At 44.3% G+C, this 55738-nt stretch carries 65 protein-coding genes (2 of these 65 only partly in view); 53 read left to right on the forward strand and 12 right to left on the reverse strand.

Annotation, left to right across the window (positions count from 1 at the left end; translation table 11 throughout):
- From KTG12_RS03355 to rplQ, 38 genes are all read left to right on the forward strand, one after another.
- Positions 1–363: the end of a hypothetical protein gene (locus KTG12_RS03355; RefSeq protein ID WP_005645741.1), read on the forward strand. Its footprint begins 495 nt before the window's first position; only the last 363 of its 858 coding nucleotides appear in the window; its start codon lies off the left edge, out of view; the stop codon is at positions 361–363.
- Between the two features lie 22 nt (positions 364–385).
- A complete protein-coding gene (locus KTG12_RS03360; protein WP_005634711.1) occupies positions 386–1750 on the forward strand; it encodes a peptidylprolyl isomerase in 1365 nt (454 codons plus the stop codon).
- Positions 1747–3426 carry an OstA-like protein gene (locus KTG12_RS03365; protein WP_005651348.1) on the forward strand — a complete coding sequence of 560 codons (1680 nt, stop codon included), beginning with the start codon at positions 1747–1749 and terminating at the stop codon, positions 3424–3426. The genes KTG12_RS03360 and KTG12_RS03365 overlap by 4 nt, the downstream gene beginning before the upstream one ends.
- A gap of 28 nt (positions 3427–3454) precedes the next feature.
- The gene (locus KTG12_RS03370; RefSeq protein WP_005634715.1) at positions 3455–3763 is read left to right on the forward strand and encodes a hypothetical protein; all 309 of its coding nucleotides are present in this window, start codon (positions 3455–3457) and stop codon (positions 3761–3763) included.
- Complete coding sequence (mutL, locus tag KTG12_RS03375; protein WP_005651346.1) at positions 3763–5628, forward strand: DNA mismatch repair endonuclease MutL; 1866 nt, start codon at positions 3763–3765, stop codon at positions 5626–5628. The genes KTG12_RS03370 and mutL overlap by 1 nt, the downstream gene beginning before the upstream one ends.
- A gap of 366 nt (positions 5629–5994) precedes the next feature.
- Positions 5995–6405: a 30S ribosomal protein S12 gene (gene rpsL, locus KTG12_RS03380; protein WP_005634721.1), complete on the forward strand. Its 411-nt coding sequence runs from the start codon at positions 5995–5997 to the stop codon at positions 6403–6405.
- 155 nt (positions 6406–6560) lie between these two features.
- Positions 6561–7037, forward strand: a complete 477-nt coding sequence (gene rpsG / locus KTG12_RS03385) for a 30S ribosomal protein S7 (RefSeq protein ID WP_005645752.1) — start codon at positions 6561–6563, stop codon at positions 7035–7037.
- Positions 7038–7058: 21 nt separating this feature from the next.
- Positions 7059–9182, forward strand: coding sequence for an elongation factor G (gene fusA, locus KTG12_RS03390; RefSeq protein ID WP_005634724.1), 2124 nt, complete (start codon positions 7059–7061; stop codon positions 9180–9182).
- A 21-nt stretch (positions 9183–9203) separates the two neighbouring features.
- Complete coding sequence (gene rpsJ, locus KTG12_RS03395) at positions 9204–9509, forward strand: 30S ribosomal protein S10 (protein WP_005634728.1); 306 nt, start codon at positions 9204–9206, stop codon at positions 9507–9509.
- 21 nt (positions 9510–9530) lie between these two features.
- A complete protein-coding gene (gene rplC, locus KTG12_RS03400; RefSeq protein WP_005634730.1) occupies positions 9531–10148 on the forward strand; it encodes a 50S ribosomal protein L3 in 618 nt (205 codons plus the stop codon).
- Entirely contained in the window at positions 10148–10777 is a 630-nt protein-coding gene (gene rplD, locus KTG12_RS03405; RefSeq protein WP_005634732.1) for a 50S ribosomal protein L4, read from the forward strand. The genes rplC and rplD overlap by 1 nt, the downstream gene beginning before the upstream one ends.
- Before the next feature lie 11 nt (positions 10778–10788).
- On the forward strand, positions 10789–11082 hold the full coding sequence (rplW, locus tag KTG12_RS03410) for a 50S ribosomal protein L23 (protein WP_005634733.1): 294 nt from the start codon (positions 10789–10791) through the stop codon (positions 11080–11082).
- Positions 11083–11090: 8 nt separating this feature from the next.
- The gene (rplB, locus tag KTG12_RS03415) at positions 11091–11915 is read left to right on the forward strand and encodes a 50S ribosomal protein L2 (protein WP_005634735.1); all 825 of its coding nucleotides are present in this window, start codon (positions 11091–11093) and stop codon (positions 11913–11915) included.
- A gap of 20 nt (positions 11916–11935) precedes the next feature.
- Positions 11936–12205 carry a 30S ribosomal protein S19 gene (gene rpsS, locus KTG12_RS03420; RefSeq protein WP_005634738.1) on the forward strand — a complete coding sequence of 90 codons (270 nt, stop codon included), beginning with the start codon at positions 11936–11938 and terminating at the stop codon, positions 12203–12205.
- A gap of 49 nt (positions 12206–12254) precedes the next feature.
- Complete coding sequence (rplV, locus tag KTG12_RS03425) at positions 12255–12665, forward strand: 50S ribosomal protein L22 (RefSeq protein ID WP_005634739.1); 411 nt, start codon at positions 12255–12257, stop codon at positions 12663–12665.
- Positions 12666–12672: 7 nt separating this feature from the next.
- Positions 12673–13407 (forward strand): 30S ribosomal protein S3, encoded by a 735-nt coding sequence (gene rpsC, locus KTG12_RS03430; RefSeq protein WP_005634741.1) that lies wholly within the window; start codon positions 12673–12675, stop codon positions 13405–13407.
- 20 nt (positions 13408–13427) lie between these two features.
- Positions 13428–13862 (forward strand): 50S ribosomal protein L16, encoded by a 435-nt coding sequence (gene rplP / locus KTG12_RS03435; protein ID WP_005634742.1) that lies wholly within the window; start codon positions 13428–13430, stop codon positions 13860–13862.
- Between the two features lie 6 nt (positions 13863–13868).
- Positions 13869–14069, forward strand: coding sequence for a 50S ribosomal protein L29 (rpmC, locus tag KTG12_RS03440; protein ID WP_005634744.1), 201 nt, complete (start codon positions 13869–13871; stop codon positions 14067–14069).
- 5 nt (positions 14070–14074) lie between these two features.
- Positions 14075–14332: a 30S ribosomal protein S17 gene (gene rpsQ, locus KTG12_RS03445; protein WP_005634746.1), complete on the forward strand. Its 258-nt coding sequence runs from the start codon at positions 14075–14077 to the stop codon at positions 14330–14332.
- A gap of 1 nt (position 14333) precedes the next feature.
- On the forward strand, positions 14334–14699 hold the full coding sequence (rplN, locus tag KTG12_RS03450) for a 50S ribosomal protein L14 (protein ID WP_005634749.1): 366 nt from the start codon (positions 14334–14336) through the stop codon (positions 14697–14699).
- A gap of 19 nt (positions 14700–14718) precedes the next feature.
- Positions 14719–15039 carry a 50S ribosomal protein L24 gene (gene rplX / locus KTG12_RS03455; protein WP_005634752.1) on the forward strand — a complete coding sequence of 107 codons (321 nt, stop codon included), beginning with the start codon at positions 14719–14721 and terminating at the stop codon, positions 15037–15039.
- Positions 15039–15596: a 50S ribosomal protein L5 gene (gene rplE, locus KTG12_RS03460; RefSeq protein ID WP_005634754.1), complete on the forward strand. Its 558-nt coding sequence runs from the start codon at positions 15039–15041 to the stop codon at positions 15594–15596. Before rplX ends, rplE begins: the two co-directional genes overlap by 1 nt.
- 6 nt (positions 15597–15602) lie before the next feature.
- Positions 15603–15872: a 30S ribosomal protein S14 gene (gene rpsN, locus KTG12_RS03465; protein ID WP_005634756.1), complete on the forward strand. Its 270-nt coding sequence runs from the start codon at positions 15603–15605 to the stop codon at positions 15870–15872.
- 57 nt (positions 15873–15929) lie between these two features.
- Positions 15930–16325: a 30S ribosomal protein S8 gene (rpsH, locus tag KTG12_RS03470; protein ID WP_005634758.1), complete on the forward strand. Its 396-nt coding sequence runs from the start codon at positions 15930–15932 to the stop codon at positions 16323–16325.
- Positions 16326–16341: 16 nt separating this feature from the next.
- On the forward strand, positions 16342–16893 hold the full coding sequence (gene rplF, locus KTG12_RS03475) for a 50S ribosomal protein L6 (RefSeq protein WP_005634760.1): 552 nt from the start codon (positions 16342–16344) through the stop codon (positions 16891–16893).
- 21 nt (positions 16894–16914) lie between these two features.
- Positions 16915–17259, forward strand: a complete 345-nt coding sequence (gene rplR, locus KTG12_RS03480) for a 50S ribosomal protein L18 (protein ID WP_005634763.1) — start codon at positions 16915–16917, stop codon at positions 17257–17259.
- A 5-nt stretch (positions 17260–17264) separates the two neighbouring features.
- Positions 17265–17783, forward strand: a complete 519-nt coding sequence (rpsE, locus tag KTG12_RS03485) for a 30S ribosomal protein S5 (protein ID WP_005651343.1) — start codon at positions 17265–17267, stop codon at positions 17781–17783.
- A 19-nt stretch (positions 17784–17802) separates the two neighbouring features.
- The gene (gene rpmD / locus KTG12_RS03490; RefSeq protein ID WP_005651341.1) at positions 17803–17979 is read left to right on the forward strand and encodes a 50S ribosomal protein L30; all 177 of its coding nucleotides are present in this window, start codon (positions 17803–17805) and stop codon (positions 17977–17979) included.
- 27 nt (positions 17980–18006) lie between these two features.
- Complete coding sequence (rplO, locus tag KTG12_RS03495; protein WP_005634769.1) at positions 18007–18453, forward strand: 50S ribosomal protein L15; 447 nt, start codon at positions 18007–18009, stop codon at positions 18451–18453.
- Positions 18454–18456: 3 nt separating this feature from the next.
- Positions 18457–19797 carry a preprotein translocase subunit SecY gene (secY, locus tag KTG12_RS03500; RefSeq protein WP_005634771.1) on the forward strand — a complete coding sequence of 447 codons (1341 nt, stop codon included), beginning with the start codon at positions 18457–18459 and terminating at the stop codon, positions 19795–19797.
- A gap of 5 nt (positions 19798–19802) precedes the next feature.
- The gene (gene map, locus KTG12_RS03505; RefSeq protein ID WP_005651337.1) at positions 19803–20588 is read left to right on the forward strand and encodes a type I methionyl aminopeptidase; all 786 of its coding nucleotides are present in this window, start codon (positions 19803–19805) and stop codon (positions 20586–20588) included.
- 16 nt (positions 20589–20604) lie between these two features.
- Complete coding sequence (infA, locus tag KTG12_RS03510; RefSeq protein ID WP_005634776.1) at positions 20605–20823, forward strand: translation initiation factor IF-1; 219 nt, start codon at positions 20605–20607, stop codon at positions 20821–20823.
- A 15-nt stretch (positions 20824–20838) separates the two neighbouring features.
- On the forward strand, positions 20839–20955 hold the full coding sequence (gene ykgO / locus KTG12_RS03515) for a type B 50S ribosomal protein L36 (RefSeq protein WP_005645768.1): 117 nt from the start codon (positions 20839–20841) through the stop codon (positions 20953–20955).
- Positions 20956–20990: 35 nt separating this feature from the next.
- The gene (gene rpsM / locus KTG12_RS03520) at positions 20991–21371 is read left to right on the forward strand and encodes a 30S ribosomal protein S13 (protein ID WP_005634778.1); all 381 of its coding nucleotides are present in this window, start codon (positions 20991–20993) and stop codon (positions 21369–21371) included.
- 11 nt (positions 21372–21382) lie between these two features.
- Positions 21383–21772, forward strand: coding sequence for a 30S ribosomal protein S11 (rpsK, locus tag KTG12_RS03525; protein ID WP_005634781.1), 390 nt, complete (start codon positions 21383–21385; stop codon positions 21770–21772).
- Positions 21773–21895: 123 nt separating this feature from the next.
- A complete protein-coding gene (gene rpsD, locus KTG12_RS03530; RefSeq protein WP_005634783.1) occupies positions 21896–22501 on the forward strand; it encodes a 30S ribosomal protein S4 in 606 nt (201 codons plus the stop codon).
- A gap of 12 nt (positions 22502–22513) precedes the next feature.
- Entirely contained in the window at positions 22514–23506 is a 993-nt protein-coding gene (locus KTG12_RS03535) for a DNA-directed RNA polymerase subunit alpha (protein ID WP_005634785.1), read from the forward strand.
- An 8-nt stretch (positions 23507–23514) separates the two neighbouring features.
- Positions 23515–24006: a 50S ribosomal protein L17 gene (gene rplQ, locus KTG12_RS03540; protein ID WP_005634787.1), complete on the forward strand. Its 492-nt coding sequence runs from the start codon at positions 23515–23517 to the stop codon at positions 24004–24006.
- Positions 24007–24442: 436 nt separating this feature from the next.
- On the opposite strand, the gene KTG12_RS03545 is transcribed toward rplQ, so the two are convergent.
- Together KTG12_RS03545 and KTG12_RS03550 are read right to left on the reverse strand one after the other, a co-directional pair.
- Positions 24443–24913: a glucosaminidase domain-containing protein gene (locus KTG12_RS03545; protein WP_005651335.1), complete on the reverse strand. Its 471-nt coding sequence runs from the start codon at positions 24911–24913 to the stop codon at positions 24443–24445.
- Positions 24910–25353 carry an HU family DNA-binding protein gene (locus KTG12_RS03550; RefSeq protein ID WP_005651334.1) on the reverse strand — a complete coding sequence of 148 codons (444 nt, stop codon included), beginning with the start codon at positions 25351–25353 and terminating at the stop codon, positions 24910–24912. The genes KTG12_RS03545 and KTG12_RS03550 overlap by 4 nt, the downstream gene beginning before the upstream one ends.
- Before the next feature lie 202 nt (positions 25354–25555).
- Between KTG12_RS03550 and KTG12_RS03555 the strand changes: the two genes are divergently transcribed.
- From KTG12_RS03555 to KTG12_RS22160, 4 genes are all read left to right on the forward strand, one after another.
- Positions 25556–25792 carry a DUF4248 domain-containing protein gene (locus KTG12_RS03555; protein WP_005634795.1) on the forward strand — a complete coding sequence of 79 codons (237 nt, stop codon included), beginning with the start codon at positions 25556–25558 and terminating at the stop codon, positions 25790–25792.
- A gap of 75 nt (positions 25793–25867) precedes the next feature.
- A complete protein-coding gene (locus tag KTG12_RS21645; RefSeq protein ID WP_227225816.1) occupies positions 25868–26569 on the forward strand; it encodes a BT4734/BF3469 family protein in 702 nt (233 codons plus the stop codon).
- A 14-nt stretch (positions 26570–26583) separates the two neighbouring features.
- Positions 26584–28227, forward strand: coding sequence for a DUF3987 domain-containing protein (locus tag KTG12_RS03560; protein ID WP_227225817.1), 1644 nt, complete (start codon positions 26584–26586; stop codon positions 28225–28227).
- Between the two features lie 551 nt (positions 28228–28778).
- Entirely contained in the window at positions 28779–31775 is a 2997-nt protein-coding gene (locus KTG12_RS22160; protein WP_138272725.1) for a DUF6383 domain-containing protein, read from the forward strand.
- 344 nt (positions 31776–32119) lie between these two features.
- On the opposite strand, the gene KTG12_RS03570 is transcribed toward KTG12_RS22160, so the two are convergent.
- Positions 32120–33019, reverse strand: a complete 900-nt coding sequence (locus KTG12_RS03570) for an Rpn family recombination-promoting nuclease/putative transposase (RefSeq protein WP_005634804.1) — start codon at positions 33017–33019, stop codon at positions 32120–32122.
- Between the two features lie 288 nt (positions 33020–33307).
- On the opposite strand from KTG12_RS03570, the gene eno reads away from it, so the two are divergent.
- Positions 33308–34591 (forward strand): phosphopyruvate hydratase, encoded by a 1284-nt coding sequence (gene eno, locus KTG12_RS03575; protein ID WP_005634808.1) that lies wholly within the window; start codon positions 33308–33310, stop codon positions 34589–34591.
- A gap of 72 nt (positions 34592–34663) precedes the next feature.
- Here the strand turns inward: eno and KTG12_RS03580 are convergent, their stop codons facing one another.
- A complete protein-coding gene (locus KTG12_RS03580) occupies positions 34664–37345 on the reverse strand; it encodes a calcium-translocating P-type ATPase, PMCA-type (protein WP_138272724.1) in 2682 nt (893 codons plus the stop codon).
- 210 nt (positions 37346–37555) lie between these two features.
- On the opposite strand from KTG12_RS03580, the gene KTG12_RS03585 reads away from it, so the two are divergent.
- The gene (locus KTG12_RS03585) at positions 37556–38053 is read left to right on the forward strand and encodes a DUF4251 domain-containing protein (RefSeq protein ID WP_138272723.1); all 498 of its coding nucleotides are present in this window, start codon (positions 37556–37558) and stop codon (positions 38051–38053) included.
- On the opposite strand, the gene KTG12_RS03590 is transcribed toward KTG12_RS03585, so the two are convergent.
- The gene (locus KTG12_RS03590; RefSeq protein ID WP_122116044.1) at positions 38013–38969 is read right to left on the reverse strand and encodes a TIGR01212 family radical SAM protein; all 957 of its coding nucleotides are present in this window, start codon (positions 38967–38969) and stop codon (positions 38013–38015) included. The two genes, KTG12_RS03585 and KTG12_RS03590, sit on opposite strands and share 41 nt — an antisense overlap.
- Positions 38970–39054: 85 nt before the next feature.
- On the opposite strand from KTG12_RS03590, the gene KTG12_RS03595 reads away from it, so the two are divergent.
- The 3 genes from KTG12_RS03595 (at position 39055) to KTG12_RS03605 (ending at position 43264) form a co-directional block, all read left to right on the forward strand.
- The gene (locus KTG12_RS03595; protein WP_046451671.1) at positions 39055–41229 is read left to right on the forward strand and encodes a S9 family peptidase; all 2175 of its coding nucleotides are present in this window, start codon (positions 39055–39057) and stop codon (positions 41227–41229) included.
- A gap of 6 nt (positions 41230–41235) precedes the next feature.
- Positions 41236–42081, forward strand: coding sequence for a lipoyl synthase (gene lipA / locus KTG12_RS03600; RefSeq protein ID WP_138272722.1), 846 nt, complete (start codon positions 41236–41238; stop codon positions 42079–42081).
- 61 nt (positions 42082–42142) lie between these two features.
- Positions 42143–43264: a hypothetical protein gene (locus KTG12_RS03605; RefSeq protein ID WP_138272721.1), complete on the forward strand. Its 1122-nt coding sequence runs from the start codon at positions 42143–42145 to the stop codon at positions 43262–43264.
- 73 nt (positions 43265–43337) lie between these two features.
- On the opposite strand, the gene KTG12_RS03610 is transcribed toward KTG12_RS03605, so the two are convergent.
- Positions 43338–43832, reverse strand: a complete 495-nt coding sequence (locus KTG12_RS03610; protein ID WP_138272720.1) for a metallophosphoesterase — start codon at positions 43830–43832, stop codon at positions 43338–43340.
- Between the two features lie 58 nt (positions 43833–43890).
- On the opposite strand from KTG12_RS03610, the gene KTG12_RS03615 reads away from it, so the two are divergent.
- The 3 genes from KTG12_RS03615 to KTG12_RS03625 all read left to right on the forward strand — a co-directional run bounded on the left by KTG12_RS03615 (position 43891) and on the right by KTG12_RS03625 (position 47826).
- Positions 43891–45960: an RNA degradosome polyphosphate kinase gene (locus KTG12_RS03615; RefSeq protein ID WP_138272719.1), complete on the forward strand. Its 2070-nt coding sequence runs from the start codon at positions 43891–43893 to the stop codon at positions 45958–45960.
- A 5-nt stretch (positions 45961–45965) separates the two neighbouring features.
- On the forward strand, positions 45966–46631 hold the full coding sequence (locus tag KTG12_RS03620; RefSeq protein WP_122116033.1) for a hypothetical protein: 666 nt from the start codon (positions 45966–45968) through the stop codon (positions 46629–46631).
- 190 nt (positions 46632–46821) lie between these two features.
- Positions 46822–47826, forward strand: a complete 1005-nt coding sequence (locus KTG12_RS03625; protein WP_122116034.1) for a DUF4837 family protein — start codon at positions 46822–46824, stop codon at positions 47824–47826.
- A gap of 61 nt (positions 47827–47887) precedes the next feature.
- Here the strand turns inward: KTG12_RS03625 and KTG12_RS03630 are convergent, their stop codons facing one another.
- The 3 genes from KTG12_RS03630 to KTG12_RS03645 all read right to left on the reverse strand — a co-directional run bounded on the left by KTG12_RS03630 (position 47888) and on the right by KTG12_RS03645 (position 51990).
- Positions 47888–49906, reverse strand: coding sequence for a T9SS type A sorting domain-containing protein (locus KTG12_RS03630; protein ID WP_227225822.1), 2019 nt, complete (start codon positions 49904–49906; stop codon positions 47888–47890).
- Positions 49903–50367 (reverse strand): META domain-containing protein, encoded by a 465-nt coding sequence (locus KTG12_RS03640; RefSeq protein ID WP_005645803.1) that lies wholly within the window; start codon positions 50365–50367, stop codon positions 49903–49905. Before KTG12_RS03640 ends, KTG12_RS03630 begins: the two co-directional genes overlap by 4 nt.
- A 225-nt stretch (positions 50368–50592) precedes the next feature.
- On the reverse strand, positions 50593–51990 hold the full coding sequence (locus KTG12_RS03645; RefSeq protein WP_122116035.1) for an rRNA cytosine-C5-methyltransferase: 1398 nt from the start codon (positions 51988–51990) through the stop codon (positions 50593–50595).
- Positions 51991–52060: 70 nt separating this feature from the next.
- On the opposite strand from KTG12_RS03645, the gene KTG12_RS03650 reads away from it, so the two are divergent.
- Complete coding sequence (locus KTG12_RS03650) at positions 52061–52762, forward strand: SAM-dependent methyltransferase (protein ID WP_005645807.1); 702 nt, start codon at positions 52061–52063, stop codon at positions 52760–52762.
- Positions 52763–53338 (forward strand): acyltransferase, encoded by a 576-nt coding sequence (locus KTG12_RS03655; RefSeq protein WP_138272718.1) that lies wholly within the window; start codon positions 52763–52765, stop codon positions 53336–53338. It begins immediately after the preceding gene.
- A gap of 27 nt (positions 53339–53365) precedes the next feature.
- Here KTG12_RS03655 and nadC read toward each other — a convergent pair whose 3' ends face one another.
- Positions 53366–54223: a carboxylating nicotinate-nucleotide diphosphorylase gene (gene nadC, locus KTG12_RS03660; RefSeq protein ID WP_022321472.1), complete on the reverse strand. Its 858-nt coding sequence runs from the start codon at positions 54221–54223 to the stop codon at positions 53366–53368.
- Between the two features lie 67 nt (positions 54224–54290).
- Positions 54291–54662: a DUF4783 domain-containing protein gene (locus KTG12_RS03665; protein WP_005651328.1), complete on the reverse strand. Its 372-nt coding sequence runs from the start codon at positions 54660–54662 to the stop codon at positions 54291–54293.
- Positions 54663–54752: 90 nt separating this feature from the next.
- Here KTG12_RS03665 and rlmH point away from each other — a divergent pair, with 90 nt between their 5' ends.
- Positions 54753–55226 (forward strand): 23S rRNA (pseudouridine(1915)-N(3))-methyltransferase RlmH, encoded by a 474-nt coding sequence (gene rlmH, locus KTG12_RS03670; protein WP_022321473.1) that lies wholly within the window; start codon positions 54753–54755, stop codon positions 55224–55226.
- 68 nt (positions 55227–55294) lie between these two features.
- Here rlmH and aroC read toward each other — a convergent pair whose 3' ends face one another.
- On the reverse strand, positions 55295–55738 hold the 3' end of the coding sequence (aroC, locus tag KTG12_RS03675) for a chorismate synthase (protein WP_046451674.1). Its footprint extends 627 nt past the window's final position; the window shows 444 of its 1071 coding nt (coding positions 628–1071); the start codon falls outside the window, past its right edge; the stop codon is at positions 55295–55297.

Below are 55738 nucleotides of genomic sequence, written 5' to 3' on the forward strand. Positions count from 1 at the left end.
GAGGCTTCTTTAGAAAAAATTGAGAAGTATAGTGTACAGAATGCCAGTATTTATGACTACTTTTACGACAAATGGGTGGATTTTGACCAGGTGATGGACAATATTCCGGTGCATGTGTCGAATGCGAACGACTTCTTGAGGGCAAACAAGTTTGTCGAAGTTTCGGATAGTACATATTGCTATCTGTTGAATATTAAGGAATATCTGCCTGCGGGAAGTGTGGCGCCATACGACTATGCCAGTGCGCAGATCGTGGAGATGCTGACAAATCGGCGTAAGGTGGAATTTTTGAAGAAATTTGAAGAAGAATTATATAATGATGCAGTCAGGAGCGGTGACGTCAAGTTTTATACGGAACCGTGATTGGTAGCTTATAGAGAAGTACATGATGAAAAAGATTTTGACAGTATTCATTCTTGCCTGTTTATCTTGTGTGGTGTATGCCCAGGATAATGTGATCGATGAAATCGTGTGGGTGGTGGGAGATGATGCAATTTTGCGTTCGGACATCGAAAGCCAGCGTTTATATCTGCAAAACGAGGGACAGCGTTTTGACGGTGACCCTTATTGCGTGCTCCCCGAACAGATGGCAATACAGAAGCTGTTTCTGAACCAAGCGAAGATCGATAGTGTGGAAGTGAGTGAAAACCAGGTGATCCAGGAGACGGATCGTTGGATCAATTTCGCAATCAACCAGATGGGATCTAAGGAAAAGCTGGAGGAATATTTCGGTAAAAAGATTTCCCAACTGAAGGACGAACGTAAGGAAATGATCATGGAGCAACAGACTGTGGAACAGATGAAGCGCCAGCTGATCGGTGAAATCAAGTTGACACCCTCCGAAGTCCGTAAGTATTACAGCCAGTTGTCCAAAGACAGTCTGCCTAATATCCCGACAACTGTCGAGGTGCAGATTATCACGATGGAACCGAAGATCCCGTTTGAGGAGACGGATGCTATCAAGGCGCGTCTTCGCCAGTTTACCGATGATATCAACAGCGGGAAATATGAATTTTCGACATTGGCCCGTCTGTATTCGGAAGATCCGGAATCAGCCAAAAGGGGCGGTGAACTGGGTTTTTTGGGTAAGACAAGTTTGTTGCCCGAATTCGCTAACGTCGCTTTTAACTTGAAGGATCCGAAGAAGATTTCCCAGATCGTGCAGACTGAATATGGCTATCATATTATCCAATTGATCGAAAAGCGTGGCGACCGTATCAACTGCCGCCATATCTTGTTGAAGCCGAAAGTTTCGGACAAGGAGTTGAACGAGTGTATGACACGTATGGATTCGTTGTATAACGACTTAACAGCAAAGAAATTTACATTTGAAGAAGCGGCAACTTTTATCTCTGCTGACAAGGATACAAGAAATAACAAAGGTTTGATGGTGAACCAGAACTTTGAAAGTGACAACCACAGCACTCCGAAATTCGAGATGGCCGAACTGCCACAGGAAATCGGTAAGATGGTTTATACGATGCAGGTGGGAGATATCTCCAAACCTTTCACTATGATCAACGATAAGCAGAAAGAAGTTGTTGCTATTGTAAAACTGAAAGCCAGAGTGGACCAGCATAAGGCAAATATATCGGATGACTATCAGGCTTTGAAGTCGATTGTCGAATCTCGGAAACGCGAAGAGCTGCTGCATGACTGGATCATTAAGAAGCAGAAAAGCACATATGTGCGTATCAGCGACGGCTGGCGTAATTGTGATTTCCAGTATCCCGGCTGGATTAAAGAATGAGGACTGTAAATAAATTTATTTTCACAGGTCTGTTTTTTGTGTTGGCGGTCTGTGCCTTTGCACAGGCCCAAGATAGTATTGTGCATGCAGATACTACTGTTATTACCGCACAAGATGTGACAGTCGTCCCGCCGGACAGCTTGAAGGCAGCCGATAGTTTGCAGGTTATGACGGATACTGTCCCGCCCAAAAAGACGAAGGTATACCTGATCCATTCCAATACGCTATCTTTCGATAAGGCTGTAAAGCCGGATGCGCAGATATTGAACGGCGATGTATGTTTCCGGCATGACAGTTCATATATGTATTGCGACAGCGCTTACTTTTTCGAGCAGACCAATTCGCTCGAAGCTTTCAGTAATGTCCGGATGGAGCAGGGAGACACCTTGTTCGTCTACGGAGATTATCTTTTTTATGACGGAAACACGCAGGTGGCTTATCTGCGCGAGAATGTCCGGATGGAGAACGGGCAGGTGACGCTCTTTACGGATAGCCTCAATTATGAACGTATTCCGAATATCGGATACTATTTTGAAGGTGGGCTAATTGTAGATTCTCTGAATCAACTATCTTCTTTTTACGGACAATATTCTCCGGAGACGAAGTTGGCGGTGTTCAATGACAGCGTGCAGGTTGAGAACCCTGACTTTACATTGTATTCCGATACTTTGCATTATGACACAGAATCCAAGGTGGCTACCATCCTGGGGCCGTCTGTCATTGTTTCGGACAGTGGCACGATTCATACTTCAAGAGGATGGTATGATACGGTGAACAACACATCCCTTTTGCTTGATCAGTCCCAGGTTGAATCGGGTGAGAAGATCTTGATCGGTGACTCTATCTTCTATAATCGGGATACGGGTATGGGAGAGGTCTATGGGAATATGAGCCTGATTGATACGGCCCAGCATGTGACGCTGCAAGGCGAATATGGTTATTATAATGAACAGACCGGATATGCTTTTGCAACCGACAGTGCCCGTTTCCTTGAGTATTCACAAGGCGATACGTTGTTCTTGCATGCCGATACGTTGCAGATGGTGACGGTCGACTCCGTCTACCGGGAGATCAAGGCCTATTACGGCGTACGTTTCTATCGGATCGATATGCAAGGCGTATGTGACTCCATGCAGTTCAATACGCGCGATTCTGTATTATATATGTATACGGAACCGGTTCTCTGGAATGAACAATATCAACTGTATGGCGATACGATCGCGATTTATATGAATGATAGTACGATCGAATATGCCCATGTGATCCAGTTTGCTTTTGCGGCACAGCATGTCGACTCGAGCTACTATAACCAGTTGAAGGGGAACGACCTGAAAGCCTATTTTGAGGGACAAGCCGTTCATCAGATCGATGTGGCGGGAAATGCCGAGTCTATTTTTTATCCATTGGAAAAGGATGGGGCGAAGGTCGGGATGAATGAGACCAAGAGTGGGTTCTTGACGATCTGGGTGAAAGACAATAAACTGGATAAATTGAAAATCTGGCCGAGTCCGGTCGGCAGCATGACTCCTATTCCGGATCTGAAACCCGATCAAAAGATGTTGAAAGATTTTTATTGGTTCGACTATCTGCGTCCGAAGAATAGGGATGACATTTACGAGGTGGTGAAAAGAAAAGCGACGGAATCACCCAAGAGAAGCAATAAATTTGTACATTAGCAAAGAATTTTTCAAATAATAAAAGACTATGGCATTATTCTCATTTTATAATGTGCGGAAGCCTCGGCAGTTCGATCATAAGCCAATCTATTGGGATCCTCATAAGGAGGCGATGGAAGATCGCATCCGCAAAGTGAAGCGTGAGATTGGCATGGAAGAAGAATTGTCGATTGATGATTATAAAGCCGAAATCAAAGGTAGCTTTGTCGAAGGCACTTCTCATCTGAAAAAGAGCCGTGATAACGGGCATGATTCCCGGAGTCGGACATATAAGAACATGAAGTTGTTATTGGCCGCTGCTATTTTGGGTGGTATATTTTGGTACTTGTTTATGTAATGAGTGATATAATTCATTTACTTCCTGACAGTATTGCCAATCAGATAGCGGCGGGCGAGGTTATCCAGCGTCCTGCCTCTGTCGTAAAGGAGTTGGTAGAAAATGCGGTGGATGCCGGCGCCGGACACATTCAGGTGAATATAAAGGACGCCGGTCGTACATTGGTCCAAGTGATCGATGATGGAAAAGGTATGTCTGAGACTGACGCCCGCATGGCTTTTGAACGGCATGCAACTTCGAAAATTTCTACTGCGGACGATCTTTTTTCTCTTCATACGATGGGGTTTCGTGGCGAGGCGCTTGCTTCGATAGTGGCGGTTTCACAAGTAGAGCTTCGTACTCGCCTGAAAGGAGCCGAACTGGGGACGCATCTTGTATTTTCGGGTTCAGAATTAGAGAGTGTCGAACCGGATGCCTGTACCGAGGGGAGTATTTTTTCAGTGAAGAACCTCTTCTTTAATGTTCCGGCACGTCGAAAGTTTCTGAAATCGAATGAGACGGAGTTCCGGAATATCATCAATGAGTTCGAACGGATTGCCTTGGTCAATTCGCAGGTCGCTTTGTCTCTTTACCATAACGATACGGAGATATTCAACCTGCCTGAGTCCGGTTTGAGGCAACGTATTGTTAATGTATATGGAAAAACGCTGAACCAGAAGCTCCTTTCTGTGGATGCGCAAAGTTCGTTAGTGACGATCTCCGGCTTTGTGGGACGGCCTGATTCGGCAAAGAAGAGGGGGGCTTTGCAGTATTTCTTTGTAAACGGACGTTTTATGAAGCATCCGTATTTTCACAAAGCGGTCATGCAGGCTTACGAACAACTGATCCCGGCAGGTGAGCAGCCGAACTACTTTATCTACTTTACGCTTGATCCGGCAACGATAGATGTCAATATCCATCCGACCAAGACGGAGATCAAGTTTGAAAACGAACAGCCGATCTGGCAAATCCTGATGGCCGCGACTCGTGAAGCGCTGGCCAAGTCCAGTGCGATCCCGACTATTGATTTCGATGTGGAAGACGCCATCGATATTCCTGTGTATAATCCCGTGAAGGAAGCGGCACCTTATAAGGCTCCCTGTGTGCAGGTGAATTCCGGGTATAATCCTTTTGAAACCTCTTCCTATAAGAAACCGGAATTCGACTGGTCCAAGCTTTATAATGATTTCGAGGGTGACCGGAACGCTATACGACAGGGGGCGGAATTAACCGGATCTTTCTTGGCTCCGGATCTTTCCGAGCCAGCTATTGAGGCTGACGAAGTGGTTGTTCAGGACACTTCGGGCAGTTTGTTCAACGATGTGTCCAACCCTTGTTATCAGTATAAAGGAAAATATATCATAACTTCTTTGAAGTCAGGTTTGGCTTTGATCGATCAACACCGTGCCCATGTCCGTATCCTGTTCGACCAGTACATTACAAACATCAGGCAGCAGCGAGGTGCTTCCCAGCAAGTCCTTTTCCCTGAGATTGTTGAGTTTACCGCTGGCGAGGCTACGGTCTTGCCGACCTTGCTCGAAGATATGCGTTTTATCGGTTTTGATCTGACGAACCTGGGAAATAACAGCTACGCTATCAATGGACTTCCTGCCGGTGTGGAGAATCTTGATCCGGTATCTTTGATTCGGAATATGGTGGATCGTGTGATCGATACCGGTTGCGAAGTACATGAGGAGATCTGTGACTCGTTGGCACTTTCTCTGGCAAAAGCGGCTGCTATCCGTCCGGGAAAGATCCTGTCTGGTGAAGAGATGGACAACTTGCTCGCTTCTCTTTTCTCCTGCCAGGAGTCGAATCTTACTCCTGATGGAAAAACCATTATTTCGAAATTGACGGACGAGGAATTGGAGAAACGTTTCAAATAATCGACTGAAGGGGGATTGATATTCTTCTAACAGTCGTTCGTTTTTGATCCGATAAGCATCAAATGTGAATCCAGTGGGCATCGATTCTTTATCCGATACCTACTGGATTTCGTGTAAAAGAGGTCGGTTGTTCTGGGTTAACGGAGTTTGTAAGAGAAATAATAGTTAATTATTTATAAATGAATAAAAGCGGCCTCTTGTGAAACGGGAACAAATGCGTACCTTTGCAGCGTTTTAGCGCGAAGTGTGCGAAAAAGAAGGCGCAACTTATTGATAGTCCGAAAAGAATGTGTACCTTTGCAGCTCAAAATTGAAGAAATAGATAATTATAATAATAACACATTCAAAGTTTAAAAAAGAAAAGAAATGCCTACAATTCAGCAATTAGTTAGAAAAGGAAGGGAAACTTTGGTGGAAAAGGGTAAATCACCCGCATTGGATTCATGTCCGCAGAGACGTGGCGTTTGCGTTCGTGTTTATACTACAACTCCGAAGAAGCCTAACTCTGCAATGCGTAAAGTAGCGAGAGTTCGTTTGACAAATGGAAAAGAAGTAAACTCTTACATCCCGGGAGAAGGACACAATCTGCAGGAACACTCAATCGTGTTGGTTCGTGGTGGTCGTGTTAAGGACCTTCCTGGTGTACGTTATCACATTGTACGTGGAACCTTGGATACTGCAGGCGTAAACGGACGTACTCAGAGACGTTCCAAATACGGCGCTAAACGTCCGAAACCGGGGCAGGCAGCAGCTGCAGCTAAAGGAAAGAAGAAGTAATTAGTTACATCCCTTCAAACTGAGAATTTAAATTTAAGTATTAAAGCTGGTTTGAGTTATTTGGATAGGCTATAGGTTGAGTAAATGGTTCAGCGGAACCGTTGAAGACGTATTAAAGGCAACCAAGAAACAAGAACGAAATTTTTGAAAACAAAATGAGAAAAGCAAAACCAAAGAAAAGACAGATCCTCCCGGATCCTGTTTTCGGTGATGTTAAGGTTACGAGATTCGTTAACCATTTGATGTATGATGGCAAGAAGAATACTGCCTTCGAAATTTTCTATTCCGCTTTGGAAACAGTTAAGGCCAAAATGCCTAACGAAGAAAAGTCCGCTCTCGAAATTTGGAAAGCTGCGCTCGACAACATTACTCCTCAAGTCGAAGTGAAATCTCGCCGTGTTGGTGGTGCTACTTTCCAAGTACCTACTGAAATTCGCCCCGATCGTAAAGAATCGATTTCAATGAAGAACCTCATCATCTTCGCACGTAAACGTGGTGGTAAGACTATGGCTGATAAGCTGTCTGCAGAGATTGTAGATGCTTTCAATAACCAGGGCGGAGCATTCAAGAGAAAAGAAGATATGCACCGTATGGCCGAAGCTAACCGTGCATTCGCTCACTTCAGATTTTAATTATAAAGGCTAAGAAAGAATATGGCAAACGATAAACAATTAATGTTTACAAGAAACATCGGTATCATGGCTCACATCGATGCTGGTAAAACAACTACTTCTGAACGTATCTTGTTTTACACCGGTCTGACCCATAAGATCGGTGAAACGCATGATGGTACTGCTACGATGGACTGGATGGCCCAGGAGCAGGAACGCGGTATTACAATCACATCTGCTGCAACGACTACTTTCTGGAACTATTTGGGTAACAAATATAAGATCAACTTGATTGATACTCCGGGACACGTGGACTTTACAGTAGAAGTTGAGCGTTCTCTTCGTGTACTGGATGGTGCTGTTGCTACTTTCTGTGCTGTAGGTGGTGTGGAGCCGCAGTCTGAAACTGTATGGCGTCAGGCTGATAAATATAATGTACCTCGTATCGGTTATGTAAACAAGATGGACCGTTCAGGTGCAAACTACTATGAAGTAGTTCGCCAGGTTAAGGAAGTATTGGGCGCTCATCCGTGTCCTATCCAGATTCCTATCGGTGCTGAAGAAACATTCAAAGGTATCGTCGACCTGATCAAGATGAAGGCCATCTATTGGCATGACGAATCGATGGGAGCCGACTATAGCATAGAAGAAATCCCGGCAGATCTTCAGGCTGAAGCTGAAGAATGGCGTGACAAGATGCTTGAAGCTTTGGCAGAATGTGACGACGCGATCATGGAAAAATACTTCGATGATCCTTCGACTATCACAGAAGAAGAGATTCACACGGCTATCCGTAAGGGAACATTGGCTATGCAGATCAACCCGATGACTTGCGGATCTTCATTCAAGAACAAAGGTGTTCAGACGTTATTGGATGCAGTTTGTGCTTATTTGCCGTCTCCTGAAGATACGGAAGCTATTGAAGGTACGGATCCGAGTGATCCTGAAAAAGTCGTTGTCCGCAAGCCGTTGTTTGAGGAACCGATGGCTGCTTTGGCATTCAAGATCGCTACCGACCCATACGTAGGCCGCCTTTGTTTCTTCCGTGTTTATTCAGGTTCGATCAACGCCGGTTCTTATGTCTTGAATACGCGTTCTGGCAAAAAAGAACGTATCTCTCGTTTGTTCCAGATGCACTCTAACAAGCAAAATCCGATGGAAACGATCGGTTGCGGTGATATTGGTGCAGGTGTAGGTTTCAAGGATATCCGTACTGGGGATACGCTGTGTGACGAAAACGCTCCGATCACATTGGAATCTATGGACTTCCCTGATCCGGTTATCGGTATCGCTGTGGAACCGAAGACACAGAAGGATTTGGATAAACTGGGCATGGGCTTGGCTAAGTTGGCCGAAGAAGACCCGACGTTTACGGTTCAGACTAACGAAGAAACAGGACAGACTGTCATCAGCGGTATGGGTGAGCTTCACTTGGATATTATTATTGACCGTCTGAGACGCGAATTCAAAGTCGAATGTAATCAGGGTAAGCCTCAGGTAACTTACAAAGAAGCTATCACCAAATCTGTCGAACTTCGTGAAGTTTACAAGAAGCAGTCTGGTGGTCGTGGTAAGTTTGCCGATATCATTGTCCGTATCGAACCGGCAGATGAAGGCTTTGAAGGAAGTTTGCAGTTCATCGATGAAGTGAAGGGTGGTAACGTTCCCAAGGAATTTATCCCGTCAGTTCAGAAAGGTTTCGAGAAGGCTATGAAGAACGGTGTATTGGCAGGTTATCCGTTGGATCAACTGAAAGTTACTTTGATCGATGGTTCTTTCCACCCGGTTGACTCTGACCAGTTGTCTTTCGAAATCGCAGCTATCCAGGCATTCAAGAACGCTTCTGAAAAGGCAGGTCCTGCTTTGATGGAACCGATCATGCAGATGGAAGTGGTTACTCCGGAAGAAAGTATGGGTGATGTAATCGGCGACTTGAACAAACGTCGTGGACAAGTTGAAGGTATGGAAACAAGTCGTACAGGTGCTCGTATTGTAAAAGCAAAAGTTCCTTTGGCTGAAACATTCGGCTATGTAACAGCTTTGCGTACTATCACTTCAGGTCGTGCAACTTCTTCAATGCAGTTCTCGCACTATGCTCAAGTATCTTCTTCTATCGCTAAGCAGGTATTGACAGAAGTACAGGGTCGTGCTGATTTGATCAAATAATTTAGAAACATATATATAGATATGAGCCAAAAGATCAGAATTAAATTAAAGTCTTACGATTATTCTCTGGTAGACAAGTCTGCCGAGAAGATCGTGAAGACGGTTAAGGCTACCGGTGCAGTTGTTAGCGGCCCGATACCTCTGCCTACGCACAAGCGTATCTTTACTGTGAACCGCTCGACTTTCGTTAACAAAAAGTCTCGTGAGCAGTTCGAACTCTCTTCTTACAAGAGACTAATCGACATCTACAGCTCAACTGCAAAAACGGTTGATGCATTGATGAAACTGGAATTGCCCAGTGGTGTTGAAGTAGAAATTAAAGTGTAAGTTTATTAACAAATTAGTGAAATGCCAGGATTATTAGGAAAAAAAATCGGAATGACATCCGTTTTCAGTGCCGAGGGAAAAAATCTTCCATGCACTGTTATCGAAGTGGGTCCTTGTGTAGTTACACAGATTAAGACTTTGGAAAAAGATGGCTATGAAGCTGTACAGTTAGGTTTCGAAGAGAAAAAAGAGAAACACACAACACAGCCAGAAATGGGCCACTTCAAAAAGGCAGGTGTAACTCCCAAGAGATACTTGGCCGAGTTCAAAAATTTTGAAACCGAATATAAGCTCGGTGATGTAATCACCGTAGATTATTTGGAAGATGCAGGTTTCGTTGATGTAGTAGGTACATCAAAAGGTAAAGGTTTCCAGGGTGTAGTAAAACGTCATGGTTTCGGTGGTGTAGGTCAGACTACTCACGGTCAGCATAACCGTTTGCGCGCTCCCGGTGGTATCGGTGCCTGTTCTTATCCTGCAAAGGTATTCAAAGGTATGCGTATGGCCGGCCAAATGGGTAATGAACGTGTAACTGTTCAGAACCTGCAAGTGATCAAGGTGATGCCGGAACACAATCTTTTATTAGTAAAAGGATCTGTTCCAGGAGCAAAAGGTTCAATCTTATTAATTGAAAAGTAATGGAACTGAGCGTATTAAATATTAAAGGTGAAGATACCGGAAGAAAGGTAACATTGAACGATGCTATCTTTGGCATTGAACCCAATGATCATGCTATTTACTTGGATGTAAAACAGTATTTGGCTAATCAGCGTCAGGGAACTCATAAATCAAAGGAAAGAAGTGAAGTTTCTGGTAGTACTCGTAAATTGATCCGCCAGAAAGGTGGTGGTGGTGCTCGTCGTGGCGACATCAACTCTCCGGTATTGGTAGGTGGTGGCCGTGTATTCGGTCCGAAACCGAGAGATTATGAGTTTAAATTGAACAAGAAAGTTAAAGGTTTGGCCCGTAAGTCTGCCTTGACTTATAAGGCAAAGAATAACGCAATTGTAGTAGTAGAAGATTTCACTTTGGAAGCTCCTAAGACTAAAGAATTCGTAACAATTGCTAAGAATCTGAAAGTGGCTGATGGAAAGTTACTTTTGGTTTTATCTGAGAAAAATAATTTCGTATATTTGTCGGCCAGAAATTTAGAGAAGGCAAATGTTATAACGGCTTCAGAGTTAAATACATATAGTGTGTTAAATGCTGTTAATTTGGTGTTGACAGAAAGTTCTGTAGCTGTTATTGAAAAACTGTTTAACGCATAAGGAGTAGAAAAATGGGAATTATTATTAAACCTATAGTAACTGAGAAGCAAACAGCGATTACAGAAAAAATGGATAATCGCTATGGTTTTCGTGTTTCTCCTGATGCCAACAAGTTAGAGATTAAAAAAGCCATTGAAGACATGTATAATGTTACAGTAGTTGATGTTAACACCATCAACTACTCAGGCAAGAAGAAAAGCCGCTATACCAAATCAGGTATTATCAATGGCAAACAATCAGCTTTTAAGAAGGCTATCGTAACGTTGAAAGAAGGAGAAACAATTGATTTCTTTAGTAATATCTAAAAAAAGAAATGGGAATACGTAAATTAAAGCCCACAACACCGGGGCAGAGACACAAAGTTATTGGTGCATTTGATAAAATCACTGCAAGTACACCAGAAAAGTCTCTTGTAGTAGGTAAGAAGAGTACAGGTGGTCGTAATAACACTGGTAAGATGACAATGCGTTATCTTGGTGGCGGTCACAAACAGAAGTACAGATTTATCGATTTCAAGAGAAACAAAGATGGCATTCCTGCAACAGTCAAGTCTATCGAGTATGATCCTAACCGTACATCTCGTATCGCACTGTTGTATTACGCAGACGGGGCAAAGAGCTATATCATCGCTCCGAACGGATTGGAAGTTGGCCAAACAGTGGTTTCAGGTAGCGAAGCCGCTCCTGAGGTTGGTAATACTTTGCCGATGGCAAATATTCCCGTTGGTACTATTATTCATAACATTGAGCTTCGTCCGGGACAGGGTGCTAAGTTAGTACGTTCTGCCGGTGCTTTTGCTCAGTTGACTTCGAAAGAAGGCGATTATGCAATTATTAAGATGCCTTCTGGCGAAACCAGAAAGATTCTTGCTGCTTGTAAGGCTACAGTTGGTAGTGTAGGTAATTCAGACCATGGTCTTGAAAAATCAGGTAAAGCCGGTCGTTCTAGATGGTTAGGTCGTCGTCCTCACAACCGTGGTGTTGTAATGAACCCGGTTGATCACCCGATGGGTGGTGGTGAAGGTCGTGCTTCCGGAGGTCATCCTAGATCTCGTAATGGCTTATATGCTAAGGGCTTGAAGACAAGAGCTCCGAAGAAGCATTCTTCAAAATATATTATTGAAAGAAGAAAGAAATAATCTGATTAATTAAGTAAACTATGAGTCGTTCGCTAAAAAAAGGCCCGTATATTAATGTAAAGCTTGAAAAGAAAGTCTTGGCAATGAATGAGTCAGGAAAGAAGGCGGTCGTTAAGACATGGGCAAGAGCTTCAATGATTTCGCCTGACTTTGTAGGTCATACTATTGCAGTTCACAATGGAAATAAATTTATTCCTGTTTTTGTAACCGAGAACATGGTAGGTCATAAACTGGGAGAGTTTTCTCCTACTCGTACGTTCCGTGGTCACGCCGGTAACAAGAAAAAATAATCGGTAGTAACAGGGATTCAGGAATCTGAAAATAAAAAGAATCAATAAAATGGGTGCTAGAAAAAGAATATCAGCTGAAGCAAGAAAAGAAGCTCAGAAGACCATGTACTTCGCAAAGTTGCGGAATGTGCCGACTTCTCCCCGCAAGATGCGTCTCGTTGTAGACATGATCCGTGGAATGGAAGTATTTCGTGCACTTGGTGTTTTGAAGTTTTCTAACAAGGAAGCTGCAGCAAGAGTAGAAAAATTGCTTCGTTCAGCTATTGCCAATTGGGAACAGAAAAATGAACGTAAAGCAGAAGCTGGAGAGTTGTGCGTATCTTCAATCAGCGTAGATTGCGCTACTACATTGAAGAGAATGCGTCCGGCTCCTCAGGGAAGAGGATACAGAATTCGTAAACGTTCGAACCATGTAACTCTGTTTGTTGATACACTTAGTAAAAACGATAGTCAAAATTAATTTGTAGATGGGACAAAAAGTTAATCCGGTTAGTAATCGTTTGGGAATCATCCGCGGTTGGGATTCCAATTGGTATGGCGGCAAAAAATACGGAGACACTTTGCTGGAAGATAGCAAAATCCGTAAATATCTGAATGCTCGTCTTGCTAAGGCTAGTGTATCTCGCGTCGTTATTGAACGTACGCTGAAGTTGATTACAATCACAGTTTGCACATCACGTCCGGGTATCATCATCGGTAAAGGTGGTCAGGAAGTTGATAAGTTGAAAGAAGAGTTGAAGAAAATTACCGACAAAGAAGTTCAGATCAACATCTTTGAGGTAAAAAGACCCGAATTGGACGCTGTTATCGTTGCAAACAATATTGCTCGTCAGCTTGAAGGAAAAATTGCTTACCGTCGTGCTATCAAGATGGCTATCGCTTCTACCATGAGAATGGGGGCCGAAGGTATTAAAGTGCAAGTCTCTGGTCGTTTGAACGGTGCTGAAATGGCTCGTTCAGAAATGTATAAAGAAGGAAGAACTCCGTTACACACATTCAGAGCAGATATTGATTATGCTTTGGCTGAAGCGTTGACGAAGGTTGGTTTGATCGGTGTTAAGGTTTGGATCTGCCGTGGTGAAGTTTATGGTAAGAGAGATCTTGCTCCTTCATTCGCTGCATCAAAAGATTCAGGTCGCAGAAATGAAAATGCCGGCGGCAGCAGAGATAAGAACTTCAAGAGAAAGAAAGCTAATCGTTAAACGTTAGAATTTAAGAAGAGATGTTACAACCAAAGAAAACCAAGTTCAGAAGACAGCAGAAAGGTCGCATGAAGGGCGAAGCTCAGCGTGGCAACCAGCTGGCATTCGGTTCGTTTGGTATAAAAGCGTTAGAAAATAAATGGATTACCGGTCGTCAGATCGAAGCTGCTCGTATCGCGGTAACTCGTTATATGCAACGTCAAGGTCAGGTGTGGGTTCGTATTTTCCCGGACAAACCAATCACAAAGAAGCCTGCTGAAGTACGTATGGGTAAAGGTAAAGGTAATCCTGAAGGATTTGTTGCGCCTGTTACTCCAGGTCGTTTGATTTTCGAAATCGAAGGGGTTCCTTTTGATATTGCTAAGGAAGCTTTGCGCTTGGCTGCACAAAAGCTTCCGGTAACAACAAAGTTTGTTGTGAGACGTGATTATGATATGGCTAATCAAAATGCGTAATTTGTTATGAAGATTGCAGAAATTAGAGAATTGAGCACGAAGGAGTTAGTAGAAAGAATTGATGCTGAAGTGGCTGCTTACGATCAGAAAGTGATCAACCACAGCATTTCTCCGAGTGAAAACCCTGCTCAGATTAAACAACAACGCAGGATGATTGCGCGCATGAAAACAGAATTGCGCCAGAGAGAACTTAACAACAAAAATTGAGCCTGATGGAAACTAGAAATTTAAGAAAAGAAAGAACGGGCGTGGTTACCAGCAACAAGATGGATAAGAGCATCACGGTTGCTATTAAATGGAAGGAAAAGCACCCCATTTATGGAAAGTTCGTTAATAAGACGAAGAAATATCATGCTCATGACGAAAAGAATGAATGCGGTATCGGCGATACTGTAAAAATTATGGAAACTCGTCCTTTGAGCAAAACAAAAAGATGGAGATTAGTTCAAATAATCGAAAGGGCTAAGTAACATGATACAACAAGAATCAAGACTAGTAGTAGCAGATAACAGTGGTGCAAAAGAAGCGTTGTGTATTCGTGTTTTGGGCGGTACAAGAAAACGTTACGCCACTGTCGGGGATGTAATTGTAGTAGCAATCAAGAGTGTAATCCCGTCGAGTGATGTGAAGAAGGGTGCTGTTTCTAAGGCTATCATTGTTCGCACTAAAAAAGAGATTCGCCGCCCGGATGGTTCATACATCCGTTTTGATGATAACGCTTGCGTATTGTTGAATGCCGGTGGTGATATTCGTGGAAGCCGTATCTTTGGTCCGGTTGCCAGAGAACTTCGTGCAACAAACATGAAAATTGTTTCACTTGCACCAGAAGTGCTTTAATTTTGTAAAACTTAAAGTAATGAGCAAATTACATATCAAAAAAGGCGATATAGTTTTTGTTAATGCCGGCGAAGACAAAGGTAAGACAGGTCGTGTTTTAGAAGTTCTTGTAAAAGACAACCGTGCCATTGTAGAAGGTATTAATATGGTATCAAAGCATACCAAGCCTAATGCAAAGAATCCTCAAGGAGGTATTGAAAAGAAGGAAGCTCCTATTCATATTTCTAACCTGAACGTTGTTGATCCGAAATCCGGTAAGCCGACACGTATCGGTCGTAAATTAGACGAAAAAGGTGCTTTAGTGCGTTATTCTAAAAAATCAGGGGAGGAAATTAAGTAATGAGCAATACTGCCAGTCTTAAGAAAGAATATCAGGACAGAATTGTTCCTGCTTTGACGAAAGAGTTCGGTTATAAAACCGTAATGCAGGTTCCCGTACTGAAGAAGATTGTTATCAATCAAGGTTTGGGTATGGCTGCTGCAGATAAGAAGATTATCGATATTGCCATCAGCGAATTGTCTGCAATTACAGGTCAGAAGGCTGTTGCGACGGTTTCAAAGAAGGATATCTCTAACTTCAAGTTGCGTAAGAAAATGCCAATTGGTGTAATGGTAACATTACGCCGTGAACAGATGTATGAATTTCTGGAAAGACTTGTTCGCGTAGCTCTTCCTCGTATTCGTGACTTTAAGGGGATCGAAAGTAAGTTGGACGGAAGAGGTAATTATACCCTCGGAATTCAGGAACAAATCATTTTCCCTGAAATAAATATCGATAATATTACCAAAATATTGGGAATGAATATTACCTTTGTGACCTCTGCGAAAACAGACGAAGAAGGGTATGCTCTCTTGAGAGAATTTGGATTGCCTTTTAAAAATGCAAAAAAAGACTAAGTAGTTATGGCAAAGGAATCAATGAAAGCCCGTGAGGTGAAAAGAGCAAAGCTCGTAGCAAAATATGCTGCTAAAAGAGCAGAATTAAAAGCAGCAGGTGACTACGAAGCTTTACAGGCTTTACCTAAAAATGCTTCTCCTGTACGTTTGCACAATCGTTGTAAAATTACAGGTCGTCCGAAAGGCTATGTACGCCAGTTCGGTATTTCTCGTATTCAACTGCGTGAAATGGCATCTCATGGTTTAATCCCGGGTGTAAAGAAAGCAAGTTGGTAAGAGTTTTTTTAATTTAAATATTGTCCGGGTGGCCGGATCAATTTAATTCATTTATATATGACAGATCCTATTGCAGATTATTTGACAAGATTGCGTAATGCGATCAAAGCGAAGCACAGAGTTGTTGAAGTGCCGGCGTCAAATTTAAAGAAAGAGATCACTAAGATCCTTTTCGACAAGGGCTACATTCTTAATTTTAAGTTTGTAGAAGATGGTCCTCAGGGTACAATTAAGATTGCCTTGAAGTATGACCTGGTAAACAAAGTAAATGCGATCAAGAAACTTGAGAGAGTTTCTACCCCTGGTTTGCGTAAGTACACTGGTTACAAGGAAATGCCAAGAGTATTGAATGGTTTAGGTATTGCCGTTCTTTCTACTTCTAAAGGTGTGATGACAGACAAAGAAGCCCGTGATCTGAAGATCGGTGGTGAAGTATTATGTTATGTTTATTAATTAGGAGGAAAGAAGAATGTCAAGAATAGGAAAATTACCAATTCATGTACCGGCCGGTGTTACGGTTACCATTAAGGATAATGTAGTGACTGTAAAAGGTCCCAAAGGTGAGATGACTCAGGCTGTGAATCCTGATATTAATGTGACTTTGGAAGATGGAATCATTCATCTGACACGTCCGACAGACGAAAAGAACCATCGTGCGCTGCACGGTTTGTATCGTTCGCTGATTAACAATATGGTGGTTGGTTGTTCAGAAGGATACAAAAAGGAACTGGAACTTGTCGGTGTCGGTTACCGTGTGACAAATACAGGTCAGCTGTTAGATCTTTCTTTAGGTTATACTCACAACATCTACATGCAGTTGCCTAAGGAAGTGAAAGTTGAAACAAAGGCAGAGAGAAATAAAAATCCTCTTATTATCCTTGAATCGGCTGATAAACAATTACTGGGACAGATTTGTGCTAAGATTCGTTCATTCAGAATGCCGGAGCCGTATAAAGGTAAAGGTATTAAGTTCGTGGGTGAAGAAATTCGCAGAAAGTCTGGTAAATCAGCAGGTAAGTAATCTACGTAAACTGAAATTATCATGACAACGAAGGAAGAAAGAAGATTAAAGATAAAAGCAGGTGTACGCGGTAAAATTTCAGGGACTCCTGAACGTCCGCGCCTGACTGTGTTTAGAAGCAATAAGCAGATCTATGCACAGGTTATAGATGATACTACAGGTAAGACTTTGGCTGCGGCATCTTCTTTGAAGATGGATGTTAAAGCTCCGAAAAAAGAGATTGCTGCCAAGGTTGGAGAACAGATTGCCAAAGTTGCCCAGGAAGCTGGTGTACAGGCTGTTGTTTTCGACCGTAACGGTTACTTGTATCACGGGAGAATTAAAGAATTAGCAGATGCTGCACGTAACGGCGGCCTTAAATTTTAATGAAGATGGCAGGAGTTAATAATAGAGTTAAGTCGACCAACGACATAGAGTTGAAGGACCGTTTGGTTGCAATCAACCGCGTAACTAAAGTAACCAAGGGTGGACGCACATTCAGTTTTGCTGCTATTGTCGTAGTAGGAAACGAAGACGGTATCGTTGGTTGGGGCTTAGGTAAAGCCGGTGAAGTAACGACAGCGATCGCAAAAGGTGTTGAAGCTGCAAAGAAAAATCTGATTAAAGTTCCTGTTCACAAAGGTACTATTCCTCATGAACAGTTGGCTAAGTTCGGTGGCGCTCAGGTACTGATCAAACCGGCTTCTCATGGTACTGGTGTTAAAGCAGGTGGTGCTATGCGTGCTGTATTGGAAAGTGTGGGTATCACAGACGTTTTGGCTAAGTCAAAGGGTTCTTCTAATCCTCACAACTTGGTGAAGGCAACTATCGCTGCACTGAGTGAGTTAAGAAGCCCGTTGATGGTTGCCCAGAACAGAAATGTTGCAGTTGAAAAAGTATTCAAAGGTTAATTAGGGAGGATAATAAGTTATGGCAACTATTAAAGTTAAGCAGACAAAAAGTAGAATTAAATGCCCGAAAGACCAAAAGAGAACTCTTGACGCGCTGGGTCTGAAGAAAATGAACCAGGTAGTAGAACATGAAGCTACTCCGGCTATTCTGGGTATGGTTGAGAAAGTGAAACATTTGGTTTCAGTAGTAAAGTAATAACGGTTGAAAAATAAATTATACGATATGAATTTATCAAATTTAAAACCTGCTGAAGGATCTACCAAGACCAGAAAAAGAATCGGCCGTGGTCCGGGTTCAGGATTAGGAGGAACTTCAACAAGAGGTCATAAAGGTGCGAAATCAAGATCCGGTTACAAGCAGAAAATTGGTTTCGAAGGTGGTCAGATGCCTATACAGAGACGTTTACCTAAATTTGGTTTCAAGAATATTAACCGCGTTGAATACAAAGCTATCAATCTTTCTACATTACAGGGCATGGCTGAAGCTCAGCAGCTCTCTAAGATTGGCATCAACGAACTGATTGAAGCAGGTTTCATTTCCTCTTCCCAGTTGGTTAAGATTCTTGCTAAAGGCAACTTGACAGCTAAACTTGAAGTGGAAGCTCACGCTTTCTCCAAGAGTGCTGAAGCTGCTATCCAGGCAGTAGGTGGAACTGTTGTTAAACTCTAAGTTATGAGAGCAGTTGAAACAATAAAAAATATCTGGAAGATTGAGGATCTGAGAAATCGGATCCTCACCACTCTTTTATTGGTGGCTATATACCGTTTTGGTACATACGTCGTTCTTCCGGGTATTGATCCTAAAGCGTTGACCGCTTTGCAGGAACAGACAAGAGGCGGATTGCTGGCGTTGTTGGACATGTTCTCTGGTGGTGCTTTCTCTAATGCTTCTATTTTTGCATTAGGGATTATGCCGTATATCTCCGCTTCCATTGTAATGCAGTTGATGGCAATTGCAGTTCCTTCTTTCCAGAAATTGCAGAGAGAGGGAGAGAGTGGTCGTCGTAAGATCAACCAGTGGACTCGTTATCTGACAGTGGCTATCCTTCTGTTCCAGGGTCCTACTTATCTTGTTAACTTAAGTGTACAACTGAAAGCCGCCGGAGCAGCTCTGCCTGCAGGTATATGGTTTACAATTTCTTCTACAGTTATTTTAGCTGCTGGAAGTATGTTTATCTTATGGCTTGGTGAAAGAATTACAGATAAAGGTGTTGGAAATGGTATTTCATTTATCATTTTAGTTGGTATTATAGCCCGTCTGCCGCATTCGTTGTTTCAGGAATTTGTTTCCCGGACGAGTGAGAAAACCGGTGGTCTGGTTATGTTCTTGTTTGAAATGTTGTTCCTTTTGCTGGTTATCGCAGGTGCGATCCTGTTAGTACAAGGTACTCGTAAAGTGCCCGTACAGTATGCAAAACGGATCATCGGAAATAAACAATATGGTGGTGCGCGCCAGTACATTCCTCTTAAGGTGAATGCTGCAAACGTGATGCCTATCATCTTTGCTCAGGCAATCATGTTTATTCCTATTTCAATCGTCGGTTTCTCAAGCACAGGCGAACAGTCTGGTTTCGTAGCTGCATTTATGGACAATACCGGATTTTGGTACAACTTCGTATTTGCTGTACTGATTATCTTGTTTACATATTTCTATACAGCTATCACGATCAATCCGACTCAGATGTCGGATGATTTGAAGAGAAACAACGGGTTCATTCCGGGTGTTAAGCCTGGAAAGAGTACCAAAGATTATTTGGATACCATCATGGACCGTATTACTTTGCCGGGAGCATTTTTCCTTGCAGTAGTGGCTATCATGCCTGCTTTTGCCCGGATTGCCGGTGTAAGTATGGAGTTCTCGCAGTTCTTTGGCGGAACATCTTTGTTGATCCTGGTTGGTGTGGTGTTGGACACACTGCAGCAAGTAGAAAGTCATTTGCTGATGCGTCATTATGACGGTTTGTTGAAGTCAGGAAGAATTAAAGGTCGCTCAGGCGCAGTTGGTGCTTATTAATTAGAATGATCTATTTAAAAACAGATGAAGAAATTGAGTTGATGCGTGCGGCGAATCAACTGGTGGGTAAGACGCTTGGCGAATTGGCCAAACATATCGCTCCCGGTGTCAATACGCTTCAGCTTGATAAGATTGCCGAGGAATTCATTAGAGATAATGGTGCGGTTCCGGCATTTTTAGGATACGGAGGTTTCCCAAATTCCATATGTGCTTCCGTGAATGAACAGGTTGTACACGGTATTCCTTCTTCGAAGACAATACTGAAAGAAGGGGATGTTATATCTGTCGACTGCGGTACGGTTTTGAATGGTTTTGTCGGTGACTCAGCCTATACGTTTTGTGTGGGCGAAGTCGATCCCAAAGTGAAAGCCTTGTTGAAGACAACAAAGGAATCGCTTTACTTGGGAATTCAGCATGCCATTGAAGGCAAACGCCTCGGAGATATCAGCCATGCCGTACAGTTTTATTGTGAATCGAAAGGTTACTCTGTTGTCAGGGAACTAGTCGGTCACGGTATCGGACGGAAGATGCACGAAGAACCTGAAGTCCCCAATTATGGGCGTCCTGGTTGCGGTCCCCTATTGCGCAGCGGTATGTGCATCTGCATTGAGCCGATGATTAATATGGGAAGTAAGAATGTCGTTTTTGAGAAAGATGGTTGGACGGTCCGTACGAAAGATAGAAAGTGTTCGGCTCATTTCGAGCATTGTATCGCAATCCGTCCCGAAGGTCCCCAGATCTTGTCTTCATTCGAGTTTTTAGAAGAAGTTTTAGGTAATAATGCAATTTAATTTGATTTAATTTTATATGGCTAAACAGTCAGCAATTGAACAAGATGGAGTTATAGTAGAAGCATTGTCGAACGCAATGTTTCGTGTAGAATTAGAGAACGGACATGAAATCACTGCTCATATCTCAGGGAAGATGCGCATGCACTACATAAAGATCCTTCCCGGTGATAAAGTAAGAGTTGAGATGTCTCCGTATGATCTATCGAAAGGTAGAATTGCTTTTAGATATAAATAAAAAAAACAACAAGATATGAAAGTAAGAGCATCTTTAAAGAAGCGTACTCCCGAATGCAAAATCGTTAGAAGAAAGGGACGCTTATACGTAATTAACAAGAAAAATCCTAAGTATAAACAACGTCAAGGATAATTTATTATTTTTGCAAAATAATTTAAGTAAGTAATATGGCTATAAGAATAGTTGGTGTAGACTTGCCACAAAATAAAAGAGGAGAAATTGCCTTGACCTATATTTATGGTATTGGTCGTAGCGCTTCAAAATCCATTTTAGACAAAGCAGGGATCGATCGTGATATCAAAGTAAAAGACTGGACAGACGATCAAGCTGCAAAAGTACGTGAAGTCATTGGCGCTGAATATAAGGTGGAAGGTGACCTTCGTTCAGAAGTTCAGCTGAACATCAAGCGTCTGATGGATATCGGATGTTACAGGGGTGTTCGTCACCGTATTGGTTTACCTTTGAGAGGCCAGAGCACAAAGAACAATGCTCGTACTCGTAAGGGTAAGAAGAAAACTGTTGCAAATAAGAAAAAAGCTACTAAATAATAAGAATTGATATGGCAAAGAAAACAGTCGCAGCAAAGAAGAGAAACGTAAAAGTTGACGCTTACGGTCAAGCTCATATTCATTCTTCTTTTAACAACATTATTGTATCTCTTGCTAATAGCGAAGGTCAGGTAATCAGTTGGTCTTCTGCTGGTAAGATGGGATTCAGAAGTTCTAAAAAGAACACTCCGTATGCAGCCCAGATGGCAGCTCAGGATTGTGCAAAAGTAGCTTACGATCTTGGTTTGAGAAAAGTAAAAGTATTCGTAAAGGGACCGGGTAACGGACGTGAGTCTGCTATCAGAACTATCCACGGTGCAGGTATTGAAGTAACGGAAATCGTAGACGTTACTCCGCTTCCTCACAATGGTTGTCGTCCTCCGAAAAAGAGAAGAGTATAATTAACTATAGTTTCTTGAACATTGAATCCGGAATTGTGAATAGATTACACAAAGACCTTATCCTCTCTGTAGTCGCGGCTGCACGGTTCCAGATTCAGAACAGAACATTAAAACAATAAAAAAATGGCAAGATATACTGGACCTAAAACAAGAATTGCCCGTAAGTTTGGTGAGGCAATATTCGGACCGGATAAAGTTCTTTCAAAAAAGAACTATCCTCCCGGACAGCACGGAAATGCCCGCAAGAGAAAAACTTCCGAGTACGGAATCCAGCTTCGTGAGAAGCAAAAAGCTAAATACACTTACGGTGTATTGGAAAAACAGTTTAGAAACCTGTTTGAAAAGGCATCACGTTCAAAAGGTATTACCGGTGAAGTGCTGTTGCAGTTACTGGAAAGCCGTTTGGATAACGTAGTATTCCGTTTGGGTATTGCCCCGACGCGTGCTGCTGCCCGTCAGTTGGTTTCTCATCGTCACATTACAGTAGACGGTAAGGTTGTAAACATTCCTTCTTACTCTGTAAAAGCCGGTCAGGTTATTGGTGTTAGAGAAAAATCCAAATCTCTTGAAGTGATTGCCGACGCACTGTCAGGATTCAACCACAGCAAGTATCCTTGGATCGAATGGGATCAGTCTTCTTTAAGCGGAAAATTACTGCATCTGCCGGAAAGAGCTGACATTCCTGAAAACATTAAAGAGCAGTTGATCGTAGAATTGTATTCTAAATAATAATTGATTTCCATGGCGATATTAGCATTTCAAAAACCCGATAAAGTATTAATGTTGGAAGCGGACAATTTCTTCGGAAAGTTTGAATTTCGTCCGTTGGAACCCGGCTATGGTATTACTATAGGTAATGCTCTGCGCCGTATTCTCCTGTCGTCACTTGAAGGTTTTGCTATTACATCCATTAAAATCGAAGGGGTTGACCATGAATTTGGTACAATCCCCGGTGTTATCGAGGATGTGACAAACATTATCTTGAATCTGAAACAAGTACGGTTCAAGCATATTGTAGACGACATAGAGAATGAAAAAGTAAGTATTACTGTTTCGGGTTCGGAAGTGTTCAAAGCCGGTGATATTGGTAAACAGCTGACCGGATTCGAGGTATTGAATCCTGAGTTGGTTATTTGTCGTTTGGATCCGAACGCAGGTTTCCAGATCGAGCTGACGATTAACAAAGGTCGCGGATATGTTCCCGCTGATGAAAACAGAGATCCGAATGCAGACATGCACGTGATTGCAATCGACTCTATTTACACACCTATTCGCAACGTTAAGTATTCGATCGAGAACTTCCGTGTTGAGCAAAAGACGGACTACGAAAAGTTGGTTCTTGAAATAGCCACTGATGGTTCTATTCATCCGAAGGAAGCGTTAAAAGAAGCAGCTAAGATTCTGATTCACCATTTCATGTTGTTCTCAGATGAAAAGATTGCTATCGAGACAGTTGACACTGACGGTAATGAGGAATTCGATGAAGAAGTGCTTCACATGCGTCAGTTGCTGAAGAGCAAGCTCTCGGATATGGATCTTTCCGTTCGCGCATTGAATTGCTTGAAGGCCGCAGATGTTGAAACATTAGGTGAACTGGTTAAATTCAACAAGAATGACCTGTTGAAATTCCGTAACTTCGGTAAGAAGTCACTTACAGAACTTGATGAACTGCTTGAGAGTCTGAACCTTTCATTCGGTATGGATATCACTAAATATAAATTAGATAAAGAGTAAGTATAGCGATGAGACACAATAAGAAAATAAATCATTTAGGTCGTACGAACACTCACCGTAACGCAATGCTTTCAAACATGGCATGTTCTCTTATCAAGCATAAGAGAATCTTTACGACTGTTGCTAAAGCTAAAGCGCTCCGTAAGTTCGTAGAACCGCTTATCACTAAGTCTAAAGAGGATACAACTCACTCAAGACGTGTGGTATTCAGCAATTTGCAAGACAAATATGCTGTAACAGAATTGTTCAAGGAAGTATCTCAGAAGATCGGTGACCGTCCGGGTGGTTACACTCGTATCCTGAAGACTGGTAACCGTCTGGGTGATAACGCAGCCATGTGCTTCATTGAACTGGTTGATTACAACGAAAACATGTTGAAGACAGCTACAGCTAAGAAAGCGACTAAGACAAGACGTTCTCGTAAAAAGTCTACAGCTGCTGCTGAAACAGAAGCTCCTGTTGCAGAAGCACCGGTTGCAGAAGAAAAAGCTGCTGAATAAATTCCGGCTTATTCAACAAACAAATAAAAAAAGCCTGTCTGCCTTTCGCAGACGGGCTTTTTGCGTTTTACCAGAGCCTGACCCTAACAGATAGTCTCAAATAGAGGTTCATTCCTCTTCTCAAGATCTTGATAATCAGGGAGAGGAAAACTTTCAGGGCTGATGGGAGGTGTCTCATCCGGTACAGGTTTAAAGTGGAACAAAAAATTCAACAAAGCCAAGATAAATTCAAGAACCTTTCTGATCTTTTTCATGATGGATAGTCGTTTAGAGTTAATAATACATTGCACTTGATGCGGGGTCGCAAAAAGACGGACCTTATCAATCAGATTTTTGTAGCGTCGGTTTTAATGCGATCCCGTGTCAAGCGCGGGAACAGGATAGTTTTGACCCCTCCCTATGGGGTGGTTGTTTGGTATGGCATACGGTTGAACCGTTATTCTCCGATTAACGCCATCACCGCCTGTATCGTTTGTGTGATCTGGATGATACTGTGCCGGTACGTTTCCCGATTATCGCCGTTCAGTTCGCTGATGTAAGGACTGTAGGCGATCTCCTTTGCATAGGCCTGCGGGTCGTTGCTTACCTGCCAAGCGGAGCGATAATTGTTCCGTATCAAGCGGGCGAAATCGAGGAAGGAATTCTCTCGTGTGTCGTAGCGTCGGAAATTCAATGGATAGGAGGATGCCTTTACGGTAGTTTTCCCACCATGCCAATAAGCGTTGCTGCATCCATAGGCGGTCAGTCCGAAATAGTTTCGGCACTCCTTTGCCAGATTGCTCGTTCCCCAGCCGCTTTCAAACGCCGCCTGTGCCAGAATGACCAGCGGATTCAGGTTGAAGGCGGCTCCTGCCGACACAGCTGCCGGTAGGCATTCTTTTACGAAGTTGATTTGCGCTGGTTTCATAATTCTCCTGGTCTGTCATCTTCACCACCTGCATTGGACTTATCTGTCTCTTGTCCAATACGTTCAATACTCACTTTGGCGATCATTTCGCGCAGCTTAACTCCCGGAGAATAGATTATTCGCGGCTTCCTGATCAATGATGCGTGAAAATCATCCGCATTTACCACTCCGGAGCTTCCGAGTGAGAGCCGGAAGTTGCCCAATGCACCCAATTGGACCACTTCTCCACGCAACAACGCTTCTTGCATGCAACGGATCAGTCCCAACAAGACGAGAGCCACGTCACCGTCGCTGGCTGTTGAACGGTCTGCCACCACATCGCAGATCGTGTCGAAATCCATCATACCAGTGACATTGGCCGAGGCATAATACCGCTTGGCATCGATTGCCGCACCTTTGGTCAAGTCTTTTTTTAAAACAAGTTTGTACTTTACTGACATACGATTAATAGATTAAGGGTTAGTGATTTACTACATTACAAAGATACGGTGTCCTGAGGTCTGGCGGGAAAGGTATATACGGTTAGCTGAGGTTTTGGCGGTATTTCTTGTTTTTTTTGTAAAATAATTGTCGGATTCCTTGCATGGTACCAAAAAATGTCGTACATTTATAATGTATTAGAATGTTTAAATCAAAATTATTATGAATGATAAAAAAATAGAGCTTATATCGGCAAAAGGAGCCATGGGTGTTACCGAATTCGCGCTCCTTTATTTCCCGGAATCTCCCCCTGAGACTGCCTATAAAAGGATGTGGGTATGGATACGGACTTCGCGTGGTCTGAAAGAAAAACTTTTGGCTGCGGGATGGGTGAAATTCCAGAAACTTTATACGCCGAAGCAGGTCGCCTGCCTGGTTGAGCACTTGGGGGAACCTTAGAAAGAATAAACAACCGAAAGAGCCGCACGAAGCGTTCCTGCGGGAACTGTAGCCTTTCATTTAATACACAATAGTATGGTAATACAAAAAGAAGTCGAAGGTACTTACTTCGACTCTGCGTTCCAGACAGGGAGCGCCAGTTTGATGACCTTGAATCAGTACATCGGTAAGGTGAAGAGTGGTGAGTATGCGAGACCGATCGCCTATCTGCGTGGGCTTATCAAAGCCGGCAAGAAGGATGAAGCTGATGCTTACAAGAAAAAACTGCCCCTCTATGTCGCCGGCGGCGTGATGGAAGGAGGTCGTAAGTTGGAACACATGGCGCGCTATAGTGCTTGCATAGTGATCGATATAGACGATTCGCCTATACCCGTCCTTGAATTGCTCCGCCGGGCGGCTGAGTTCCCGTATGTGAAAGCCGGTCATGTCAGCCCTTCCGGGACCGGCGTCAAGCTCTTCATAATGGTCGACAGTGATTTGAAAAATCATAACTTGGCCTTTGAAATCGTCAAACACCGTGTCGAAGTGGATCTTCCGGGCGTGAAGGTGGACGTCAGTGGAAAAGATCCGAACCGTGGCTGTTTCGCCGGCCATGATCCGAACGCTTTTTATAAGGAAGAATCTGAAGCGATCGAAATCCCCGTTGCTGACCCGGAGCACACGCTTCCGGACATTCCTCCGGAAGCGTGTGCTCCGGCACGCGGCTTTCGAACTACATTGACAAGTATGAACAAAACAATACTTTTGTTGCCGGTAACCGTCATTCCTATCTTGTAAAGCTGTCCTCTGTCTTGAACAATGCCGGCTTTTCTCTCTACGACGCTGTCAGTGAGTGTGTCCGCCGCTACGGTTCGGCCGACTTTCCGGCTGCCGAGGTCGAGACAACAGTAAACGACATCTACCGACGCTACAGTGCCTCGCATGGGAGCTGTGCGTTCCGTCCGGACGGGACCAGTTCCGTCCCGAAGTCTGCCAAATCTGCCAAGTCTGCCACCCCCTTTCCCAAAATGGCACAAAAGGATGCAGAATACGGCGAATGTGATGATATAGAGCTGGATAACACCCTTCTTCCTTGCTTTGACGAGAATATCTACGATCACTTACCACCTCTTCTCACGGACATATTGAAATGTGCGTACAGTCGTACGGATCGCGACATTTTGCTGATTTCTTCGCTGACGCTTCTGAGCAGCGTGTCTCCTGGTGTCAAAGGTTCGTTGGGCGAACACGATTACACACCTGCCTTTTATTCGATCATAACCGGCGGTTCTGGAAGTGGGAAAGGGCGTATCGCTGCCCTGCAACGGATGCTCGAACCCTGGCAACAGTATATTTATGACAATTCTCGTCACCAGGTTGAAGAATATGAAGAGTTGCAGGAAGCATACGATAACTACAAGATGCATAAACGTCAGAAACAGACCTCCAAACAGCCGCTCGGTCCGGCTCCGTCAAAGCCGAAGGTGGTGAAACAGAGAAACCTTGCGCTGACGGGTAACGTCACGCAGGCCCGGCTCGTGGAACTGCTCGAAGCCAACTATCCTTACACATCCTGCATGGTCGATACAGAGATGGAGACGGTCTTGAGCATGTTCTCGCAGGATTTTGGCAAATATAACGATGTGCTGAACAAGTCGTATCATCATGAACCTGTAGGCAGCTCGACGAAAAGCAGCGGATCGTTCATGGTCAAACGGCCCAACTTGGCACTACTGCTGAGCGGTACTCCTGCCATGCTTCCCCGCCTGATCCCTTCGACCGAAAACGGTCTCTTCAGCCGTATTCTGATGTACCGCATACCGGGAAGCGGGACCTATCGTCCGTTGACTTCGGCCGACGATAGCCCGGCAGCATCCGAATATTTTGAAAGTTGGGGGCAGCGTGTGCTCGATATCGGAGTTTTTCTCGACAACTCTCCGACCTGGGTCAAATTTAGTGATGCCCAACGTAAACGCCTCGATCGTTTTTTCGAGCGCGAGTACTACAATGTCCGTTCTTTCGGTAACGAAGACATGGAATCGACGGTCCTGCGCTATCGTCTGGCTATTTTTCGCATAGGAATGCAACTGACCGCGTTGCGCAAGGGCGAGAGTGGTTGCTCGGAGCGTGTCTGGACGATCAGCGACGATGATTTCGCCACCGCCTTCCATCTCGGCAAGGTTTGTCTGCAACATGCCTATGTCGTGGCTACATCGTTGCAGAGTGCTTCGTCGGAAGTGCACTTCCGGTTTCCACACCATTTGCGCAACTTGTTTGTCTCCCTTCTTGATTCTTTCAAACGCATTGACGTGGTCAAGGAAGCGAATGTCCGTGAAATTTCAGAATCGACTGTCGATAAATTCCTTCGGAAACTGCAAAAAAATGACCTAATCATCTCAGAAGGAAATGGTTATTACCGGAAGACGGAACGGGGAAAGCAGGTCGTCGAAATTTAAAAAGGCCCCGGCAGACTTGGCGGACTTTGGCAGGTTTTTCACTGAAAATCCGAAAAACTTCAAAAAACAGACCGGTAAGCATCGGGTCAATGACGGACAAGCACCCTTTCGAAACACAGTAGGCATCGGGGTTTTCTCTAAAAAACACCGATTTTTGAACGAAAGTGGTATTAATGAATTTTTAGAATGCTGTTTTTGTAGATAAATCTCTGTGGATGAGCTATTTGGTGGATGTAAAAATGACGAAAAAAAACGATCGTTTCTTTTCGTCATTTTTACACCACAAAAATACATATACTTTTTAAAACCACAACCCTTTTCCTGAAAAAAAATCTTATCTCTATATCCTTTCTTATCAATCAGATAGCAATTTAAGGACAAAAAACCACCTTTTCAACACGAACTCCAAAAAGAGGCGAAAAAAATGACGAAAAAAACGATCGTTTTTGCTATCAAAATACGAAAGTTAACACGTGTACATTATTAACGCGTGTACATATATATAGGACGAACATTTCAATTATTGTATTATTAATATTAAAGTTTAGATTATGAACAAGAAGATTTCTACTCTTTTGACAGCGGGCTTACTGATGGTAGGTGCGTTGCTTGGTTCTGCAAACGCTGCTCCTACAGCGGAAGCCGCAAAAGGTGATCTGCAGAATGGTGCAAAGTTCTACTTAGGTAACACAAATGGTTTCATCAAAGTAGATCAAACTTACAAAGTAAATGGAACGGCTGTTTCCACTTATAATGCTACAGGTGATCTTGCTATCGAAAATGCTACTTTGTTTGAAATTGCTGATTATGCTTACAATGCAATTGGTGACTTTTCTACGTTTACATTGAAAGCTGATGGAAAACCGTTTTATGTGACGAAAGCAAATGGTAATGCGTTAAGTGGTAATGTGACAGATGTTGCAACTGTTACAAACATCTTTACTGTAGAAGGTAAAGGATTGGATTTTACAAAACTGAAAGTTTTGAATTTGGCTGGTCAATTTGAAGTTAATTCAACTGCCGTTACGACATATGATGTAAGTGCTGCGGGAACAGCAGCTACAGCATGGGTTGCTAAAACAGACCTCACTGTCGATGATTTGAACGCCAACCTTTCCGGTCAAGGCTTCAAGTTTGCATTCCCAAATGCAGTTTCTGATCCGGATGTCAATCCGTTTGCAGATCAGATGATTGCTGTAGATGCATCTACTGTAGATGCTGCATTGACTGTAAGTGTAATTTCTACTCCTGCAACATCTGGTATGTATTTTGTTAAAGCTGACGCTGCCGGTAAGAAACTGTTGGTAACAGGCTTTACAAAAGCACAGGTTGAAGCTGCCACATTTATCGTATTGAATCCGGAAAAGAACTTTGGTATCACAGGCTTGGATGCTGCAACTGGTGAAGGCTACGACTTTACAACTGTAAAAGGTAACAAGTTGGCCGATAACAACGTTAAGAAAGATGGTAAAGTTGCAAGCGTGAACGGTGTTTTTGCTGTTTCAGAAGACGATCCTCAGAATGCAGAAGGTGAATATACGATTACATTGGCTTCTGCTAAAGTTGAAGGTAATGACAACACGGCTGCTTCAAACTTGTTTGTAGGTGCTTACTCTTTGACTACAGGTGGTATCAAGACTTATATCACGACTGTTGGTTTCGGTAACGCCGACAAACTGTCTTTGGCTATGACAACAAGCAACACTTGGGCTGCTGCTGCTGACGTATTGAAAGCAGACGATGCTGCTATCTACAACATCTCTTTCTTGGGAACTAAGCCGGCTAACACTACTGCTGCTGCTGCTTCTTTGTATGGCAAATATTTGATCCCGACTTATGGTGCTGCTGCATTCGGCGCAGCCGTAGCAGCTCCGGAAGATGTAGATGTAAATGCTCCGTTGGCTCAGTGGGTTGTTTCTGCTGTTAGTGGACGTAACTTCGAATTCAAAAACCGTGAAACAAACGTGACTTTCACTGTCAGCATGTATAAGACTGACAAGGCTGGCGAATATGCAATCAGTACTGCTGCATTGAGCACAGGTACTGCTGTTACAGGTATTGTTGCAGGTTCTGTGGACTTGACCGATATTAGTAACTGGAAATATCAGATTGTCAAACTGACTCCGACAACTGAAAGCGAAGGTTTCTTGGCATTGACAGATGCACAGTTGAGCCAGCAGACTGAATTGGTATTCAACGGTACTGGTTCGGTAACGGTTGAAAAGCTGTACATGGCTTACAAAGAAGGTACTAGTCCTTACTTTGTTCCTATCAACAATCCGGCTTATAGCGTTCAGTGGATGTTTGAAAAGGCTGAAAGCGTAAAAAATAAGATGAAATATGCTTATCTGGACGGAACAGATGTAAAACAGAAAGACTCTGTTGTAAACGTTGCGACTTCTTATTTGCTGTACAATTTGAAGAACGATAATTCTAAGCAGTATTTTGGTGGTGTTACTAGTGATTATAAAGCTGCAACTGCTAAAGACGATGCCAAACGTGTATTCTTCAAGAAAAATGTAGATGGAACGTATGCTATGATTGAGTTGGGCAAAACTGATATTACAGCTGGAAATGATGAAGTAAATTACAGTGGTCTGATTAAGTATGATGCTAACAAATGGTCTGTAAATACAACAACTGCTGTTTTTGACGCTGCTTCTGCAACTTTGGATGAACTGAATGCTCCTTATTCAGCTGTAACGGTTGACTTTAACGCTCTTTCTGAATCATTGGAAGCTGTAGCACGTCACGCTACATTCAATAGCGAAGAAGGTGCTGTTGCTGTGAAACAGAACAAGAACGGTATCTTGGAAGGTATTATCGGCGAAGGTATGACATTCTGGTTGGATACAGCTGATATCGACAAGGATTTCCATTCTTTCTATATCTCTAAAGGTAATGGTGAAGAAGAAGCAAGAGACTTCTTGTATTTCGCAACGGATTCTATGCTTCATTGGGATGCTAACAAGGCTGATTATGTATATAATGTAAACTATGCTTTGGAAGGTTCTTATACAGAAGTAGATGGACGTGATGGCGATTTGAAAGCAATTTTCCGTCCGGCAACATTGGCTGGTATCGACACAATCTCTACGACTGTAAACGGTGAGTCTGTTTTGGTTGCAGAAGAGGAAGAAGAAGATGTATGCCTGGGTGGTGTTGATAACTTCAAGTTCTACATTATGAAGGCTTCTGAAAGCAGCTATGTAATCAGACCGATTTCTGCTCCGAACTATTATCTGTACAACCTGAATGGTAAGTTAGGCTTTACAAATCAGGTGGAAAAAGCTCTGGTTGTTACATTGGGCAAAGGCGATGCAACAGCTAACGAGGACGTGGAAGTAGCAGCAATTAAGGTTATCGCTGGCGAAGGCAACGTAACAATTGCCGGTGCTGCCGGCAAGAAAGTTGTCATCAGCAACATCTTGGGCCAGGTAGTGGCTAACACGGTTGTTTCTTCTGACAACGCTACAATCGCTGCTCCGCAGGGTATCGTAGTCGTAGCTGTTGAAGGTGAAGAAGCTGTAAAAGCTATCGTTAAATAACGATTGATACTAAAAAACAATACTGTCTATCTTAAGGGCGGAGTAGAACCCTGCCCCTACAGAGACATATGACATTTTATAATCAAATAATTCTAAATATCACCGTGCGGTATTTCCCGGATAGCCGGCCTTGCTGCCATTGCCTGGGAGCGTCCAATTACCCCGCGAGGGGGAACAAACGGTGAATATTAATACTAAAGTTAATGAAATTATAAAAAGTTCTTCTGCCCTTCCCTCTGTGAAGACCGGAGGCAGACAAAAAACAAGCCCCTGCAATCGTTTGGTTGCAAGGGCTTCGTTATATTATTACGTTGCAGTTCATCTTGATCCTTCAAGGCTGTAATTCATTTCAATAGCGCCTCTACCTCTTTTTCCGGCAGTCCCGCAGTTTTGGCGATGGTGGCAAGATCCATGCCTGCTTGCTTCATGTTCAAGATGATTTTGCGCATTCCTTCGGTGATGCCTTTAGCTATTCCTTTTTCCTCCCCCTCCTCAAAACTTGTAGCCATGCAGGCAGCCAGGTCGCGTTCGGCTGCAATGCTTAGTTCGTATGCTAAGCGTTCTTTAGCGCTCATGCGTTGTAGTTCGATAGCGCTTTTGAGTTTTCGCAGGAGTTTGTCGTTTTGTATTGTTTCTTTTGATAACTGTCCCATAATGTCTATGTTGTTCATCGTGTATAAAAATTTTTTGTAAAACGTATCGCATTCCTCAAAGTTCAAGTTGAACTTTGGAAGCTCCAAGTAGATCTCATTCAGTGTTTCGCTGAACGGAATTTTCAGTTCACGGTCCATGCGCACGACATCCCAACGATATTTGTCTGTGTAGCGCGTATCGAGCCGGAAGTCCAAAAAGCAGACTACATACACTTTGTTGATATGATAGTTCCACCGTCTTCTCTCCTCCTCCTTTGCCAACCGGAACTTCTCGCTTTCTATATCAGCCTGCATTTGTATAACAAACGAAGCGTAGTAAAGTACACGGTCGGAGAAGTACTTTTGTCTCTTTTTCTGGATTTCGACAATGAAAAGCTCTCCATCCGATCCTTCACAAAACAAATCGAATACAGCTTTCCTGCTATCAGTATTGTTGCCTTGCATTTCCACGTTGTGGAATATGATATCTTTGATATCCTTGTTAAGCAGGCTGTTCAGGAAGCCGATTGTAAGCTCCTTGTTCGACACAGTGCCGAAAAACCTTTTAAACGCGTAATCCGATTTCGGATCAATAAACATGTCTGATTTCATAGTTTGACAGGTTTTAGGTCGCTATCCAATGCCGGATAGTGTAACAAAGATAATCGTTTATCTGAAAGCCGGAAAGTTTTGTTCGGAAAAAGTAGGGGAGGTGGCATTTCCTTTTGGGATTCGTTATGTATAAACATTCTATCGCATAATGAACGCTTTAGGATGTCGGATCGAATTGTCGATGTCGTTGTAAATGGGGCGATAGACAATATTGATCCCCTTTCCCCAACAAAGCCTCGTCCTCTTTTGTTATATTTATACGAAAGATAAAACTCAAATAGTAAAAGTATGGAAATTGTAAAAGTAGTAGGACGAGAAGTTCTTGATTCACGTGGTAACCCGACTGTTGAAGTAGATGTACATTTGGCTTCCGGCGCTTTTGGCCGTGCAGCTGTTCCCTCTGGTGCCTCTACCGGTGAAAACGAAGCAATCGAGCTTCGTGATGGCGACAAAAAACGCTATGGTGGCAAAGGCGTTCTGAAAGCTGTCGATAATGTAAATAATGTAATTGCTCCCGCTATCCTGGGCATGAGCGCCCTGAACCAGCGTGAGGTCGACCATAAACTGATTGAACTCGACGGTACGAAGACAAAGTCTAATTTAGGCGCCAACGCCATGTTAGGCGTTTCTCTGGCTGTTGCCAAGGCGGCAGCTAACTATTTGGACCTGCCTCTTTACCGTTATATCGGCGGGACGAATGCATATGTATTGCCTGTCCCGATGATGAATATTATCAATGGCGGTTCGCATTCTGATGCCCCGATCGCTTTCCAGGAATTTATGATCCGTCCGGTTGGAGCTTGCTGTTTCCGTGAAGGTTTGCGTATGGGGGCCGAAGTCTTCCATGCTTTGAAGAAGGTGTTGCACGATCGCGGCCTGAGTACGGCTGTCGGTGACGAAGGTGGTTTCGCTCCTGCTTTGGATGGAACGGAAGACGCTTTGAACTCCATCATGGCCGCTATTAAAGCTGCCGGATACGAGCCGGGTAAGGATGTGACGATCGCTATGGACTGTGCTTCTTCCGAATTCTATCATGATGGCGTATACGATTATACGAAATTTGAGGGAGCCAAAGGTGCTAAGCGTACTGCCGAGCAGCAGGTCGCTTATTTGTCCGAATTGGTTGCTAAATACCCGATCGACTCTATCGAGGACGGCATGGACGAAAACGACTGGGCCGGTTGGAAACTGTTGACTGAAGCGTTGGGAAGCAAATGCCAGTTGGTCGGTGACGACCTGTTCGTGACAAACGTAGAATTCCTGAAGAAAGGCATTGAGGAAGGCTGTGCCAATTCTATTCTGATCAAGGTGAACCAGATCGGTACGTTATCCGAAACACTGGATGCAATCGAAATGGCACACCGTAACGGTTATACTTCCGTCACTTCGCATCGTTCGGGTGAGACTGAAGATGCTACGATCGCCGATATCGCTGTTGCTACCAATAGCGGACAGATCAAAACCGGTTCTTTGAGCCGTTCGGACCGTATGGCGAAATACAACCAGTTGCTCCGTATTGAAGAAGAGTTGGGTGACTTGGCTGTTTATGGGTATAAGACTTACAAGAAGTAAGAATCTCTGTTAATGATTTAGATGTAAGTGAAGAGGGTTGCGTCAGTTTTTTGCGCAACCCTCTTTTTTTATTTATTTTCTCCATCTTTCGATTAACCGGCCTATCTCTCCGATCCAGAGAACCAGAGAAGTCGAGCCGATAATGGTTCCCCAGTCTTTCCAAGATAACGGGACGACACTGAACATTTCGCCGCCGAACGTGACGATCAGATATTGCCCGGCGATGATAAGCAGGGCCACCGTCAGGAAACTCTTGCTCTCTTTGAGGTTGGCGAATGCCGAGCGGTCTTCCATAAACGCTTTTGCATTGAACATATTCCAGAATTGAAGCATCACGAAGAAACTGAAGAACCAGGATAGGTCGTGCGGCGTCAGTCCATCCTGTGCATGGAAGTGGAGCAACAATCCCATCAAAACGATTACGAATGCGAGACCGACACCGAAAATATTGTAAGCCATCGGGCGGGTAATGATAAAGTCGCCGTCCTTACCGCTTCGGCGGGGTTTGTCTTTCATCACCCGTTCGTTAGGCGGCAGCGAAGCCAGTGCACCGGCGGCAAATGTATCCATAATCAGGTTTACCCAAAGCATCTGGGTGATCGTGAGCGGAGATTCGGTTCCTAACAGGGAGCCCAATAAGACGATCAGACAGGCCGCCACATTGATTGTCAACTGGAACAACAGGAATTTCTGGATGTTCCGGTACAGGGAACGTCCCCACATCACCGCACGGGTAATGCTACTGAACGAGTTGTCTATGATCGTGATGTCGCTTGCCTCTTTTGCCACGGAGGTTCCGTCTCCCATAGATAGTCCGACCTGTGCGGCTTTCAGGGCCGGGGCGTCGTTGGTACCGTCACCTGTGACGGCCACTACGGCTCCTTTTTGTTGCAACAATTGTACCAGGCGTTGTTTGTCAGTCGGGCGGGCGCGGCACATGATCTTCAAGTCGAGCACGCGATCCAGCGCTTCTTTGTCAGTCAAGGCTTCGAAGCCTGGGCCGGTGATGATGTTGCGTTCGGTGTCTCCGGTCTTCCAGGTTCCGATCTGCCGTCCGATCTCTTTAGCCGTTCCCGGAGTGTCGCCGGTCACGATCTTGATGTCGATGCCGGCATCAAGGCAACTTTGGACAGCAGCCGGAACATCAGCACGGACAGGGTCGGAAATAGCGACGATACCTAAATAAGTAAGGTCCGTCTTGTGCAGTCGTCCGTTCACGAAGAATGTGGCATCCTGCCCGTCTTCCAGTATCTGATAGGCGAATCCCAACGTACGCATAGCTTGGTTCTGATAGTCCAGCAGTTGCTTTTCGATACTGGCTTTGCATTCTTCTACCGGTTTGTAGGTCCCGTCGATAGCCACCCGATTGCTGTTCGCCAGTACGATTTCCGGGGCACCTTTGACATACAGCACGCGTTTGCCCAATAAGGATGATTGTACGACTGTTGCCATATATTTCCGTTCGGTGGAGAATGTCAGTTGGTCCAGTATCCGATCATTTTCTCTTATTTCCAGATAATTCTGATGTTGGCTGTTCAACCATAGCAGCAAGGCTGCTTCCGTCGGGTTCCCCAATGTTTTTATCTTTTCTTCGGAGAAATCGAGGAAGGCAGTCGAATTGACTGATATTCCTTCTTTGATTAGCACGCTCAGTTCATCGTCTACCAATTTCTGGTCTTTCAGGTTGTAAAAGTTCGTTTGATATACCTGCATCTGGTTTTGCGTAAGTGTCCCGGTCTTATCGGTACAGATAACCGTGGTAGCCCCCATTGTTTCGCAGGCATGCATTTTACGGACTAGATTGTTTGTTTTCAGCATGCGGTTCATGCTGAGTGCAAGGCTGAGTGTCACGCTCATCGGCAAGCCTTCCGGTACGGAAACGACGATTAACGTGACGGCTACCATAAAGATATTCAGGATGTGCGAAATCAAGTCCATGACCGGCATCCCGGATGAGGACAGCAAGACTTTTGTCAGCAGCGCAATGAAAGTGATGGCAGCAATCGCATAGCCGGCTTTACTGATCACCTTTGCCAACCCTGCCAGCTGCATCTGCAACGGTGTGTCGATATTATTTTCTATCTGCGAGCCTTCATACACTTTCCCGTATCCGGTTTCATCGCCGACTTTCTCCACTGCCATTACACCGTGTCCGTCAACGACGGTCGTTCCGCGCATGACAACATTGGACGGGTAGGTCGCTTCTTCGTCGAAGTCGGCTTCATTTGTCGTCTTGCTGATGATCGGTTCGCCGGTCAGTGTCGATTCGTTAATCTGGAGGGAGATCGCTTCCAATAAATGTCCGTCGGCCGGGACCTCTTCTCCTGTTTCAAGTACGACTATATCGCCGACGACAACCTCTTTTCGCGGAATTTGGCAGATATTCCCTTCACGGATCACCTTCACGAAAATATCATCATTGACCGTGTTTAAAACATTGAATGCCCTGTTTGCTTTGACTTCGAAAAAGAAGCCGACACAAGATGCCAACATGATTGCAAAGAATATGCCGATCGGTTCGAGGAAGGCAGTGAAGCCTTTAGCCTCCGGTCCCCAACAATGTACGCCGGCGATAATCATGGATAAGAACCATGCCACCAATAGGATCTTGATAATCGGGTCATTGAATTTTTCAAGAAATTGGCTCCATAGAGAGGCTTTCTCTGGAGGAGTGAGGATATTTTCGCCGTGAAGGCGCCTGCTTTCTTCTACTTCTTGTTTGGTTAATCCTTGATACTGATGTTTTTTCTCCATAAAATTATTAATCTGTTTCAGAAAATTGAAGGGACAAATAAAGCAAAGTTAAGGGACATATACAAATGCAAGTAGTTAATGTTTGAAATCAGATCGTAATCAAGTCTTTGTTTTTAAGGTAATTTAATGATAAACGAATAAACCTTTCAAGGCTTAGAATTGTCTTATATATACATAGGCAAATAATAGTGTTTAGTTATTTAAGGTTATATGAGAAACATTAGGTTATTCTTTTTTGTAGGGATTGTTCTTTTTTTCGGGGGACAATCCCTTTATTCTCAAAGTAAGAAGGAAAGGGAAGAACAGAAAGCAAAAGAAATGAAGGAAATGATAGAAAACGGCCGGTTTACGATCGAGGTAGATCGGGCGTTACCAATGGGAGGACGTACGGTTCATCTGACGACTCCTTATTCTCTTGAAATGCGCGGTGATTCGGCGATTTCTTATCTGCCTTATTTCGGTAGGGCATATTCTTTACCGTATGGTGGAGGTGACGGGATGCGTTTTGAAGAATCAATTACCGATTATCAATCAACCTTCGATAAGAAGGGGACCGCTCGAATTAAATTCGTAGCCCGTACCAAAGAAGATACTTTCCGTTTCGATGTGCAAGTATTTTCAAATGGTTCCGCGATCATAAGCGTAACGCCGACTAATAGGCAGAATATCACATACCAGGGAGAACTGGCTCCGAAGAAGGAGGATTGAGCAGACGCCCCTGCCGCGCATTTCGTTCTGAAATACGTTTATTTACCTTGGCTGTAAATTCAAAATTCTTAAGCCCCCAATCTGGTGCAATCAGCAACTCTTTAGGGGATTGTGATACGAACCTCTCTACGACAATAGAGGGGTTTAATCGTTCTATGAAGTCAATGACCAAGTCGATGTATTCATCGGCGGTATAGAGATGAAACTGTTCGGGGTGTTCCGCCTGTTCCCTAGCCATGCGCGTGCCTCGGATAAGTTGCAACTGGTGAAGCTTCAGTGTTGTGAGCGGAAGGGCGGACAGGATGTCGGCATGGTGTAATATATCTTCCCTGCTTTCTCCCGGAAGGCCTAAGATCAAGTGGGCTCCCGTGTATATGTTCCGGGCCGCTGTGCGGCGGATGGCCTCTTCCGATTCGGCATGTGTATGTCCCCGGTTGATACGGGTTAAAGTACGGTCCAGCGTGCTCTCCAGGCCATATTCGATCATTACGAACTTCTTTTGGGATAAAGCGGAGAAATAATCCAATAGCGTGTCCGGCATACAGTCCGGGCGTGTACCGACGATCAGTCCGACGACACCCGGACAGGCGAGTGCTTCTTCATATTTAGAAGTCAACGAATCCAGTTCGTCATACGTGTTTGTATAGGCTTGGAAATAGGCCAGATATTTCATCTCCGGATATTTGCGGGAGAAAAAGCGAACGCCCTCTTCCAGTTGTTCCGTTACACTTTTTTCTGTATGGCAATATTCCGGGCTGAACGTCTGATTGTTGCAGTAGGTACAACCGCCGAAACCTTTCGTCCCGTCGCGGTTCGGACAGGTAAAGCCGGCATTGATTGATATCTTTTGCACTTTATAAGGAAATAGTTCCCGCAGGAAATCTCCGAATTCACGATATGGTTTGCTGTTTTCCATAGGGGCAAAGATAATAAATCCGCAAGAATGTAGTAACTTTGCAATCCGTTCTAACTGAAATATTAAGATAAAAATAGAATCATACATGAAACGATTAGGGTTTGGTGCTTTACTTTCGTTCTTGCTGGTTGGGAGCCTGGCAGCCCAGAATGGGAGCAAACGTGTCGATTTAAAAGAAATTACAGACGGTCAGTTCCGCCAGGTTACTAATATTGGAGAAATGCGTTCTATGCCTGATGGCGAGCATTATACGGCGATGAATGATGCTCGCAACATGATTATAAAGTATTCTTATCGTACTGGAAATCCGGTCGATACTTTATTCAATACAGAGAAAGCGCGTGAGTGTACGTTTGACAAGTTCGACGGATACACGATTAGCAGTACCGGACACCATATTCTTGTATGGCGCGATACGGAACCGATCTATCGCCGTTCATTCAAGGCGAATGTGTATGACTACGATGTGCGCCGTAATTATGTGAAACCGATTTCAGATTCGAAAGGCAAGCAGATGATTCCGACATTCTCGCCGGACGGGAGGATGGTCGCTTATGTGAGTGACAATAATATATGGATTCGTAAATTCGATTATGATACAGAGGTCCAGGTGACGAAAGACGGTGAAATGAATAAAATCCTGAATGGCATTACCGATTGGGTCTATGAAGAAGAGTTTGCCGTAACGAACCTGATGGCTTGGTCTCCGAACAGCGAGCAGCTGGCTTTTGTGCGTTTTGACGAATCGGAAGTTCCCGAATATTCGATGCAGATGTTCGGAGAGGGATTATATCCCGGCTATTATAATTATAAATATCCGAAGGCTGGTGAGAAGAATTCGAAAGTTACGTTGCATTCTTATGACGTGACGACGAAGGATACAAAAGAATTGAAAGTTCCGGTAGAAGCGGACAGCTATATTCCGCGGATTGTTTTTACGAATAATGACGATCAGTTGGCTGTGATGACCTTGAACCGTCATCAGAATGTTTTCAATATGTATTATGCGAATCCGAAAAGCGGTGTTTTCCGTTTGATCCTGCGTGATGAAAATAAGGCTTATGTCGATTCGGAATGGTTGAACTCCATCCATTTCTATGCGAACAGTTTCTCATATGTAAACGAACAGGATGGTTATGCGCATATTTATCTGTATTCTCCTACGGGTGTCATGCAGCGCCAGGTGACGAAGGGCAATTGGGATGTGACTGCGTTTCTGGGTTATGATGAAGCGACAAAGACGGTCTATTATGAATCGGCCGAAGAAAGTCCGATCCGGCGTGCTATATATAAAATCGATGCGAAAGGAGTAAAGACGAAACTTTCCACACAGGAAGGAACGAATAATGCCACATTCAGCGATAACTTCGCTTATTATGTAAATCAATATTCAAATGCAAATACGCCGGTTAAAATCACCGTAAACGAGACGAAGTCGAATAAAGTCCTGCGTGTCCTGCAGGATAATGCCCGTTTAGTCGATAAGCTGGCTGGTTATTCATATGCCGAGAAAGAGTTTATCAAAGTGCGTACAGCTTCCGATTATGAACTGAATGCATGGATCGTGAAGCCGGTCGATTTCGACGAGTCGAAAAAATATCCGGTTCTGATGTTCCAGTACAGTGGCCCGAACTCCCAGCAGGTATTGGATAAATATAGCTTTGACTGGGAACAATATCTGGCGGCTAACGGGATCATTACGGTTTGTGTGGACGGACGTGGTACAGGAGCCCGCGGAGAAGCCTTCCGTAAATGTACCTATCTGCGGATGGGTGAACTGGAATCCAAGGACCAGGTGGAAGCGGCACAGGCTTTAGGCAAATTGCCGTTTGTCGACAAGAGCCGCATGGCTATCTGGGGATGGAGCTTCGGCGGTTACAATACGCTGATGGCCATGAGTGTTGGCAATGGAACTTTCAAAGCCGGTATTGCTGTTGCACCTCCTACCGATTGGAAATATTACGATTCTGTCTATACGGAACGTTTCATGCGTACGCCAAAAGAAAATTTTGAAGGGTATGCCGCTACTTCACCGATCCGTCTGGCGAAGGATTTGCAGGGGAAGTTGTTGTTGATTCATGGCACAGCCGACGATAATGTGCATTTCCAGCAGACAATGGATTATGCTGAGAGCTTGGTACAAGCCGGTAAACAGTTTGAAATGCAGGTTTACAAAGACCGTAATCATAGTATTTACGGTGGAAACACCCGCTATCATCTGTATACCAGAATGTCTAACTTTTTATTTGATAATTTGTAACTTATAATGTCAGAACATTTGAGAAAGCCGGATTGGTTAAAAATCCGGCTGGGTGGGAACGAACAGTTCACACGAACAAAAAGCATCGTTGAATCCCACTGCCTGCATACGATCTGCACCAGCGGAAAATGTCCGAATATGGGAGAGTGCTGGAGCAGAGGGACGGCTACCTTTATGATTGCGGGAGATATCTGTACGCGTTCTTGCCGTTTCTGCAATACGTTGACTGGCAAGCCGCTCCCGTTGGACCCGAAGGAGCCTGCGAATGTGGCGGAAAGCATCCGACTGATGAATTTGAAACATGCGGTGATTACTTCTGTCGACCGGGATGATTTGCCTGATTTGGGTGCGCAGCATTGGGTGGATACGATCCGTACGATAAAAGCGGTTAATCCTGAAACGACAGTAGAGATCTTAATCCCCGACTTTCAGGGACGGTTGGAACTGGTGGATAAAGTGGTGGCAGCCGCTCCCGAAATAATATCCCATAATATGGAAACCGTTCGCCGTATCAGTCCCGAAGTGCGTAGTGCCGCGAAGTACGAAGTGAGCCTTTCCGTGCTTGCGCGTATAGCTGCACAAGGCGTTGTTGCCAAGACCGGTATAATGGTAGGCTTAGGTGAAACAGTCGAGGAAGTTTGCGAATTGATGGATGACGTGCGGGCTGCCGGTGTCTCCGTCTTGACAATCGGGCAATACTTGCAGCCAAGCCGGAAAAATATTCCGGTAAAAGAATACGTTACGCCCGAACAGTTTGAGTCTTATAAATCAATTGCTTTACAAAAAGGGTTCAAAAAGGTGGAAAGCGCTCCACTGGTCCGTTCCTCTTATCACGCTGAAAAACACGTATGATGGCGAAAACATTTCTCTGTACAGTTTGTTATGTTATAAAGGGAAAAAAGGTGGAAAGGGTATGAACAAAGTGAAGAGGAGCCTGGATAATCAGGCTATAGGCTTAGTGCCACTGTTGCTGTTTATGTTTTTGGATAATTATTTTTCATATTTGTTATCCTTCATAATCGGCGTTACCTTTTGTTTCGTTTGTATTTTCTTGTTTCAGATCCTGAGTAAGGATAAGGTTTATCAATTTTTGTTGTTACCGGCTGCGACAACATTAGTTCTTTATTCGATTTTTCTTTGCCTTCGGCTTGAACCGGTGTTGTTTATTTATTCTCCGTTGATAACAGAAGTGTTGTTGGTTGTGGTATTGGCGTTTTTGGGGTTTGCCAAGCGGACAATATTGCGGCGGATCCGGACTTCTCAGCATCCGACCTACAAGCGGACATTGATGCGTACTACGTTAAATGAATTCTTTTTTGTCGCCCAGCTCATCCAGAACCTTTATACATTGCATCTGTTCATTATTTTGGTATACAGTATTCTGCCCGAAACGATGCAGAGCGTGCGTATGGAGCGTTTTTTATACAGAGAGCTTGGGATCGTTATCGGAGTATTTTTGATTCTATATGAACAGATAAGGATTTCGATGATGCAAGGCAGCCTTCGGAAAGAAATGTGGTTACCTGTTCTGAACGACGGTGGAAAGGTGATAGGTTGCATAGCTCGATCCGTAAGTCGTTCGTTACCAAAAAAGTATTATCATCCTGTCGTACGTGTGGCTGTTATTTATCAGGGAATGCTTTATCTGGTAAACAGAGGGAAGAAGTCTTTTGTATCTCCTGATACGATCGACTATCCGTTCTACAGCTATGTTTTGTTCCGTCATAGTATAGAAAGTACGGTGCGTGAAACAATGGGTGGCTTGGGTGAAAAAGAAGATGTCATGCCCCGCTTCCTGATTCGGTACACATTTGAGAACGAAAAGGTGAAACATCTGGTGAACTTGTATGTGATGTGTGTGCGTTCAGAAAAGGTCATGGATCAGATCAAACAACCGAACGGAAAGCTCTGGACTTCCAAACAAATTGAAGAAAATCTGGGTTCGGGTGTTTTCAGCGAATATTTTGAACAGGAGTTTGCTTATTTGCAAAACACGGTCCTGCTGGCAGAAAATTTCTGCTGTGTTGGTTGTTAGAATCGATAAGGAGGTATGTCAGAACAAATTACTGTTTACTAAAAGATCGTGATGAAGATGTTTTGACACCTTCTTATCGGTTCCCCAATTCAATAACTTCCAAATCCTTGATCTGTTTCCCGTCTATAACGAAACGTACCAGAGTCCTTACCTGATGAAACCCGCTTTTACCGGCTGCTCCCGGATTTATATACAAACAATTCAAACTTCTGTCGAAAGCGACTTTCAGGATATGCGAATGTCCGGCAATGAAAAGATTAGGGCAGGTGTCGTACAGTTCTTTCCGGATAAGCGGGTTATAACGTCCGGGATAGCCTCCTATATGTGTCATCATCACGTTTATTTCTTCAACTTTGAAATGAGCGACCTGCGGATATTGCAGCCGAAGCGATTGCCCGTCGATGTTGCCATATACGGCACGAAGCGGTTTCAAGGCAGCCAGGCGTGCCGCCAGTGTGTCCGAACCGATATCTCCAGCATGCCAGATCTCGTCACATTCCGAGAAATATTCCATGTACTTGTCGTCCCACCAGGCGTGGGTATCTGAAAGAAGTCCTATTTTAAGCATAACAATTTCTTTTATCCCACAAAAGTATTTATATTTACCGACCGAAGATAATAATACGATGGAGAATTCACATAAATACTTTAAACGTGATATTAGCTGGTTGTCCTTCAACTATCGCGTTTTGCTGGAAGCGGAGGATGAAACGCTCCCTATCTATGAGCGTATCAAGTTCCTGTCGATCTATTCGTCCAATCTCGAAGAGTTTTACGAAATAAGGGTTGCCGAGCACCGGGGAGTAATCATGAAAAAGAACTTCACCGAAGAAAGCGGGGTGGAAGCCGAAGAGACGCTTGCCGAAATCACGGAAGAGGTGAACCGACAGCAGCGCGAATACTATCGCATATTCTCCAAAGTATTGCAGGAATTGAACCGGCAGGATATCTACCTGTATCAGGACAGCCGGCCGGAACCGTTTCATGAAGAATTCGTGCATAACTTTTTCAATGAAGAGGTGTTCCCTTTTCTCTCGCCGGTCATGATACAAGCGGGGGATATCCGTACGTTCATACGCGACCGTCGTCTTTATCTGGTGATCCGGATGGTGAAAAAGAGCAAGCGGATGGCGGAGCCTGATTATGTGCCGGACTATTATTATGCCCTGATGAAAATCCCGTATGCGAAAGTACCTCGTTTTATCGAATTGCCTACGCATGAAGGAAAACACTATATCATGTTTATCGACGATATTATCCGGGCCAATTTGTCCAGTATCTTCCCCGGTTATGTGGTGGAGAGTTGTTATAGCATCAAGATTTCACGGGATGCCGATATTTACCTGGATGACGAGAAAGGCGGGAATATCGTGGAAAACATTCGTAAGAAAGTGAAAAAGCGCAAGATCGGTGCCTTAAGCCGATTTATGTATGACAGCAATATGCCTGATGATTTCTTGGCGTTTATATGCAATGCTTTTGGTATTACCACAGACGATCTGGTATTGGGAGGACGGTATAACAATTTGCAGGATCTGATCAAACTGCCGAATCCAAGAGGAAAAGAACTGGAGCAGCTGGTCCCGTCTCCCATGCGTGTGCCTTTTCTGGACGAGATGGGCTCTGTCTTCCGGGCGGTGAAAAAACGGGATATCCTGTTGCATTTCCCCTATCAGTCTTTCGACTACCTGATCCGCTTCTTGATGGAGGCGGCTTTTGATCCGAAAGTAGATGAGATCAAAATCACGCAATACCGGGTGGCGGAGAATTCGGCTGTTATCAACACGTTGATCAGCGCTGCTCAGAACGGGAAGAAGGTGACGGTCTTTGTGGAGTTGAAAGCCCGTTTCGACGAAGAGAACAATATGAGTACGGCCGAACGGATGGAGCAGGCGGGTATTCGCATCATCTATAGTATCCCCGGTCTGAAAGTACATGCAAAAGTGGCGGTTATTCTGCGGAAAGATACGGAAGACGGCTGCAAGCGGCGGGATTTTGCCTATTTGAGTACCGGCAATTTCAATGAAAAAACGGCACGCATCTATTCCGATATGGCGTTGCTGACTTCGAATGCGGAATTGATAACCGATATAAACAAAGTGTTTGCGGTGCTGGAAGGGAAGCTGGCCGGACCGACATTCCGCCATCTGCTGGTCGCCCGCTTCAATATGGTGCCGGAACTGACTCGCATGATCCATCGGGAGATTGAGCACGTGAAGGCCGGACGTAAAGGACGCATCGTGTTGAAGATGAACGGACTGCATGACCAGAATATGATCAATGAATTGTATAACGCAAGCGAGAACGGGGTGGAAATCGACCTGATTGTCCGGGGGATTTGTTGCCTGGTTCCGAACCGTCCGTTCAGTGCGAATATCAAGGTTACTCGTATAGTGGATATGTTTCTGGAACATTCTCGCATCTGGTACTTCTATAATGATGGTGAGGAGGAGCTGTTCCTGACTTCTGCCGATTGGATGCGCCGGAACCTGAATCGGCGTATAGAGACTGCTTTCCCGATTCTGAATGCGGAGATCAAGCGAAATATCATAGATATCCTGAATATCCAGTTGCAAGATAATGTAAAAGCCTGTTTGATCGACGAACATCTACATAACAATTTCAAACGGGATGGCAACCCGGTGAAAGTCCGGGCACAACTGGCTGTTTATGAATATCTGAAAAACAAAATATAGACGGTATGGATCTTCCTTTTCCCTGGACATTCGTATTATTTACCTTATGTTTTGTCGCCCTGATCGCAGGAGCCTTGCTCGGATTTGCGGTCGGGTTTCGTACGGGTGGCAGACAAGAACGCTTTCGGTTGGTGAAGGAGAAGCTGAAACGGAATAAAGCGGCCATCTGCCGTTGGCAAAAGGAACGTTACGAATATGCCAGGCAGGTGAAGCAGTTGGAAGAAGACTTGTTGCATTCGGCATCCGAATCCGAATACTATAAGGAACGGATGTCTGACCTTGAGTTCTACCAGCAGAAACTCCGGGAGAGCGAGCGGATAATTTCCTCCTTATCGGTTGAAAACGAATGCCAGTCCGATTCCCTTTCGATGCTGGTCCAGTTGAAAGAGGATCCGCTTCGCACGAACCTTACCCGCGAGGAATGGAATGGGCTGTTCCATCTGACCGATATCCTTTTCCACCATGTCTTGTCCGACTTGAAGGAGAAGCGAGGGATTACCCGCCATGAACAGGAAATCTGCTGTCTGGTCAAATGGAACTTCTCGCGGAAGGAACAATTGGCTGTTTTCAATAATACTTCGGAAGCACTGACCAAATCGAAAAACCGGTTGAAGAAGAAGCTCCGACTGGATGAGAAGGTCGATTTGGATCAATTTATTCGTCTTTATTAAGGACCGGAAAGAGACGGATTGTCCGCCAAATTGGATATTTGTTACTTTTTGATTGGTTTATATGGTTGTATATTAGTTTGTTATCCGGTGTCTCACTTGTCCGGCATCGTCTCTTTTCTTTCTTTTTCTTCCTCTCTATCTTTGTTTCGTGTAAATTTAATTTTTTAAGATAATCTAATGGAGGAATGATATGAGAACGCGATTTCTATTAACTTTGATTCTGATCGCCCTGATAGGGGGGACCGCTTGTAATCGGTCATCCAAACCGGCTAAACAGTCTATCTTTATGAAGAGGGCAACTGGTTTTGCTTATGAAGTATTGGTGGTAATGGACAAAGATGCGTGGAAAGGGGAAGCGGGTCGGTTACTGTACGACCAACTGACTGCTCCTATTCCGGGACTGCCGCAGAATGAGCCGGCCATGCGGGTGACGTATGCCGAGCCTTTCCAGTTTAACGGTCTGCTGCATTATGTCCGCAACATTATCCATGTCCGAATCGATGAATCCCTTTATACAAAAGTGTCTGTACATAAGGAAAAAGACCGGTGGGCTACGGGGCAGGAAGTGGTTACGCTCAACGCTCCTTCTTCCCGGATTTTGGCTGAATACTTGGAAAAACAAGGCACATCATTGGTTGCTTGGTTGGGAGAGAAAGAACGGGAACGGCAGGCCGATTATCTGGAAAGTTCGCATAGCGTCTGGGTGAATGACAAAGTGAGGGCACGTTTCAATGCGCAGCTGTATGCTCCGGAAGAGATGTGTTCTTACAAAGATACGGCAGATTTCTTTTGGGTGACTGATCATGGCACGAGAGGACGGATCGATATGGTCGTGTATAGTTTTCCTTATGTCAGCGGACGCACGTTTACGTTGGATTATCTGGTCGCCATGCGCGATTCCGTTTTGGGAGAACATATACAGGGGGCGTTTCCCGGTTCTTATATGACGACCGAAAAGCGTTTTACCCCCTCTTACGAGGCAATCTCGAAGAACGGGGAATACTGTGGAGTCGTGCGAGGCTTATGGGAGATGGAAGGCGACATGATGGGCGGCCCGTTTGTCAGCCATGCCCATCTCGATGAAAAGAACCAGAGGGTTGTCGTGGCGGAAACCTTCGTTTATGCCCCGGGTACGAAAAAAGCGAAACTGCTCCGGCGGGGCGAAGCTTCGCTCTATACGTTTTGCATGGATTGACGGAAAAAGAAAAGGGAGGGGAGAAGATGGATAATGTTTTCCCCCCTTCCTTTTATTAAGATTAGTGGCTGATTGATATCTTCTTCGAACCGATCTTTTCACCTGTGTTATCCATGAGGTGTATGAAATAAATTCCATTGGGAAACTCCGTAGTATTTATGGAGATTGTTTTATTTGTCATAGAGACCTGTTTCATTAATGAGCCTGTCTGATTATAAATCGCAACTTTGTATGAACTGCTGTTTTTCATTCTTGCCATATCCTCATTAATGTCTATTTGTATTAGTTGAGATGAGTTGCTATAAGAGATCGTATAATAGTCCTGTGTTTCAAAAGCTATATATTCAGTTATATTCCCGTCTGTGAAGGAAAGTTCGAATATATCGCTTTGTGGTGTACAAGAAAGTGTGTAGTAATCTCCTCGTGGAAAGTATTGCAGATAGAATGGGCCTGTTCCGTCCCATAAACTGCATGTCAGATTCTTTTTGTTGGAAGTAAATTCCAAAACAACTTCTTGGTTTTTACAAACGTCGTAAGCACCGCCCCAGTGGTCGACAGTTACTTTTTGATTTTCTAATAACGGGCAATTCAGTTGATAAAAACTGCCATTTATATGGATAACATAAGGATCTGGGTCTGGCTCCGGTTCTGGAACAGGGATGCCATCTACGAATTGGGCTCCCGTGTTATTAGGATCAAGCCAGTCTTTCAGACGACGTTGAGGATTGGTTCCGTAATCCCAAGAAAGATGAAATTGGCCGTAGATAGCATAGTCTGCTGCAGGATTATTGCAGTTGATATCTGAACCACCAAATAATTGGCCGATGACTCGATGTGTATTTCTTGTCAATAGAGGTGATCCGGAAGAACCTCCTTCTGTTACGGAAAAACCGTTTGTTGTTTGACTCCAATTAACACGCCAATATGGAGTAGTATTTGCCGGCAGGTTAAACGATGTCGCTATTTTCTTAACATCACCACTTGGGTGGTGGATACCGACAACTCCGGTGGAACTTAAAGACGTTATTCTATCCCAACCTAAATAATAAGGGTCATAACCGGAAAGATTCTTTGGATCTTCATTTAAGGATAATAGTGCAAAATCGGAATATTCATTATTTGCCAATATGGTTGCTCCGGAAGTCGATAGGATTTGGGGTTCGCTTCCTCCACGAGAACATGAGGGACTTTCATAATTCCAATAGAACATGTAATGATTTAAGTTTGGATTTGTTACAGCATCATATTTTATATTATAATTGCCCCATCCTCCGAGACAATGATCTGCTGTTAAAAAGATTGGCCGCTTATCGTTAGCCGTTGTGTTAAGAAGTGCTCCTGTTGCATATCGGAATCCATTTACTACTATTAAAGCTATAGCTCTTTTTTCTTTTTGCCAATCTTCACCTTCTGGACAGTTAATGTTTACTTGGCAATTGCCAGATCCTCCGAATGAACGAGTTAGGATTGCAGGTGCAACGATTGGTTTATATCCATGTACAACATTGCATATTGATATTATAGCGGTTTGCGAGATATGTGCAGGTTGATAATATTCTAAAATGACATTACTTCCTTGAATAATACCAGTTGCAAAACCTTTTAGATTAATGGAGTCTCCTTTATTATTAATAGAAGTAAAGCCACCCATATATTGTTTTTTGTCTTTACTGTATAAAAACAGACTAGTTCCTTCTGGCAACCAGAATTTGTCATACAATAAGTTTATGGAAAGAGCATTCGGTGATGATATTTCCATTGTCCAGAGTTTGTCTCCATTTGTTAGTACAGTCCAGTTGCCAGCATTGGTCATATCCCAATTGACAGGTATAGGATAGCCAAAACGAGGTGGTACATTTTCATTGTCTCCTTCGTTTTCTTGATCTTCCGTATTCAATTCTTCAACCGTTTTGGGAAGTAGTGCTTTATAGGAGTTTATTTGTGCGTTCTTTTGTATGAATAAATGTTGATTTTCCACTCTGAATGAGAATGGTAATTCATTTGTACTGAGTTGTGCATTTACCAATAGTGAAACGCAGGCAAAGGTTAAAACGATGATAAAGGTTCTTGTTGTTTTCATTTTTTTTCAGATATTGATTTATACTCCAAATAGCTATTTTCCCCGAAATAGAACCTGACATTTTCCCTGTCTTGCTTGAAGGAAGAGATTTTCCTGAAATAATCGAGATACATTGTTTCGGCTTCATGATGCGGGGATGTACATCCAAGTTCAGTCGCTATCAAACCTTCGATTTTGAATTGCCCATTGTCTGCACTGTATTTGTAGTCTCCTTTGATGCTGTTGCACACGGCATCTCCTTCGAATGTGAGATCTTTTCTTAAGGTCAAGAAGGGGGTTATCTCCGTTGGGTACTTGATCTCTGTACCGTTTTCTACGGTTTTTGCTAGTATGCCGGAAATTTCTATCCCCTCTTGTATTCTATTATCCGGATTGTCCGAATCGTCGCATCCGACCCCGACCACCATGCCGAATAGTAGCAAGGCAATTTTGAATAATGATTGTAAAATAGTTGTTTTCATAAGATTTAGAATTTATGTGAATAAAAGAGAACTCTTATTTGGAAAACTAAAAAAAGTACCGTCTCGCCTGAACGACCTCCATTGTGTTACCTGGTGTCATGAATTTGTCTGTGCATTTGTGGCTTTTTGTTGCCATACTGTTTATATTTTGTTCGGTATAAAATTACTGTTTATTATTGGGATGAACCTCTTGAATGACAATCTTTTTTATTATGTTGTGCAACATTATTCGAACGTCTTCACCTGTTCCGGTACATACCCCGTGCGGATGCGCCATTCCTGCGGGTAGAGGTTGTTGGCGCGGTTGCCGAGATGTTTGGCGAAGCCGAGCGGAAACTTTTTGTGACGGACCAATACGTAGCCTTTCTCTGTACCGGCGGGTAGGAGCAGGGCTTCTTTTTTCAGATACCGGATCGCATCGTCCCAATCTAAATCAGCCACGGGAAAAGCATCCGGACGCAGAGCCGTGCTGAGTGCGAGCTCCTCGGCAGGGATGAAATCTTTTCCTTTCGCCTCGCCGATACAGATGCCGGCCGAAAGAATGCGCAGGTGCTCACGAAGCAGGGGATAGGCCCCCCGGACGGATTCGGGGAGCATCCTGAGGATACTACCGCTCCATTCGGGTGAAAAAGAAGACGTGTCCGACAGAAAGGATTTGACAGCTTTCGGGATGGCAGGAGCCGTTTTCCCCTTTTCTTTTTTATTCTTGTTTTTGAATCGAATCTCTTCCGCTTCGCCATCCGCTTTGCGCAGGGCGGCGAGGAAGAAACCTTCGCCCTTGGTCTTGTGCGGGAAAAAACGATAGACCGGATGGTTATATTTCAACGGGCCGGTGATCTGCCATTCGTCCTTTACGGCGGGGATGGGCAGTGCTTCGGCTCCCAGTTCTTCCGTTATATGATGGACGTTCTCTTCATCCTCCTCCGTGTTGTAGGTACAGGTGCTATAGATCAGCAGACCGCCGGGTTTCAGCGCGTTCCAGATGTCGTGGATGATGCGGCGCCCGCGTCCGGCACAGAGCGCGACGTTCGCGATGCTCCATTCGCCTGTACTGTCGGTATCTTTGCGAAACATACCTTCGCCGGAACAGGGCACGTCGGCGACGATCACGTCAAAGAAATGCGTAAGGCGGCCGATCTCTTTCGGATCGTTGTTCGTCACGACGCAATTCGGATTTCCCCACTTGGCGATATTTTCCGCCAGGATATGACTCCGGCTACGGATCACCTCATTGCTGACCAGCAGGCTCCCTTCCGGCAGACAAGCCGCCAGGTGAGTCGATTTGCCTCCCGGAGCGGCGCAGAGGTCGAGGCATCGGACAGGCGTTTTCACGTGGCTGCGGATCACTTGTTCGAGAAACATGGACGACGCTTCCTGCACGTAGTAGGCGCCGGCATGGAAGAGCGGGTCGAAGGTAAACGAAAGCCTTTCAGGCAGGTAATAACCTGTATCGCACCACGCCACCCGGTTATCCGGAGTATCGGCTGCCGGGATAGGAGCGCCTTTCTTCTCGTTGATACGGATGCTGACGGGGACATCGGCCTGCAACGCCGCTTCGAAACTGTCGAACTCATTTCCCAGCAATGCGCGGGTACGTGTGATAAAATCTATCGGAAGTGCCATCTCTTTTCGCTTGTTTTCGGCAAAAATACTACTTTTGCGTAATCAATTATCAATTGTCTATTAAAAAAGTATGTCCGCTCTTTACCTCATTCCCGTCACGCTTGGCGACGTTGAACATCGCCGGGTGCTTCCCGAATATAACCGGGATGTTATCCTTTCCATCCGTCATTTCATTGTTGAAAATGTGCGTACGGCACGCCGTTTCCTGAAAAAGACAGAACCCTCTATCGTGATAGACGATCTTGTCTTTTCTGAACTGAACAAGCATACGTCGCCTGAAGAGGTTACCGGCTATCTGGCCCCTTTGGCCAAAGGCGAGTCGGTCGGCGTGATCTCGGAGGCCGGCTGTCCGGCTGTTGCTGATCCGGGTGCGGATGTGGTGGCTATTGCACAGCGTAAAGGTTACAAGGTGGTTCCGCTGGTCGGCCCTTCTTCGATCCTGATGTCGGTGATGGGTTCCGGTTTTAACGGGCAGAGCTTTGCTTTTCATGGCTATCTGCCGATCGATGCTTCACAGCGTACGAATGCGATCAAGAAGCTGGAAGGGCGCATCTACTCGGAGAACCAGACGCAACTGTTCATCGAAACGCCTTACCGCAATAATAAATTGGCGGAGGAGTTGATCCGTACGTGCCGCCCTTCGACCAAATTGTGTATTGCTTCGAATATCACTTGCGAAGATGAATATATCCATACGCGTCCTGTTAAAGAATGGGCCGGAAAGGTTCCTGATTTGAGCAAGAAACCAACAATCTTCTTAATATATAAGTAAATGGAAACTTATAAGGCACATGAAACAGCCGTTATCGATCCCGGATGCACGATTGGAGACGGCACACACATCTGGCATTTTTCCCATATTATGCCGGGATGCTCAATCGGTCGGAATTGCAATATCGGACAGAATGTCGTGATCTCTCCTCTGGTGGTTTTAGGGAATAATGTGAAGGTACAAAACAATGTCTCCGTCTATACCGGCGTGACTTGTGGGGATGATGTTTTTTTAGGACCCAGCTGCGTTTTTACAAATGTGGTCAATCCCCGCAGTGCCGTTTCCCGTAAAGACCAATATTTGAAAACACATGTCGGCAAAGGAGCTTCTATTGGTGCGAATGCAACGATCGTTTGCGGCCATACGATCGGCGAATATGCTATGATCGGCGCAGGGGCCGTGGTCACTAAAGATATTCCGCCATACGCTTTGGTTGTCGGCAATCCTTCCCGTCAGATCGGTTGGGTGAGCGAATACGGGCATCGCCTCTCCTTCAATGAAAAAGGTATCGCCACATGCCCGGAAAGCAATCAGCAATACCTGTTAGAGGGGGGCGTCGTGACGCGTATTTCGTAGAGACGAGATCCGCCCGCCTTAATGTCTTTAGCAAGCCTTAAAGCTCATATCCAGCCCCTTGACAGAGTGTGTCAGGGCTCCGACTGAGATATAATCCACACCGCATTCGGCATAATCGCGAAGCGTGGCGAATGTGATGCCACCTGAAGATTCCAGCTCGTAACGTCCGGCAACCATTTCGACGGCTTTCTTCGTATTCTCGATATTGAAGTTGTCCAGCATGATACGGTCGATACCGCCGACACGCATTGCTTCCTGTAACTCGTCGAAGTTACGAACCTCGATTTCAATCTTCAAATCCTTGTTTTTCTCTTTCAGATACTGATGGCAGCGTGTGATGGCCGCTTCGATACCGCCGGCAAAGTCCACATGGTTGTCCTTCAGCAAAATCATATCGAACAACCCGATACGATGGTTGACACCGCCACCGATTTTAACCGCTTCTTTCTCGACCATACGCAGACCCGGAGTCGTCTTACGCGTATCTAACACGCGTGTTTTCGTTCCTTCCAGAGCCTTGACATATTTGCGTGTCGTGGTGGCAATACCGCTCATGCGTTGCATGACGTTGAGCATCAAGCGTTCCGTTTGCAACAAAGACTGTACCTTCCCTTCGACAACGAAAGCGATATCGCCTTTCTTCACTTCGGCTCCGTCATGGATGAATGTCGTCATTTTCAGCTCCGGATCGAATGTGTGGAAAATACGTTCAGCCATTTCGACACCGGCCAATACGCCGTCTTCTTTCACGATCAGCTGGCTCTTCCCCATTTCCGTAGCCGGAATGCAACATAAAGTCGTATGGTCGCCATCTCCTATATCTTCTGCGAATGCCAGGCGGATCAGTTCCGCAATCAGTTGTTCTTTTGTCTCTTGTACGTTCATGTTACTGTTGATTTATGATTTATGATTTATGATTTATATGCGACAAGGTATAAATCATAAGATCTTGTTATTCAATTCTGATAGACTGTATAATCGCTTTGTTTCCTTCTGCACGGTATGTCACGTTTACGCGATATTCACCGGATGAAGTAGGTAGTTTACCGACAAAGAAACCAGTCTCTTTTTTATCAGCATGGTGAACGACTGTGAATCCTGTCGGCTTGTTCCCTCCGAAGAAGGCATTCAGCATTGAAACAGCGTCGTTTGCGTTGCACTTTTTGGATGAACCCGGTAGGGCCATGTCGACTTCCTTGTCCATTGATCCACTGAGCGACGAGACGTTGCCTCTTTTAAAAGCGTTCGATATAGGAACTATGTCGGCAGCCATTACACTCAGAACCGAGAGAACCAATGCCAACGTTAAAAATAATCGTTTCATAAGCTTTCTCCTCTTTTTGTGAGTATTATCGTACAAAGGTATGTATTTTTTCCTGTAATTTAGCACCCTCAATCTCTAAAATGTAAACGAATGAAAATTGCGCTGATTGTGATCGGCAAGACGGATGCCGGCTATTTTGTGGAAGCGATCAATGAGTATAAGAACCGCCTAGTCCATTATATCCCTTTTGAAATGGAAGTGATTCCTGATATTAAGAACGTCAAAAATCTTTCCGAATCCCAACAAAAAGAGAAGGAAGGAGATTTGATTCTGAAAGCATTACAGCCGGGTGACTATTTGGTTTTGTTGGATGAAAAAGGAAAAGAATTTACATCGGTGCAGTTTTCCACCTATATAGAAAGAAAGACGCATACAGTCCCGAAGCGCTTGGTTTTTGTTGTCGGTGGTCCGTATGGTTTCAGCGATGCTGTTTATAAAGCCGCCGCCGAGAAAATATCCTTAAGCAAAATGACTTTCTCCCACCAGATGATCCGCCTGATCTTTATCGAGCAGCTCTATAGGGCGATGACAATTCTGAATAATGAACCCTATCACCATGAATAATTGGCAATTGACAATTAAAAATACAATCTGATAATTGTCTGATACATTTAATTGTCAATTGTCAATTCTCAATTTCGGATTTTCTGCATAAGCAGAAAATCCAACAGTGTCATTGCTGCCATTGATTCGACGATAGGGACAGCTCGAGGTAAAACACACGGATCATGGCGTCCGCGGGCTTTCAGGATCGTGTCTTCACCTTCCGTATTGACGGTTTCCTGTTCCATCAGGATAGTGGCGACCGATTTGAAGGCAACACGGAAATAAATATCCTGCCCGTTCGAGATACCTCCCTGTATGCCACCGGAATGATTCGTATGGGTGTTGATGTGTCCGTTGTCGTTGAAGAAACGGTCGTTCCGTTCCGAGCCACGATATAAGGCCGCTTCGAAACCGTCACCGTATTCGAACCCTTTTACGGCATTGATTGTCAACATCGCATGTCCCAATGCCGCATGCAACTTTCCGAATACCGGTTCGCCCAGACCAATGGGAACTCCCTGTGCTACGCA

The organism is Parabacteroides sp. MSK.9.14, assembly GCF_019041495.1.
Taxonomy (GTDB): domain Bacteria; phylum Bacteroidota; class Bacteroidia; order Bacteroidales; family Tannerellaceae; genus Parabacteroides; species Parabacteroides merdae.

Excerpts from the sequence above, each read along its gene's own strand:
- KTG12_RS03360 (WP_005634711.1), top strand. The coding sequence starts at position 386 with ATGATGAAAAAGATTTTGACAGTATTCATTCTTGCCTGTTTATCTTGT.
- KTG12_RS03365 (WP_005651348.1), top strand. The coding sequence starts at position 1,747 with ATGAGGACTGTAAATAAATTTATTTTCACAGGTCTGTTTTTTGTGTTG.
- KTG12_RS03370 (WP_005634715.1), top strand. The coding sequence starts at position 3,455 with ATGGCATTATTCTCATTTTATAATGTGCGGAAGCCTCGGCAGTTCGAT.
- mutL (WP_005651346.1), top strand. The coding sequence starts at position 3,763 with ATGAGTGATATAATTCATTTACTTCCTGACAGTATTGCCAATCAGATA.
- rpsL (WP_005634721.1), top strand. The coding sequence starts at position 5,995 with ATGCCTACAATTCAGCAATTAGTTAGAAAAGGAAGGGAAACTTTGGTG.
- rpsG (WP_005645752.1), top strand. The coding sequence starts at position 6,561 with ATGAGAAAAGCAAAACCAAAGAAAAGACAGATCCTCCCGGATCCTGTT.
- fusA (WP_005634724.1), top strand. The coding sequence starts at position 7,059 with ATGGCAAACGATAAACAATTAATGTTTACAAGAAACATCGGTATCATG.
- rpsJ (WP_005634728.1), top strand. The coding sequence starts at position 9,204 with ATGAGCCAAAAGATCAGAATTAAATTAAAGTCTTACGATTATTCTCTG.
- rplC (WP_005634730.1), top strand. The coding sequence starts at position 9,531 with ATGCCAGGATTATTAGGAAAAAAAATCGGAATGACATCCGTTTTCAGT.
- rplD (WP_005634732.1), top strand. The coding sequence starts at position 10,148 with ATGGAACTGAGCGTATTAAATATTAAAGGTGAAGATACCGGAAGAAAG.
- rplW (WP_005634733.1), top strand. The coding sequence starts at position 10,789 with ATGGGAATTATTATTAAACCTATAGTAACTGAGAAGCAAACAGCGATT.
- rplB (WP_005634735.1), top strand. The coding sequence starts at position 11,091 with ATGGGAATACGTAAATTAAAGCCCACAACACCGGGGCAGAGACACAAA.
- rpsS (WP_005634738.1), top strand. The coding sequence starts at position 11,936 with ATGAGTCGTTCGCTAAAAAAAGGCCCGTATATTAATGTAAAGCTTGAA.
- rplV (WP_005634739.1), top strand. The coding sequence starts at position 12,255 with ATGGGTGCTAGAAAAAGAATATCAGCTGAAGCAAGAAAAGAAGCTCAG.
- rpsC (WP_005634741.1), top strand. The coding sequence starts at position 12,673 with ATGGGACAAAAAGTTAATCCGGTTAGTAATCGTTTGGGAATCATCCGC.
- rplP (WP_005634742.1), top strand. The coding sequence starts at position 13,428 with ATGTTACAACCAAAGAAAACCAAGTTCAGAAGACAGCAGAAAGGTCGC.
- rpmC (WP_005634744.1), top strand. The coding sequence starts at position 13,869 with ATGAAGATTGCAGAAATTAGAGAATTGAGCACGAAGGAGTTAGTAGAA.
- rpsQ (WP_005634746.1), top strand. The coding sequence starts at position 14,075 with ATGGAAACTAGAAATTTAAGAAAAGAAAGAACGGGCGTGGTTACCAGC.
- rplN (WP_005634749.1), top strand. The coding sequence starts at position 14,334 with ATGATACAACAAGAATCAAGACTAGTAGTAGCAGATAACAGTGGTGCA.
- rplX (WP_005634752.1), top strand. The coding sequence starts at position 14,719 with ATGAGCAAATTACATATCAAAAAAGGCGATATAGTTTTTGTTAATGCC.
- rplE (WP_005634754.1), top strand. The coding sequence starts at position 15,039 with ATGAGCAATACTGCCAGTCTTAAGAAAGAATATCAGGACAGAATTGTT.
- rpsN (WP_005634756.1), top strand. The coding sequence starts at position 15,603 with ATGGCAAAGGAATCAATGAAAGCCCGTGAGGTGAAAAGAGCAAAGCTC.
- rpsH (WP_005634758.1), top strand. The coding sequence starts at position 15,930 with ATGACAGATCCTATTGCAGATTATTTGACAAGATTGCGTAATGCGATC.
- rplF (WP_005634760.1), top strand. The coding sequence starts at position 16,342 with ATGTCAAGAATAGGAAAATTACCAATTCATGTACCGGCCGGTGTTACG.
- rplR (WP_005634763.1), top strand. The coding sequence starts at position 16,915 with ATGACAACGAAGGAAGAAAGAAGATTAAAGATAAAAGCAGGTGTACGC.
- rpsE (WP_005651343.1), top strand. The coding sequence starts at position 17,265 with ATGGCAGGAGTTAATAATAGAGTTAAGTCGACCAACGACATAGAGTTG.
- rpmD (WP_005651341.1), top strand. The coding sequence starts at position 17,803 with ATGGCAACTATTAAAGTTAAGCAGACAAAAAGTAGAATTAAATGCCCG.
- rplO (WP_005634769.1), top strand. The coding sequence starts at position 18,007 with ATGAATTTATCAAATTTAAAACCTGCTGAAGGATCTACCAAGACCAGA.
- secY (WP_005634771.1), top strand. The coding sequence starts at position 18,457 with ATGAGAGCAGTTGAAACAATAAAAAATATCTGGAAGATTGAGGATCTG.
- map (WP_005651337.1), top strand. The coding sequence starts at position 19,803 with ATGATCTATTTAAAAACAGATGAAGAAATTGAGTTGATGCGTGCGGCG.
- infA (WP_005634776.1), top strand. The coding sequence starts at position 20,605 with ATGGCTAAACAGTCAGCAATTGAACAAGATGGAGTTATAGTAGAAGCA.
- ykgO (WP_005645768.1), top strand. The coding sequence starts at position 20,839 with ATGAAAGTAAGAGCATCTTTAAAGAAGCGTACTCCCGAATGCAAAATC.
- rpsM (WP_005634778.1), top strand. The coding sequence starts at position 20,991 with ATGGCTATAAGAATAGTTGGTGTAGACTTGCCACAAAATAAAAGAGGA.
- rpsK (WP_005634781.1), top strand. The coding sequence starts at position 21,383 with ATGGCAAAGAAAACAGTCGCAGCAAAGAAGAGAAACGTAAAAGTTGAC.
- rpsD (WP_005634783.1), top strand. The coding sequence starts at position 21,896 with ATGGCAAGATATACTGGACCTAAAACAAGAATTGCCCGTAAGTTTGGT.
- KTG12_RS03535 (WP_005634785.1), top strand. The coding sequence starts at position 22,514 with ATGGCGATATTAGCATTTCAAAAACCCGATAAAGTATTAATGTTGGAA.
- rplQ (WP_005634787.1), top strand. The coding sequence starts at position 23,515 with ATGAGACACAATAAGAAAATAAATCATTTAGGTCGTACGAACACTCAC.
- KTG12_RS03545 (WP_005651335.1), bottom strand. The coding sequence starts at position 24,913 with ATGAAACCAGCGCAAATCAACTTCGTAAAAGAATGCCTACCGGCAGCT.
- KTG12_RS03550 (WP_005651334.1), bottom strand. The coding sequence starts at position 25,353 with ATGTCAGTAAAGTACAAACTTGTTTTAAAAAAAGACTTGACCAAAGGT.
- KTG12_RS03555 (WP_005634795.1), top strand. The coding sequence starts at position 25,556 with ATGAATGATAAAAAAATAGAGCTTATATCGGCAAAAGGAGCCATGGGT.
- KTG12_RS21645 (WP_227225816.1), top strand. The coding sequence starts at position 25,868 with ATGGTAATACAAAAAGAAGTCGAAGGTACTTACTTCGACTCTGCGTTC.
- KTG12_RS22160 (WP_138272725.1), top strand. The coding sequence starts at position 28,779 with ATGAACAAGAAGATTTCTACTCTTTTGACAGCGGGCTTACTGATGGTA.
- KTG12_RS03570 (WP_005634804.1), bottom strand. The coding sequence starts at position 33,019 with ATGAAATCAGACATGTTTATTGATCCGAAATCGGATTACGCGTTTAAA.
- eno (WP_005634808.1), top strand. The coding sequence starts at position 33,308 with ATGGAAATTGTAAAAGTAGTAGGACGAGAAGTTCTTGATTCACGTGGT.
- KTG12_RS03580 (WP_138272724.1), bottom strand. The coding sequence starts at position 37,345 with ATGGAGAAAAAACATCAGTATCAAGGATTAACCAAACAAGAAGTAGAA.
- KTG12_RS03585 (WP_138272723.1), top strand. The coding sequence starts at position 37,556 with ATGAGAAACATTAGGTTATTCTTTTTTGTAGGGATTGTTCTTTTTTTC.
- KTG12_RS03590 (WP_122116044.1), bottom strand. The coding sequence starts at position 38,969 with ATGGAAAACAGCAAACCATATCGTGAATTCGGAGATTTCCTGCGGGAA.
- KTG12_RS03595 (WP_046451671.1), top strand. The coding sequence starts at position 39,055 with ATGAAACGATTAGGGTTTGGTGCTTTACTTTCGTTCTTGCTGGTTGGG.
- lipA (WP_138272722.1), top strand. The coding sequence starts at position 41,236 with ATGTCAGAACATTTGAGAAAGCCGGATTGGTTAAAAATCCGGCTGGGT.
- KTG12_RS03605 (WP_138272721.1), top strand. The coding sequence starts at position 42,143 with ATGAACAAAGTGAAGAGGAGCCTGGATAATCAGGCTATAGGCTTAGTG.
- KTG12_RS03610 (WP_138272720.1), bottom strand. The coding sequence starts at position 43,832 with ATGCTTAAAATAGGACTTCTTTCAGATACCCACGCCTGGTGGGACGAC.
- KTG12_RS03615 (WP_138272719.1), top strand. The coding sequence starts at position 43,891 with ATGGAGAATTCACATAAATACTTTAAACGTGATATTAGCTGGTTGTCC.
- KTG12_RS03620 (WP_122116033.1), top strand. The coding sequence starts at position 45,966 with ATGGATCTTCCTTTTCCCTGGACATTCGTATTATTTACCTTATGTTTT.
- KTG12_RS03625 (WP_122116034.1), top strand. The coding sequence starts at position 46,822 with ATGAGAACGCGATTTCTATTAACTTTGATTCTGATCGCCCTGATAGGG.
- KTG12_RS03630 (WP_227225822.1), bottom strand. The coding sequence starts at position 49,906 with ATGAAAACAACAAGAACCTTTATCATCGTTTTAACCTTTGCCTGCGTT.
- KTG12_RS03640 (WP_005645803.1), bottom strand. The coding sequence starts at position 50,367 with ATGAAAACAACTATTTTACAATCATTATTCAAAATTGCCTTGCTACTA.
- KTG12_RS03645 (WP_122116035.1), bottom strand. The coding sequence starts at position 51,990 with ATGGCACTTCCGATAGATTTTATCACACGTACCCGCGCATTGCTGGGA.
- KTG12_RS03650 (WP_005645807.1), top strand. The coding sequence starts at position 52,061 with ATGTCCGCTCTTTACCTCATTCCCGTCACGCTTGGCGACGTTGAACAT.
- KTG12_RS03655 (WP_138272718.1), top strand. The coding sequence starts at position 52,763 with ATGGAAACTTATAAGGCACATGAAACAGCCGTTATCGATCCCGGATGC.
- nadC (WP_022321472.1), bottom strand. The coding sequence starts at position 54,223 with ATGAACGTACAAGAGACAAAAGAACAACTGATTGCGGAACTGATCCGC.
- KTG12_RS03665 (WP_005651328.1), bottom strand. The coding sequence starts at position 54,662 with ATGAAACGATTATTTTTAACGTTGGCATTGGTTCTCTCGGTTCTGAGT.
- rlmH (WP_022321473.1), top strand. The coding sequence starts at position 54,753 with ATGAAAATTGCGCTGATTGTGATCGGCAAGACGGATGCCGGCTATTTT.